This window comes from Psychromonas sp. 14N.309.X.WAT.B.A12, from assembly GCF_030397575.1.
GTDB lineage: Bacteria > Pseudomonadota > Gammaproteobacteria > Enterobacterales > Psychromonadaceae > Psychromonas.
The window spans coordinates 57,672-115,342 of sequence record NZ_JAPNXS010000005.1 but is presented as its reverse complement, the minus strand read 5'-3'; the positions used below and the strand labels follow the sequence as shown (position 1 = coordinate 115,342).

Here is a 57,671-nt window from a genome sequence, read left to right as displayed (position 1 = left end):
ATATTTCACGGCAATCAGCGCCGGTAGGATTAAGACTAATACTGCGGTGGGTAAGGTACTATCGGTTAACCCTCCACTGATTAGCGAGATTACCGCAAGGCCTTCACTTGCAATGAAAAACAAGATCATAGTGGCACGCTGTGTACTGGTACTCAAATGACTAGATAACATATAATAAACTATCATTGGTCCACCAATCGAAGCGCTTGCTGTCCCTGCTCCAGCGGCCACACCAAAGCCTATCTTGCTGCTATTTTTATCGGCATTAAATGGTCTAAAGCTAGAAAAAAGCAATAATGCCAAGCCGAGGATCGCTACGCAAATAAGTAGTTTTAAAATCTCTGCTGGAATCAGTAATAGGAAGCAATAACCGATTGGTAGGCCTAAGATAGCACCGAAGATAAGTTTACGAAGAGTCGGGAAGTCTGCCTGTTTAACCGCTTGTTTCCACAGATTAATACTGCACAGGACATCTAGAGACAATACAATAGCGACACTTTGCTGAGGTTCAAAAAAGAAATTTAAACCAACCACTGCAATGACAGCAAAGCCAAAACCACTATAGCCTCGGACTATCGCTGCAAAGATTACAATAGGCATTACGTACCAAATTTGTTCCACTTATCTTCCTTAATATTAGTAATTTTCGAGGCTACTATCCTTGCATTTGAAAGGTAAGAGTAGGGCCAAAAATGATTAATTGTAGAGCCATGTTTTTCTATAAATTGAGAGATATCCAAGATAAAAATCTGGCTCTATCGAATAATTCAGCTGGTGCTAGGGAAAGACTTTATTTCTAAGTTAATGTGAAATGGACGATATTTATACCAATCACATAATCAACAAAATTGGTATGACACATTAATTCAAGGAGAAGGGCAGATGGAAGCACAAACACGCACGTTAATCGAACGAGATCGTAACCACGTATGGCACCATTTGAGTCAACATAGTGTATTAAAAAATCAAGACCCATTAGTGATGGTGAAGGGTGAAGGGTCTCGCGTTTGGGATGCTAAGGGAAACAGTTACCTTGATGCTTCATCAGGTGGTGTTTGGTGTGTGAATGTAGGCTATGGACGTACAGAAATTGCAGATGCAGTACGCGATCAAATAGCTAAACTTAATTTCTTTGCAAGTACTGCAGGTACTGAACCTGCAGCTGAATTCTCTGAAAAATTATTAGAGAAAATGCCTGGTTTGAGCCGTGTTTATTACGCAAGCTCAGGCTCTGAAGCCAATGAAAAAGCGTTTAAAATTGTACGTCAAATTTCCCAGCAAAAATATGGTGGGAAGAAACATAAAATATTATATCGTGAGCGTGATTATCATGGTTCAACGATCGGTACGCTAAGTGCAACAGGGCAAGAAGAGCGCCGTCAACATTACGGTCCATTTGCTTCTGGTTTTGTTGAATTTCCACATTGTTGTGAGTACCGCAGTCAATTTGGTAATGTGGCTAATTACGGTATTTTAGCGGCAAAAGAACTAGAAAAAGTGATCCTAAGAGAAGGGCCTGATACGGTAGGTGCTGTTATTTTTGAACCAATTACCGCGGGTGGCGGTGTGATAACTCCTCCTGATGGCTACTGGCCTGCGGTGATGGAAATCTGTAAAAAATATAACGTGTTAGTTCATATTGATGAAGTGGTATGTGGCATGGGCAGAACGGGAGAGTGGTTTGGTTACCAGCACTACGGTATAAAGCCTGACATTGTGACGCTAGCAAAAGGGGTAGCATCTAGTTACGCAGCCATTTCATGTGTAGTGACTACAGAAGCCATCTTCGAAGAGTTTTTGTCGGAAGGGGATGATCGTGAAATGTACTTCCGTGATGTTAGTACATACGCAGGTTGCACAGCAGGCCCTGCAGCAGCACTTGCAAATTTAGCTATTTTAGAACGAGAAAATCTAGTTGAAAACTGTGCTGTAATGGGGGATTACTTATTAGAAAAATTCCATGGTTTAGCGGAAAAACATGCCATTATTGGCGATGTACGCGGTAAAGGCTTGTTACTAGGTATCGAACTCGTCAGCGATAAAGAGCTTAAAACACCTGTTGCTGAAACGGTAACCGTTAAAATTGCTGGTGCATGTATGAAAAAAGGGTTAATTATCGGACGTACTAACCGTTCGTTTAAATATCTAAATAATACCCTATGTTTCTGCCCTGTATTAACGTTAACACATGAAGAAGCTGATTTTATTGTTGATACATTAGATGCTGTATTTACTGAGTTTACAGATCTTTAATCTATTAATTGCCCCTATCTAAGCGGGATTAATAGCAGTAAGGTAAAGATTGTTATTTAACTTTATCTTACTGCTCTCTATTATAGGTGTTCAGGGTTTTAAATTAAGCAACTGGATACATTCTCATTTGTATTTTTAAGGAATTCGATATGACTGCATCACAACGTCCTGTAGTACTTATTACCGGTGCAACAGCTGGTTTTGGTTTAGCAACGGCGAAAAAATTTGCCCAACAGGGTTACCCTTTAGTTATTACCGGTAGAAGAGAAGAGCGCTTAAAGGCATTGACCGAAGAGTTATCACCTTTAACTAGTGTTTATTATGCGGTGTTAGATGTTCGTAGTAGCGAAGCGGTTGCTGAATTTACTAGCAACTTACCGGATGCGTTTAAACAAGTAGCAATTCTAGTGAATAATGCGGGTCTTGCATTAGGAGCGGAGCCAGCTGATCAAGCAAAACTATCTGATTGGCATACTATGATTGATACTAATGTCACAGGTTTAGTCAATGTGACTCACAGTTTTTTAGCGACTTTAAAAGCACAACCTTCTTCAACTATTATTAACTTGGCAAGCATTGCTGGTAACTGGGCATATCCTGGTAGTCATGTATATGGCGCAAGTAAAGCCTTTGTTGCACAGTTCTCACGTAATCTACGTAGTGATTTTGCAGGCACAGGTATTCGAGTGACGAGCTTGGAGCCAGGTATGGCTGAGAGTGAGTTTAGTTTGGTTCGATTTAATGGCGACCAAAATAAGTATGATCAAATCTATCAAGGCGCTAACGCGATTCAACCAGAAGATATTGCAGATATTATTTTATGGATAGCGGAGCAGCCTGCGCATCTTAATATTAACAGTTTAGAAGTTATGCCAACATCACAGGCGTGGGACAATTTTAAAATTGTAAAAAAATAAACACCTTAAATTATTGATAGGCCTTAACGTTTAAGGTCTATCAAGTCAGTGCTTATTTGGATGGTTATACTAGTATTGATTAATTAGGAATATTGATAGTGGTGAGGTATTTTACCTCTTCCATTACAACATAGGTTTTAGAGCTTTTAATATTAGGCAGTGATAATAGTGTTTCACTGAGTACTTTTCTATAAGCTGACATATCTGCAACTCGGGTTTTTAAGAGGTAATCAAAATCACCAGAAACCAGATGACATTCTAAGATTGAGTCTAGTTGTTTCGCTGCTTCATTAAAGCGTTCAAATACATCTGGGCTAGAACGTTTTAAGGTTAACTCAATATAGACGAGTAAAGAGGCGCCTAAATGCTCAGGATCAAGTAGAGCGGTATAAGATTGAATGACTTTTTGCTTTTCTAAACGTTTAACCCGCTCTAAACAAGGTGTTGGGCTTAACCCAATTTTTTGAGATAATTCTACATTCGAAATTCGGCCATTTTTTTGCAACTCTCGTAATATATTTCTATCTATCCTATCTAGTGACATAAACTGCATCCTTTCAATATCGTAAAATTATTAACTGCAATAATACTTATATGTAATATTTTAATCTATAAAAATACAGAAAAATAAAAAAATAGAGCGAATAAAACTATTTATTAATCTTTATACTGTTGATAACGCTTATTTATTAAACAAGTCACTATCATTCTAAGGAGCAGTATATGATTATCGGCGTACCAAAAGAGATTAAAGTTCACGAGTACCGTGTAGGTATGACACCAGCTAGTGTTAAAGAAGTTACATCAGCAGGGCATACGGTTTATATCCAACAATCAGCAGGTCAAGGAATTGCCTGTAGTGACCAAGAATATATTGATGCAGGTGCAATAATACTTGCGACAGCTGAAGAGGTTTTTGCTCAATCAGAGATGATTGTAAAAGTAAAAGAGCCATTAGCTGTTGAGCGTGCAATGTTGCGCCCTGATCAATTATTATTTACTTATTTACATTTAGCTCCTGATCCTGCGCAAACTCAAGACCTAATTGATAGTAAAGCAGTTTGCATCGCTTATGAAACCGTGACCAGTGATAATGGTAGCTTACCGTTATTAGCCCCAATGTCGGAAGTGGCTGGACGTATGTCTATTCAAGCAGGCGCTGCATGTTTAGAGAAGTCACATGGTGGTGTGGGTTTATTGTTAGGTGGTGTTGCGGGAGTTGCACCAGCTAAAGTAGTAATTATTGGTGGTGGTGTTGTCGGTTGTAATGCAGCACAGATGGCAATTGGATTAGGGGCAGACACTACCATTGTTGACAACAATATTGATACCCTACGTAAAGTAAATGCACAATTTGGTTCCACTATTAAAACCGCTTACTCTAATAAATATAACCTTGAATCATTAGTTTTAGATGCTGATTTAGTGATCGGTGGTGTATTAATCCCGGGGGCTGCGGCACCTAAATTAGTAAGTGCAGAAATGATTAAAAAAATGCGTGCTGGCTCTGCAGTAGTGGATGTTGCCATTGATCAAGGTGGGTGTTTTGCTACGTCCAAAGCAACAACGCATAGTGATCCAACTTACATTGTTGATGATGTAGTGCATTATTGTGTAGCAAATATGCCTGGAGCTGTTGCTAGAACCTCTGCATTTGCGCTTAATAACGCGACATTACCGTATATATTACGTCTTGCTAAGTTAGGTTATAAAGACGCTTTATTAACAGATAAACATTTGAAAAATGGTTTAAATGTAATGCATGGTAAAGTGACTAACCTTAGCGTGTCTGAAAGCTTAAATATTCCTTTTGTATCTCCAGATGAAGCATTAGCGACCCCTTTTTCTGCTTAAAAAAATATGCCCACATAAAGTGGGCATATTTCATTTTTTGTTCTTACCTGTTACAAAGCTAACCTGCAATATTCACAACCACGCGTCCGCGTACTTTTCCTTGAATCAGTTGTTCAGCAGTATCAATCGTTTCTTCTAGCGTAATCTCTTTGGCAATATCATCAAATACTGATGCATCTAAAATATTAGCTAATCGATCCCAAGCTTCAACCCTGTCTGCTGTTGGGCGCATTACGCTATCAATACCTGCTAAGGTAATACCACGTAGAATAAATGGCATAACAGTGGTAGATAAATCCATACCCTGTGCTAAACCACAAGCAGCGACTACGCCACCATATTTAAGGCTTGCACAAACGTTAGCAAGTGTATGGCTGCCAGCTGCATCGATTGCTGCTGCCCAACGCTCTTTGGCTAATGGACGGCCTGGTTCAGTTAATAAAGCACGGTCAATAACCTCTGATGCCCCTAATTTGGTGAGGTACTCGGTTTGCTCCATACGCCCAGTAGAAGCCACAACTTGATAGCCTAGTTTGGCTAAAATACTAATAGCAAAGCTACCAACACCACCATTTGCTCCTGTTACTAAAACTTCACCACTGTCAGGAGTAATGCCATGTTTTTCTAATGTAATCACACATAACATAGCTGTGTAACCAGCAGTACCAATGGACATGGCCTGACGAGCAGAAAAAGCATTAGGTAAAGGAATTAACCAATCGCTGTTTAATCGTGCTTTCTCAGCGAGGCCGCCGCAATGAACCTCACCTACACCATAGCCGTTAAGTAAAACCTGATCGCCGACTTTAAATTTATCGCTAGCAGTCTCTTCTACTGTACCAACGAGGTCGATTCCGGGGATCATTGGGAAGTTACGTACAACAGGTCCTTTACCTGTGATTGCTAATGCATCTTTATAGTTCAGAGTGCTATAAGCTACTTTGATGGTGACATCACCTTCCGGTAACACACTCTCTTCTATTTGTTGTAAAGCAGAACGGTATCCTTGTTCATCTTTTTCAATTAAAACGCCTTTGAACATATATTGCTCCTATTAGACCGATCGTCTATTAAATATTGAAAATAAATTTTAGCGGGGTAATCCCGTCATAAAATGATGAAAATAGTTATCTATTGGTGTCGTATTTTGTGTTAATCGTGTTCGACTGACTGCACCTTCCCAGCCAATCCAGAAGTATTCTGCTAGCTTTTCCGTGTTTGCGCTTTGTGATAGATCATGGTTTGCTTTTGCAAGCTCTAAACAGTCAGCTATACGGTTTTGCCAAGTAATAAAAACATGGCTTAAAATGGGGCGAAAGCTTTCAGGCAACAAGTCCACTTCTTGACCTAGGTTGCCAATTAAACAGCCGCGCTTAAAGTGGTGATAAGCCAATCCTGACTTTGCATCTTCTACAAAGTTAGCAATACGGGTGAGTGCTGGATAGCTCTCATCTAATAAATATGTATCCAGTTTATGCGCAAAATAGTTTGCATAACTATCAATCACGGCTAAACCAAAAGCTTCTTTACTACTAAAGTAATGGTAAAAAGATCCTTTCGGTACGCCCACTTTTTTCAATATAGGATCAATACCTGATGCGGAAAATCCACTTTCAGTCAGTTGTTCGAGTCCGCTACGTATTAGTTCTGCGCGTGTATCTCGATTATCAGTCGTATTTTTTGGCGGTCTACCACGCCGTGGCTTTGTTATTTCTATTGTCATCACAATATAATAGACCGATCGTCTAATTAATTCAAAATGTTTATTAAAAAGACTGATAATGAAGGGAGAATCACCTTGAAAGAGTGTGATTAAGTTTCTCTCTGGTAATTCTCTGTATAATCTAAGAATTTCTGAGCCGGCATTGGTTTACTAAAGTAATAACCTTGTACGTAGTCACAACCTAAATCATTTAAAATATTGAGCTGTTCACTGATTTCTACGCCTTCGGCGACTACTTTTAAACCCAAGCTATGAGCTATCGCAATGCTCGCTTTAACCAAGTCTCGGTCTTCTTTGTTAATGGTAATACCATTCACAAAACTTCTATCAACTTTAAGCACATCGAAATGATATTGTCGTAAATAACTGAGTGATGAATAACCAGTACCAAAGTCATCCATGGATAACTTCACACCTAATTCTTGTAGTTCAATCAAGGCCTCTGTAATGTAAGACTGGCCTGTCATTAATACACCCTCCGTTATTTCTAATTCTAAATGGTCAGGACTAAGGTTGGCTTTTTTAAGTGCTTCTTTAATCACTTTAAGAAGTTTTTTATCTCGAAATTGACGAGGAGATAAGTTGACTGCCATTACAAAATCATTGTTTTGCTGAGTTTGCCATAAGCTTAAAAAGCTAAGGGATTCGTTGATCACATACTGGCCAATTGGAACGATTAGACCTGTTTGTTCTGCAATAGGGATAAATTCGTCAGGAAAAATATTTCCTAAAGCGGGGTTATGCCAGCGTAATAAAGCTTCTGCACCAATAACGTTTTGTGTCCTTGAGTCGAATTGAGGTTGATAAAATACCTCGAACTCGTCACGTTCAAGGGCATTGCGCATCTGCTCTTCCACTTCAAACCTGCGTATCATGGCTGTATTCATCTCTTTTGTGAAAAAAGAGTAGGCGTTTCGACCTAACGTTTTAGCTTGATACATCGCGGTATCAGCATTTCGTAAAAGATCTGAAACTGTAGTGCCATTATCTGGTGAAACAGCGACACCCAGGCTTAAAGTAACGATTAATTCTCGACCATCGATGTGGAAGGGCTTACGGAATACCTCAAGTAAGTTCTGTGCAACGACTTTGATACTCATTTCATCGTGTAAACCTGGCGATAATAAAATAAATTCATCTCCGCCTAATCTACCTACAGTGTCTGTTTTACGGGTTGCTTTTTTTAAGCGTTTAGCTGCTTCAATTAATAGCTTATCGCCTATTTCATGACCTAAAGAATCATTTACTTTTTTAAAGTCATCTAAGTCTAGGAAGCAGACCGTTACATTTTCATTGTTACGATCTGCTTCATTGAGCATTTGTGATAATCTGTCTAACGATAAAAAGCGATTAGGTAAGGCTGTGAGAGTGTCATAGTACGCATGTTGTTTAATGGTTTGTGACGATCTATGTTGTTCAGTAATATCACGTACGATCGTTAATATTTGTTGGTATTCAGGCAAATAATTAATACGCGCTTCGAAATAGGTTAACCCGTGAGGCAACATAAGTTCATATTCAAAAGTGAATGGAGCTGCTTCTTTAATCACTTTGTTTATATATGTATTATATTTCTTAGCAACGTCGGCAGGTAATACCTCACTTATTTTATAACCAATAAATTTTGAAGGGGGCGTATACAGGTTTTTACTGCTACCAGCATAATAGTCGGTGATGGTGCTATCTTTTTCTATTAAGAAAAAAAGATCTGGCGTTGCTTCAAAAATGGTTTGTAACATGTGTTCTTTAAAGGACACTTGAGCCTGGGCATTTTTGGTGTCTGTCATATTAATATCAACACAGTACATTTGTTTTTTATTGTATTGATTTGTAAACATAACATGGCTAGAGAACACTTCAACATCAGCACCATCTTTGTCATGAAGGGTTATTTCTGATGCAGGGATCTCTATGCCTTTTTGAACCCAATCACGATGTGCACTGATGACAAATTCACACATATCCTTAGGTATAATCAGGTCTTCAATTTTTTGTCCAATTGCTTCTTCTTCGGTGTAACCATAAATTATTTCACTGCCTCTATTCCAATAAATAACTCGACGATCTTCGTTATAGCCCTGAACAGAAATAGCATCCACTGCATCAAACAATTGATGTAATGGATCATTCAGAATTGCTTTTTCTAGAAGCTCGTATTTATTTATTGATTTCATAGTTCTCGCAATAAAAACTCAGATCATAATAACACTATAGTTAATTGGTTATTATTTTTCAGATAAAAGTGAAAATTTATGAGCTAGGTTACTATCCTCTACCCCAAAATATGAAATCGCGATGATACTTACTTTTAGGTATAAGGTAAACTAGCCTTCTAGTATTCTGATTGAAATTGCAGCTGCAGAAGTGCGATTATCAACGCCTAATTTCTTGTATATTTGCTCCAGATGTTTATTTACGGTACGCGGGCTCATGGTTAATATTTGAGATATTTCCCAGCTAGTCTTACCATAGGAAACCCAATATAAAACCTCAGACTCGCGTTTTGTAATAGGTAACTTTTGTTGTAAATCTGTTGCTGATTTTTGTGTTTTATTTTGAACAATTCTCAGCAAGTGCATCTGTTGTTGTTGACGTTCGTAGGCAATACTGATTTTGTTAACAAAACAATTAATTACTAATTCAGTCTTTGTATCATTCGCTAGCCATTTTTCTATTAATGGCGCAAGAGTTGCCCAAGGGCTAGCATCACCTGGTGATACTTGATCGATTAACTCATGCACATGGGGGGTCGCCCAAGATAAACGACCTACAGGGCTAACACAGAACACTGTCTTGCCTGCATGATCTAATGCGTCCTGTGCGCTGAGTGCTAATTTTGCCGTTTCAATATGGCGTTTTATACGCACAATAACTTCATCGGGAGAGATAGGTTTAGTTACGTAATCCACTCCACCAGCTTCAATGCCTTTCACAATATCTTCTACATCAGTTAAGCCTGTCATAAAAATAATAGGAGTATTAGGTAATAATATTTTTAAACGGCGACACGTTTCAAAGCCATCCATTTCAGGCATCATTGCATCTAACAATACAACATCAGGTGGTACTTTCTCTGCTATTGCAAGTGCTTGTTGGCCACTTAATGCAACCAGTGCCGTATAGCCTTGGCTATTTAAAGCAACATTGAGCATGCCTAATGATTCTGGTGAGTCATCAACCACCAACACCACATCACTACTATTATGATCCATCATTTAACTCGTTTAAATATTCAATTATTTTAGGGAAGTTACACACTTCAACATATTCAAGAATTTGTGATTCACTTCCTGCTGGGTAACGGTACTCATCTTTTATTTCATCAAATTTATGTTTAAAACCAGATAGATAACCAATTTCAGCCATTGCAATTAAGGCTTCATATTGTTCAACCCCTAACTTAGGTTTGTGGGCTTGATTATCTTTATCTTTAAAAGCATTATCAGTCCGTTTGTATTGCCATTGTAAATCTAACAACTGTGCTATTTTGCCTAATAATGCATCTAAATTGAGTGGTTTGGCAATGTAGCCGTCATGGTATCCCTCTGCCTGTTGATTGTACTCTGCATCTCGTGCATTCGCTGACAGCATTAATACTGGCATATGGTAATGTTGTTCACGTAGCGTTTTGACCATTTGCCATCCATTGATATTAGGCATTTGCACATCCATTAAAATCAGATCAACTTTTTGCTGTTGTAGTTGTTGATAGCCCTGCTCTGCGTCTTCTGCTAATAGTATGTTAAAACCAATAGGTGATAATAGATCTGTCATTAACTCTCGCTGATTGAGATTGTCATCAACAACGAGGATAGATTGTATTGGGCCATCATAACCAATCGCTTCTGACTTGGTTAATTCAGGCTCTTTTGGATCTTTATGTAGTTTGAATAACATTAAACGAAAATTAAAAGTGCTGCCTTGACCGAGTTGACTGTTTAAGGTTATCTCACCTCCCATTAATTCAGCAAGAGAGCGTGAAATAGTTAAGCCTAATCCAGTTCCACCAGTTGATTGAGATTGTGAATGGCGAATTTGCTCAAAGGGTTTAAAGATGATCTCTTGGTCATGAAGCGCAATACCGGCACCAGTATCAATCACACTAAAGTTCGCTACCTCACTGCGGTAAGTGACTTTAAAAGTTACCGAACCTTGTGCGGTAAATTTAATTGCATTGGAGATCAGGTTAATCAAAATTTGTCTAAAACGTTGTTTATCCGTCGCCACATAATCAGGTAAGTTTGGGCTACTGATATAATTAAACTTAATGCCTTTTTTGCTTGCTTGCATCTGAAACATATCAACTAATTGCTGCAAGATGGCTTTTAGATTAAATTCATCGCGCTGAAGTGTTACTCGACCTGCTTCAATCTTAGATATCTCTAATAAGCTCTCGATTAAGTCTGCGAGGTGTTGGCCGTTACGGCGAATAATTGCAATAGTTTCTTGCTGCTTAGGCGGTAAAGCTTGATCGCGCAGCAGTAGCTGAGCATAACCTAGCAGTACATTTAAGGGGGTGCGAAGTTCATGGCTTAACGCTGCTAAATAACGACTTTTAGCCTGATTAGCTGATTCAGCCACTTCTTTGGCAGTCTGCAATGCAAAAGAGGTGGTTTCATGGGCATCAATTTCTTTGGCAAGCGCTTTGGTTTGTGAACGCAGCTCTTTTAGTGCATTTTGATTACCATCCCGGGCGAGAATAAATAACCAACTAATAATGCCGATAATAATGATTAACAGAAAAAATGTTTTAATTAGGGTATTTGCAAATAGTTGTTTTACCTGCGCACCTTCTAAGGGCACCTGCAGATACACCAAAAATAAAATAGCGGCACTTATCAGGCTTAATACTAAGGTTAATGCAATAAACTGAGTTAATGGTGTCGTCAGTACTTTTAAGGCCTTTTCACTGACAAATCGAGTAAAGAAATCGTGTGCCTGTTGTGAAATAGTTGCATGAGGACGACATTGGTCAGCACAGCGTACATCTAGGCTGCAACATAAAGAGCAAATAGCTTTACCGTAAGCTGGACAGAAGGTCATATCTTCTTGATCAAAGCTATTCTCACAAATGTGGCACTCGCAAAATTGCTTAATTTCAATTTCTTGATTATTGGCTAAGTAATATTTACCTTGGGTTAACCAAGCAATTAATGGCACGGTAATAAAAGGTAGAAAACAGGCTATAAAGGAGGCTAATGCTTCCGCTGTCTCACCATAAAATCCCATATGAGCGGTGAAACCAGCTATAGATGCCAATAGCATAGAGCCAACACCAACAGGGTTAATATCGAATAGATGTGAGCGTTTAAATTCAATATGTTTAGGGCTGATCCCTAAAGGCTTGTTAATGATTAAATCAGCTACAACAGAACTTAACCAAGCTAATACTAAAACCGAATAAACCGATAACATACTGGCAATCGTCTGGTAGATACCGAGTTCCATTAATAATAGAGCGATGGCCACATTAAATACCATCCATACAACTCGGCCTGGATGGTTATGAGTAACGCGAGAGAAAAAGTTAGACCAAGCTAACGAGCCTGCATAAGCATTGGCTACGTTAATTTTTAATTGCGATAAAATGACAAAGCCGCAGGCAACGACAGAGATAACAGTAATGTTATCAAAGACATAACTATAAGCTAATTGATACATATGAGCAGGATCACTGGCTAGGTTTGCTGGTATACCTTGTTGTAGTGCAAAGTAAGCGAGAAAAGATCCTAAAAATAGTTTCAATGCTCCGAATAGCATCCAACCTGGCCCCCCCACTAATAACGCTATCCACCAGCGACCAGACTTTTTCTTTGGTTTTTCAGGTAAAAAGCGTAAAAAATCTACCTGTTCGCCGATTTGTGCCACCAAAGCCAATAATACGGCAGAGGCGCCGCCAAACAGTAATAGATTAAACTCGCTACCATGCACCCCTGCATTACCAGTAAAAGTAATCCACTCCTTAAATTGACTATCACTGTGAGTAAAAACAAAAAAAAGTGGCAATAGTTGTAAAGCAACCCAAATAGGTGATGACCAAACTTGAAATCGACTAATGTAGGTAATGCCATGGGTCACTAGAGGGATGATGATAATGGTACTGAGGATATACCCAATCGGTAAAGGCACTGCAAATAGAATCTTTAAGGCCATCGCCATGATTGCGGCTTCAAGGGCAAAAAAGATAAACGTGAAGGAGGCATAAATTAGCGAAGCGATACTGGAACCAATATAACCAAACCCAGCGCCACGGCTAAGTAAATCAATATCGACACCATATTTAGCGGCGTAATAGCTAATTGGGAGGCCGGTGATAAACACTACTAAGGTTACCGCAAGAATTGCCCAAGCTGCATTGGTAAAGCCAAATTCTAGAGTAATAGCTCCACCAATCGCTTCTAATACTAAAAATGACACAATCCCCAACGCAGTCATAGAGACACGATTCAAAGACCATTTTCTTGCGCGCTTAGAAGTAAAACGCAAGGCAAAGTCTTCCATCATCTCATTAGCGACGAGTTTATTATAGGTACGACGGGCTTTCAGTATTTTTTGGTTTGATTCCATGGTAATTGATTATTCCTTTAACCATCCTACGTGCCATCCTAGCGTATCTTAACCTCTTTGCCATCTTTGTTATGAAACGTTGTTACTGGTATAAGCTCGCGCGTATCATACTTGACCTTATATTTTTTCTATATGCGCATAATTGCGTAGTCTATTGCGCGCTTCTACGCATTCTTTCCTTGCCACAATTCCTAGATACTAACCTCACTTGGAAAAGGGCGTGATTGATACATTTGCCAAGTACAAATACTAATCACTAAAGACTAAAAGGAAAGGAATTACCTATGAAACTGAAGAAGCTAATAGTTGCAAGTTCGATTGTTGCAACAGGTTTAATGACTAACTTTGCGTATGCTGCAGACACTATTAAAGTTGGTGTCTTACATTCTTTATCAGGCACGATGGCGATCAGTGAAACGACACTGAAAGATACAGTATTGATGATGATTGAAGACCAAAATGCAAACGGTGGTCTATTGGGCAAAAAAATTGAACCTGTGGTTGTTGACCCAGCTTCAAATTGGCCTCTATTTGCGGAAAAAGGACGTGAGTTATTAGCGAAAGATAAAGTGGATGTTATCTTTGGTAGCTGGACTTCAGTTTCACGTAAATCTGTATTGCCAGTATTAGAAGAGCTAAATGGCTTAATGTTTTACCCAGTACAGTATGAAGGTGAAGAGTCATCTAAAAATGTTTTCTACACAGGTGCTGCGCCTAACCAACAAGCTATTCCAGCAGTTGATTACTTAATGAATGATATCGGCGCTGAACGTTTCGTTTTACTTGGTACTGACTACGTTTACCCGCGTACAACTAATAAAATATTAGAAGCTTATTTAATGGCAAATGGCGTTAAAGCTGAAGATATCATGATTAACTACACGCCATTTGGTCACTCGGATTGGCAAAGTATCGTTTCTGACGTTAAACGCTTTGGCTCAGAAGGTAAACAAACTGCCGTTATCTCTACTGTAAACGGTGATGCAAACATCCCATTCTACAAAGAGCTAGGTAACCAAGGTATCTCAGCTGAAGATATTCCAGTTATCGCATTCTCTGTTGGTGAAGAAGAGTTATCTGGTTTTGATACAAAACCACTGGTTGGTCACTTAGCGGCATGGAACTACTTCCAAAGTGTTGATACTGAAGAGAATGCTGAATTTATCGCAAAATGGAAAAAATACATTGGCGATGATAAGCGTGTAACAAATGATCCAATGGAAGCCACTTACATTGGTTTCAAAATGTGGGTTAAAGCTGTTGAGAAAGCCGGTACAACTGACGTTGATGCGGTAGAGCAAGCAATGATCGGTATCGCTGTTCCTAACTTAACGGGTGGTACGGCTGTAATGAACTCAAATCATCATCTATCTAAACCAGTATTAATTGGTGAGATTCAAGAAGATGGTCAATTTGAAGTAGTTTGGGAAACGCCTGATACAGTAATCGGTGATGCATGGTCAGACTTTTTACCAAGCTCTAAAAACTTAGTTGCTGATTGGACTTCACCAATCAAGTGCGGCAACTTTGATATCACTACTGCAAAATGTTCTGGTCAACAATTCTAAATATAACCTTTTCTAGCAAAGTGAATTAACGCTTAGTCGTTTTTCCTTTGCTTGTCATTAAACACCCAATGGGAGATGTTCCTCCCATTTAATGAACTGAATATATTATTCTAAGGAACAGTCCATGTTGCGCCTATTCCCCTTTCTCTTTTTCTTTGTTTTATCGCTTCCTGTATTTGCTGCAGAGGACGACGTGCAAGGTGAATCTGAACTTATTTCGTTGGTTGGGCAGTTGCCTTCCACTAAATTAAATAAACTGTCGTCTTTAATCGAGCAAATTGCCGACACATCTGCACCGCAAGTACGTGCTATTTTAGAGCCGTTAATGGCAGGTGACCTATATTACTTAAAAGCCAATAAACAAGTGGTATCAGTATCTGAAGATACTAACAACCAGTACCAATTAATTGATGTGTTGAGTAACGAAGCATTACCTACTGTCAGTAAATCAGCCATTAAAAAAGTAAGAACCAATAACCGTCTACGTGGCCAGATTCGAGACCTATTAGCAAATTTAGATTTAACGAGTGATCAAGTCGATGTGCGTATTTCAGCGTTAAAATTACTGTTAGATAAACCAAATAAAGCTGCTATTACAGCTGTCAATAAACTGATTAAAACTGAGCAAGATAGTGAAGCAAGAGACCTAATGTCAGCAATTTTGCTAGTTGAGCAGTTAGAGAACGGTAACGACGCTGAAAAGTTATCTGCAGCTAAACAACTTTCAAACCGTTTAGAGCCAAGTGTTAAAAATGCTTTAGTCAGTCAATTGCAGAAAATACCAGGATCACAGCAAGGTGGTTCGTTAAAAGCAGAATTAAGTAATGCTATTGACGATATTGAACAACAAATTAGTGTCTTTAAGTTAGTTGAAAATCTGTTCTTTGGATTGAGCTTAGGTTCAGTATTGTTATTAGCTGCAATAGGCTTAGCGATCACCTTTGGGGTGATGGGTGTTATCAATATGGCTCACGGTGAAATGATGATGCTAGGGGCTTATACCACCTATGTGATTCAGCAAACTTTCCCTAGCTTAATTGAATATTCATTATTAATGGCCGTACCCGCTGCGTTTTTAGTGTCGGGCTTTGTTGGTATTTTAATTGAACGCGGTGTTATTCGTTTTCTTAAAGGTCGTCCATTAGAAACTTTATTAGCGACCTTTGGTATCAGCCTTATTTTACAACAACTTGTTAGAACGGTTTTCTCTCCGTTAAATCGCCAGGTAGAAGCGCCTTTGTGGATGAGTGGTTCTTTGGAAATTAATCCAGTTTTATCAATTACCTATAATCGTTTATACATTATTATTTTTTCGCTAATGGTGTTCTTTTCATTACTGATGATTTTGAAACGCTCTTCATTAGGTTTACATGTTCGTGCGGTTTCACAAAATCGAGATATGGCTAGAGCATTAAGTGTTAAAAGTTCGTGGGTTGATGCGATCACCTTTGGCTTAGGCTCAGGAATTGCGGGTGTCGCTGGTGTGGCATTAAGCCAGTTAACTAACGTGGGGCCAAACTTAGGACAAGCTTATATTATCGATTCTTTCCTTGTTGTTGTATTTGGTGGGGTGGGGAATTTATGGGGAACCTTAGTGGCAGCGATGACCATGGGTACTTTTAATAAAATATTGGAACCATCAATGGGACCAGTATTAGCCAATATTATTGTGTTAGTCAGTCTAGTCTTGTTTATTCAAAAACGACCTAAAGGACTATTTCCACAAAAAGGGAGAGCGGCAGAATAATGGATACTTTACTGAATTCACCAATGATAAAAAAAATGAGCAGTTTGCATGTTGTGATTGCAATACTGTTTATCTCAACACTCTATGTAACTGTGTGTAATCTCTTTTTTGCTGAAGGTTCAGCTTTACATGTGAGTGATTATACGGTCAGTCTATTGGGTAAATATTTATGTTACGCCTTACTAGCCTTAGCGGTTGATCTAGTCTGGGGATACTGCGGCATATTAAGTTTAGGTCATGGCGCCTTCTTTGCCCTAGGTGGTTATGCGATGGGGATGTACTTGATGCGCCAAATCGGTGATCGTGGTGTATATGGCAATCCCGAGCTACCTGACTTTATGGTGTTTTTAAACTGGACTGAAATACCATGGTATTGGGCTGGTTCGGACAATGCATTAGTCATGATATTACTGGTGTTTGCTGGACCTGGTTTATTAGCTTATATCTTCGGTACATTAGCGTTTCGTTCACGAGTTAGCGGTGTGTATTTATCGATTATGACGCAGGCAATGACTTATGCGCTATTACTTTCATTCTTCCGAAATGAAATGGGCTTTGGTGGTAATAACGGACTAACTGACTTTAAAGAGCTATTTGGATTCTCATTGCAGTCACCAACAACAAAACTTGCTTTATTTGTAGCTACTGCTGTTGTTCTGGCAATCGGTTATGGCATTAGTCACTTCATTGTTAACTCTAAAATGGGCCGAGTAGTGACAGCTATCAGAGATTCGGAAAGTCGCGTTCGCTTTGTAGGTTATAAACCAGAACATTATAAAGTGTGGATCTTTGTTGTCTCGGCCATGTTGGCTGGTGTGGCTGGTGCTCTTTATGTGCCACAAGTTGGCATTATTAACCCAGGAGAGTTCTCGCCACTTAATTCAATTGAGATTGTTATATGGGTAGCGATTGGTGGGCGTGGCACTCTGTATGGAGCATTAGTTGGCGCAATCGTCGTGAGTTACGCCAAAACACGTTTTACCGCGATTATGCCTGAAGCTTGGTTATTTGGACTGGGTGGTTTGTTTGTGTTGGTCACTTTGTTATTACCGAAAGGCTTAGCAGGCTTAGTGACTAACTTAATGGATAAATTAGATCCTCCTAGTCAAGGTAAACAGAGTGATATAGAGAATACCCCCCCTGTTGCGGAGAATAAATAATGATAGTTAATAAACATGGTTCGCCGCTATATTCAACCGAGAACCTTAATCCCGATACACGCCATGGCATGATTTTATATGTAGAAGATGTCAGTGTTAGTTTTGATGGTTTCAAAGCACTTAATGACCTTAATTTGTATATAGGTGATGGTGAATTACGTTGTTTAATTGGTGCAAACGGCGCAGGTAAAACGACGCTAATGGATGTGATCACCGGAAAAACACGTCCTGATACTGGGAAGGTTAGTTTTGGTCAGCAAATTGACTTGCTGGAATTAGATGAATCTGAAATTGCACGCGCCGGCATTGGCCGTAAATTTCAAAAGCCAACAGTATTTGAGGCGCTTACTGTCTTTGAAAATCTAGAGCTGAGCTTATCTGGTGATAAAGGTATTTTAACTTCTTTATTTCATAAGCTGAGTGGAGAGCAAAAAAACAAAATAGATGAAGTGTTAGAAACCATCGGTTTAATAGCCGAGCGATATTATCCTGCAGGGCGTTTATCGCATGGTCAAAAGCAATGGCTAGAAATAGGTATGCTATTAGCTGCTGAGCCAAGGTTGTTGCTAGTAGATGAGCCAGTAACCGGCATGACTACTCAAGAAACTGAGCGAACTGCTGAGCTATTAACCTCGTTAGCAGGTAAACACTCTGTTGTGGTCGTTGAGCATGATATGGCTTTTGTACGATCTATTGCTCGTAAGGTAACAGTTTTACATCAAGGTACAGTATTAGCGGAGGGTTCAATGGATGAAGTGCAAGCCAATAAACAAGTGAGGGAAGTGTACTTAGGCGAGGAGCAAGACTAATATGATTGAATTAACATCAGTAAATCAAAAATATGGCGGTACACAAATCCTCTGGGATCTGGATCTTAACATAAAGAAAGGATCGCGCACCTGCATTATGGGACGTAATGGGGTAGGTAAAACTACCTTATTAAAAACTATCATGGGGCTGTTGCCAATCTCCTCGGGAAGGCTAATTATCAACGACCAGGATATGAGTAAAAGTAGTGTAGAAAAACGTCCTGAAATCGGCGTTGGTTATGTGCCACAGGGGCGTCATATTTTTCCACAATTGACTGTTGAAGAAAATTTAAAAATCAGCTTAAATTGTAGTCGACAGGAAAGTAAAACCATTCCAAATCATATATATAAACTTTTTCCTGTGTTAAAAGAGATGCTACATCGACGTGGTGGGGACTTATCTGGTGGGCAACAACAGCAATTAGCGATAGGCCGTGCTTTGGTGTTAAACCCTGATATTTTGATTCTAGATGAGCCGAATGAGGGGATTCAACCGAATATCGTGCAACTGATTCGAGATGTATTATTAAAGCTTAATAAAGAACAAGGAATGACTATTATTTTGGTCGAGCAGAAGTTACCTTTTGCTCGCGCCGTTGGCGAGAACTTCCATATCATGGAAAAAGGTCAAGTTATTGCCTCTGGGGAGATGAGTGCCTTAGATGATCAACTCGTCAGCCAGTACTTAGCGGTATAGACTAACTCTACTATCAATTAAAGGATTTAATAGATAATAATGACCAACACAGTTGTTGATGAAATCAAACCTAGGATGAGTAAGCCATTGAAAAATCAGTGGCTTGCTCATTTATCTTTGCAGTTTAGCCATACTTCTGTGGGTACGCAATTAACTGCTACACAACGTAAAGGGCCATTATCAGTACAAAAAGCGTTTTACCCTGAAGGGCGTGACTGTGCTCATATCTATCTTTTACACCCACCTGCGGGTATTGTTTCAGGTGATGAACTGCGTATTAATGTCACTATTCAAGAACAAGCCCATCTCTTATTTACTACGCCCGGTGCTGGGCGCTTTTATCGTGCTCGTACCAATTTAGAGATTGGTGATACTAAACAAGCGCAGATGACAAATTTCACCATTGAAGCCGATGCTAAGTGTGAAAATTTTCCGCAAGAAACCATCGTCTATGAAGGAGCTGATGGATTTAATACAGTGGATATCGAGCTAACTAGTAGCAGTGCTTATTTAGGCTGGGATATAACCTGTCTTGGACTGCCTGATTCAGCACAACCATTTGTTGAGGGTAAATACTGCCAACTCAACCGTTTATTTTGCGATGGAAAATTGATTTATCATGATCGTATCGCTTTATCACCTGCTAACCAATTATTAACTCACCCTGCAGGCTTGGCTGGGCATAGTGTATTTGCGACCTTTCTAGCTTATGCCCCAAAGCAACTAACTGATAAACAACAACGCGCAGATTTAGTTGAGCAGCTACGCCAAAAAATGATTGAGGTGAATGCTCAAAGCACAATTAGCATTACCGATATTGAAGGGCTATTAGTAATGCGTTATCTCGGTTCTCACGCACAACAATGTAAACAGCTTTTTATACACTTATGGGAAATATTACGTCCCATATTAGTAAATAAAGCAGCAAATCAACCTAGAGTTTGGCATACATAAAAAGAGATTATTATGGATTTATTACCAAGAGAAAAAGATAAGTTATTGCTTTTTACTGCTGCGTTATTAGCAGAGCGTCGTTTAAAGCGAGGTGTAAAACTTAATTACCCAGAAGCAATGGCATATATTTCTATGGAGATCATGGAAGGTGCGCGTGATGGTAAAACTGTCGCTGAAATGATGGATTACGGTCGTACGCTATTAACCCGAGATCAAGTGATGGATGGTATTGCAGAAATGATTCCAGAAGTGCAAGTAGAAGCGACTTTCCCCGATGGTACAAAGTTGGTGACGGTACACAACCCAATTATTTAATGGAGTAAAGTTTATGATTCCAGGTGAAATTATAACGGATAGTGGCTCTCGAGAGCTAAATGTTGGTTGTGAAAAAATAACCGTCAGTGTTGCTAACTCCGGTGACCGTCCCATCCAAGTTGGATCTCATTACCATTTTTACGAAGTCAATAAAGCCTTAGTTTTCGAGCGTGATATAACCAAAGGTTACCGTCTAGATATTACTTCAAGTACCGCTGTACGTTTTGAGCCAGGGCAAAAAAGAGACGTTACCTTGATTGCTTATCGCGGCAAGCGTCGTGTATTTGGTTTCCGAGGAGATATTCAAGGTGATATTCCAAGCGACTCAGAGGGAGGTAAATAATCATGGCAACAATTGATAAGCATGCTTATGCGCATATGTTTGGTCCGACAGTGGGTGACCGCGTTCGTTTAGCTGATACTGACTTGTGGATTGAAGTAGAAAAAGATTTTACTGAATATGGCGAAGAGGTCACTTTTGGTGGTGGTAAAGTTATTCGAGATGGTATGGGTCAAAGCCAAGTATCATGTTCTGAAACCGTTAATTTAGTGATCACTAATGCATTAATTCTGGATCATTGGGGGATTGTCAAAGCGGATGTTGGTATCAAAGATGGACGTATCGCTATTATTGGTAAAGCCGGTAACCCTGATATTCAAGATAATATTGATATCGAAATAGGTGCAGGTACTGAGGTCATCGCAGGAGAAGGTCAAATTCTAACGGCTGGTGGCATAGACGCTCATATTCATTTTATATGCCCACAGCAGATTGAAGAAGCACAAATGTCAGGTGTGACCACTATGATCGGTGGTGGTACTGGACCTGCAACGGGGACTAAAGCGACAACCTGTACGCCTGGACCTTGGAATATTCATAAAATGTTGCAAGCCACCAATGACTTTGCAATGAATTTCGGTTTTTTAGGGAAAGGAAACGTTAGTTTACCCAAAGCTATTGAAGAACAAATTGAAGCTGGAGTGTGTGGGTTAAAACTGCACGAAGATTGGGGAACAACCCCTGCAGCTATTGATAATTGTTTATCGGTTGCTGAGCGATACGATGTACAAGTTGCTATCCATACTGACACTTTAAATGAGTCAGGTTTTTTAGAAGATACACTCGGTGCATTTAAAGGGCGCACTATTCATACTTACCATACAGAAGGTGCTGGTGGTGGTCATTCACCTGATATCATTCGTGCTTGTGGTGAGCCCAATGTATTACCTTCATCAACCAACCCAACAAGACCATATACAGTCAATACCATTGATGAACATTTAGATATGCTGATGGTTTGTCATCATTTAAACCCTTCTATTCCAGAAGATATTGCCTTTGCCGATTCACGTATCCGTAAAGAGAGTATTGCTGCTGAAGATATCATGCATGATTTAGGGGCTATCAGTATGATTTCATCTGATTCTCAAGCGATGGGACGTGTTGGTGAAATGATCACGCGTACTTGGCAGACTGCACATAAGATGAAACAACAACGCGGTCCATTATCCCCTGATACAGAGAGAAACGATAACTTCCGAGCTAAACGATACATCGCCAAATACACGATTAATCCAGCCATTAGTCACGGTATTAGTCATGAAGTTGGCTCTATTGAAGTAGGAAAAATGGCTGATTTAGTATTATGGAAGCCTGCATTTTTTGGGATTAAACCATCAATGATCATAAAGTCTGGTTTTATTGCCGCTGCTCCAATGGGCGATGCAAATGCTTCTATTCCAACACCTCAGCCTGTTTACTATCGTCCAATGTTCGGATCATTCGGTAGTGCTGCAGCTAAAACGTCAATGACTTTTTTATCGCAAGCTGCAATCGATAAAAATGTACCTGAAATAGCAGGGATGACTCGTTTAGTGGGGGTGTGTAAAAACACTCGTAATATTGGTAAAAAAGACATGGTTCATAATGATTGGATGCCGAATATTGAAGTTGACTCGCAAACTTATGAAGTTCGCGCAAACGGCGAACTATTAACTTGTGACCCTGCGACGGAGTTACCGTTAGCACAGCGTTACACCTTGTTCTAATTTATTACGTGCGTTATAAAAATAACAATAAAAACAAGATAATAGGAAAATGGTAAACAATGTTACAAGTATTTGAAAGGTTGGATCATACCCATGATGATATTAATGATTCGATTACATTGGATCATGATACGCGTAAGAAATCACGCATCAAAGGTGTCACAGATAAAGGTGTAGATATCGGTATTTTTGTAGATCGCGGTCATCCTCTTTTAGTGGGCGAAATCCTAAAAACAGAATGTGGGTTATTAATCGAAGTGAAAGGGCAAGCCGAAGCCGTATCTACTGCGATTGGTAAGGACTGGCTAACGTTTAGTAAAGTCTGTTATCACTTAGGCAACCGTCATACGACATTACAAGTTGGTGAGTTATGGATACGTTTTAAACCTGATCACGTATTAGAAGAACTAGCTGAAAATTATGGCTTAATAATCGATAAAACACCTGCAGTATTTGCACCTGAAAATGGTGCTTATGGTAAAGGTAGTGGGCATGCTCATCGCCATTCTCATGCTGGGCACCATCATGAACATTAATATAGCGACCCCTATTAAGCTCAATCGACTATTACAATTATGCAGTGCTAACTTACCCGTCGGTGGATTTTCTTTCTCACAAGGATTGGAGTACGCAACGGAAATGGGCTGGGTAAACAATCAAAAAAGTACCTTTGATTGGATTGAGTTGAATCTTAAAGAATCGATTGCTCGCACTGACTTAGCGTTATTAAAACGACTTTATCAAGCATTGAAAGAGGGGGATTTTGTCAGCTTTGCATTACATAATCAGCACCTCATTGCTTGTCGTGAAAGTAGTGAATTACGCCTTGCTGATGTTGCAATGGGGAAAGCATTAATTCGTTTATTAAAGCAATTAGATGGTATTGATAGTGAGCCATACGATGAATTATTCAAACAGTCAGAAAGTAGTTTTGTGAGTGTGTTTACGATTGCTGCTTATCTTTGCGAGCTGGATTTAATCTCTGCGCAAAGTGGGTATTGCTGGACATATTTAGATAATCAAGTGGCTGCAGCGACTAAGTTGGTGCCATTAGGTCAAACACAGGCACAAAATTTACTGTTTGAATTAAGTGATAAAGTAGCTGCTGCTATTAGTATTGCAAATCAGATTGATGATGCAGACATTGGAGCAAGTTTACCGCGATTAGCGATGGCCAGTGCTTGGCATGAAACGCAATATACACGGTTATTTCGTTCCTAATATCTAATTGAAGTTTAAGCTTATGCAAATTATTTTAGCAATATGAGAGAAATAGAATGAGAAAAAAACAATTATTACGTATCGGTGTAGGTGGTCCAGTCGGATCTGGTAAAACGGCTTTATTGAGTCAACTTTGTTTAGCTCTGCGTGATAAATATGAAATGGCGGTGGTAACAAATGATATTTATACCCATGAAGATGCACAATTTCTAACTCGTAATGATGCCTTAGCGTCAGATCGTATTATGGGGGTTGAAACAGGTGGTTGTCCACATACAGCAATTCGCGAAGATGCCTCAATGAATCTCGCGGCTATTGATGAGTTACACGCTCGTCATCCTGGCTTAGACTTTGTTTTGGTAGAAAGTGGTGGTGATAATTTAAGTGCCACTTTTAGCCCTGAATTATCAGACTTAACCTTATATGTTATTGATGTTTCTGCGGGTGATAAAATTCCACGTAAAGGTGGTCCAGGCATTACTAAATCCGATTTGTTGATAATTAATAAAATAGACGTAGCTGATTTAGTGGGAGCTTCACTGGAAGTGATGGATCGAGATGCGAAGAAAATGCGTGGAGATAAACCGTTTATTTTTAGTAATATGAAAACACAGCAAGGTTTAAATGATATTATCGACTTTATTGAAACACAGGGCATGCTGAAATAGCCTGCTTTTTAAAATTAACAAGGAAAAAACATGAAATTTTTAACGTTTATCTTCAGTTTATTACTGACTTCTCAAGCCTTTGCACACGCTGACCATGCATTAGGTGATGGTGCATTACATATGCTTTATCATGCTGTATTTTGGATGTTACTTGCTGTTGTTATAGTAAAAGCAGTGAGTTACTTTAAAAATAAAAAAAAGCAAAACGCTAAACTTTAAGCGAAAAAATAGTGGCTGTTAGCATTAAGCTAGCAGTTTCACTACATATTGTCCTTTCTTAGATTATAGTTTCCCGATTCTTGTAAATTATTGATGTTTTTAACGCATTTAAACTAATCATTAGTTGACTTAAGTTGGGGTTCAGATACTATAAAGGTCAGCAGAAATAAAGCCTATTGTTTACATTCTCCATATCGTTGTTTTAGTTATAATACCTCGTTTGTAGTTTTTAAGTTCCAGCCTAATTTACGCTATGCAAGCCTATTAAAGGCAGTTTTCAAATATACAAACAGGATAATTATTATGTCTAAAGTTCAAGGTACAGTTAAATGGTTCAACGAATCTAAAGGTTTTGGTTTCATCGAGCAAGCTGCTGGTCCAGACGTATTCGCACACTTCAGTGCAATCGTAAGCGAAGGTTTCAAAACTTTAGCTGAAGGCCAAAAAGTAGAATTCACAGTAAGCCAAGGCCCTAAAGGTCCTCAAGCTGAAGGTATCGTAGCACTTTAAGTTGCTGTGATATTTTAGCCGCTTCAATAAGCTGCTAACTATTCTAAGAAAATGGTAAATCCGTAAGGGGTTGCCATTTTTTTTGTGTTTAAAAAATAAAAAACGATATATTTAAGTCGATTACATTAAATATATTATCTAAATTTCATGCTGGAAAAATCAGTTTAATTCAAGGCGTAAATGGCTGTTCTCTTTACGAAATTTACAACGAGAAAGCGGGTTGTTTTAACAAATAAAATAGATAAGCTATTTATTGTGATTGGCATTATTGGGAAGTGTTAAAAATGAAGGGCTTTATTGTGCTACTTCAGATAAAAGCAGCACATTAATTTTTGCACGTTATGAATGGTGCTTGTCTTATTAAGTGATAACTTGATAAGTGCTTTTGAGAAAGCTGATAAGGTTAGAGGCACCTTATACTATTTGCATGTTAAATCTTGCTTCAACTGATATTCTTTAATCAGTTTGATGTTAACCGAGCGGGGCTAATCTGCTCTTGTTAAATTCTTTATTTTATTGCTTAATTTTGTGCTGTTACTTCTTTCTCTTTCATTACTTGTTGGTTTTCATCTTTGTTAAGTTGGAACCAAAATCTTTTTCTACCTGTAGAACGAGCCATATATTTTCCTTATGGTGTTAATTCCCTGTACTTTATGTAAAGCCGTTGGGATAAAAATCGTTACTGTACTCAATTTATATATCGAGATACGCACGAAAAGTTAATTGCAAAATTGCATGCACTGAACTTGAGATTATTGAATGGTTTTTATCAAGCTGAGGGAAATACTAAGGACAACGAAAACGATGTAGCAGAGAATATCTTGGACTTTATGGTGACATTAATAACGCTTTAATTTCAGAGCGAAGGTCATCATAAGGTATATAACTATATAATACTAGTATTATTTGCATTTTATTTAAACAAATTGTGCTAAAAATTTATCCCTTCATTAATAACTGATAATTTTACGTTATAAATTTTCTATTGATCTAGCTAGTGTGATGCTCTTCTTAATAGCATCACACTGATAAATAGTTAATGTTAGATTTCATCTAACGGAAGCCAATCAACGGCCACACCTGATTGATTAAACATATCTTCACTAAGCTTAATTTTATCCCCCCAGCGAGATAAAAAGTCGTCACTTTGCGCTGGACAATGTACGGCCTTAATACCTGTTTGGATTATTTTAGCTGCACAATTAGGACAGGGGAAATGGGTGACCCAGATTTCACAGCCGTTTAAATCGCGCTTAGCATAAAGTATTGCATTCTCTTCGGCATGTAAGGTTTTAAGTAGTTTTATTTCACGTAGATCTGTTCCCGCACTATCAGAAATACCTTGAGGGTAACCATTAAAGCCTAATGATACGATGCGATTTCGTTCGGTGATCACTGCGCCTACTTGTGTTGACGGATCTTTACTCCAAGACGCAACTAATTCTGCCATCTGGATGAATCGAGGTGCCCATTTAGAAATCATATTCAAGTTAATCCTTATGCTGGTAGGTTATCGTCTGCTGTTAAGTTTTTATTAACCTTTGATTAAATTCTTTCGAATATACTTAATCTTGGTGCTTTTATATTATCTGCTAGTCAAATTAGGAGGTAATAATGATTAGTGATATTAGCAAAATACAATGTAATAAACATATTATTCTATTCGCTGTTGTTGGTGCATTATGCCTGTCTCCTATTATCTCTTCGCCGGTTGCATTAGTGCTCGGTTTCACACTGGCGACACTAGGGTTAGTACCAACTCAAATTGATATAGGTATGTTAACAAAGCGTCTATTAGCTATCTCTATTGTTGGTTTAGGTTTTGGCATTAATGTTGACCAAGCTGTGCAAGCAAGCTCTGGTAATTTCGGCTTGATTGTGGGCTCTATTTTTAGCACTTTATTGATTGGTAGCTTATTAACTAAAGTATTCAAGATGGATTCAAAAACTGGGCATTTAGTCTCTTCAGGTACCGCGATTTGTGGCGGTAGTGCTATTGCAGCTGTGGCGCCAGCTATTCAAGCAAATAACGAACAAACTTCTCATGCTTTAGCTACAGTGTTCATTTTAAACAGCATCGCGTTATTTGTGTTTCCACTGGTTGGTCATGCTTTAGGAATGAGTCAATATAACTTTGGTTTGTGGAGTGCTATTGCGATACATGATACATCATCTGTAGTGGGTGCAGCTTCTGCCTATGGTGATGAAGCCTTAGAGATTGCTACAACGGTGAAGTTAGCACGTGCTCTATGGATAGTGCCTGTTGCTTTTATCAGTGCATGCATTTTTAAAAGTGATAGTAAAAAAGTATCGGTGCCCATGTTTATTGTGTATTACTGCATTGCTATTGCCATTGCACATTTTTTGCCGCAATTCCATGGTGCATACCAAGAGGTATTCTTTATTAGTAAGCGTTTATTAGTGGTCTGTTTATTCCTGATTGGTTGTGGGATTACGGTGAAAACGATTAGAAATGCAGGGTATAAGCCAATGTTATTAGGTATCTTATTATGGGTAACCGTGGCATCAGTCGTGTTAGGGTATATTCAATTTACATTGGCATAATATGCCTAGACTCTTTATCTGATTCCTTTTATGCTAGCCCTAATTATTTTTTAGGGCTTAACTCATGACAAATACCGATCAAAACCATCCAAGCAAAACTGAATTAAGTGGGTTAGAACGCCGCTTTTATGAAATCCGCAATAACAAAATCTTTGAGTTGTTTGTGATTGCTATCATCATTTTTTCGGCATTAATGATAGGCGCTAATAGCTATGAAGTGTCTGCGACAACATTGCAGGTTTTATCGGTATTAGATGTTGCTATTACGGTTATCTTTTTAGCTGAAATTATAATCCGTTTTATTGGCGAGCCTAATAAAAAACGTTTCTTTTTTAATGCTTGGAACGTCTTTGATACCTTCATTGTTTTGGTCAGCTTAATCCCTATTGAAGATAGTGAATTAGCGATATTAGGTCGATTAGTACGTATCTTTCGTGTACTACGTATGGTGTCTATTATTCCTGAGTTGCGTATCCTTATTAACTCTTTAATTAAAGCGTTACCACAGCTAGGTTATGTCATGCTGCTGATGTTTATTATCTTCTACATTTATGCTGCTATCGGTACAACTTTCTTTGCTGCTATTAATCCAACGTTATGGGGTGATATTGCGGTGAGCTTATTAACCTTATTCCGAGTAATGACCTTTGAGGACTGGACAGATGTTATGTATGAAACCATGGCTGTTTATCCGTTGTCATGGAGCTTTTATTTAACCTTTATCTTTTTTACTGCATTCGCTTTTTTGAACATGGTGATTGGTATTGTCGTTAATGTATTAGAGCAGGAGAGGCAGTTAGAAGCTGATTTAGAAAGTGATAAAGAAAACCAACCAAGTATGGCTGATTTACAACAAGAATTAGCAGAAATTAAGGCTTTATTGAAGCAGAAGTAAGGCGAAAATTATTCTTGTGGTGGCTTAGTTCCAGTTTTCTGATTTGCCACAAAGTAGAACAATAAAGCAAAGGCCAGTAATGAAAAAGCTGCGGCAATGATGCCATGGCTTAATACTGCAACGATCAGTGACAACATAACTAAACTAATAATAATGGGGGCTTTCACTTATCTTTCCTATTAGTGTTAAACAATAACCTATTATTCACAACTGCTAGAGAAAGGGATAATAAATAAATCTTCTAACTAATAGCGATTTGCCCTTAACTCAACACCATCATAAAAAGATTAAGATATTTAAATGAAGAAAAGCGATAAAAAAATAGAAAAGCAATTATGTAAAACATTAACCGAAGTCTGTGAGTTTGCATTGGAAGATATTAATGGTTATCAGTGGATAACCCATAGGGTTAAATTTGATAGTTTCCCAAAGTCTTTAGTGGTGACGTGTGCTTTTGCTAGCCAAAAGCATATTGATGAATTGATTGAATCAGGGCAAGCTGCGTTGTTGAAAAAGCTCATTATGCAAAAGTTAAATGAGGTAAATATTAAAATAGATGATGCTAATAAACAGATCAAATGGATGGTAGAGGCATAAAAAAATAGCCCAGTAAGTAAAAACCTATTGGGCCATTTAAGTATTTGTAGAGTGGTTAATGTTTAAATGTATTAACCTTTATATATTTTAGGATTAAACACATCACGCAACCAATCACCTAATAAGTTGATCACCAGTACTAAGCTGATTAATACAATCCCAGGGAAGATTGTGATCCACCATGCACCCGAGAAGATGTATTTAAAGCCAATACTAATCAATGCCCCTAATGATGGCTGATCCACCGGTAGCCCCAATCCTAAGAATGATAGTGCGGCTTCTGACATGATAGCATTCGCTACCTGTACCGTTGAAATTACTAAGATAGGTGATAAACAGTTTGGCAGAATGTGACGGAACATAATACGCATCGACTTAAAGCCCATGACCTGAGCCGCTTCCACATATTCTTTTTTCTTTTCCGCTAACACAGAAGCGCGAATAGTACGCGCATATTGCGGCCACTCTGCAATACCAATAATCACTACCAGCATGATGACTGCATATTCAGCAAAGAACTCTGCACCAAAGCTCGCTTTAAAAATGGCAGTAATAATAATTGCTACCATCATAGTAGAGAATGACAGTTGTATATCAGCAACACGCATTAATAAACTATCGACTCGCCCACCAAAGTATCCTGCTGACAAACCAATTACGATACCAAACACCAATTGTACCGCAACGGCCAGGAAACCAATCGTCAGTGATAGGCGTGAGCCGTAGAGTATGGTCGATAGAATATCTCGCCCTTGGTCATCAGTGCCTAACAGAAAGCGTTCTTCACCATCTTCTAACCATGATGGTGGTAACTCAGAATCCATTAAATCGATTGATGTAAGGTCATAGGGGTTAGTAGGCGAAATGACTGGTGCAAATAAAGCGGCAATAAAAAAAGCTAAAAATACAGCGAAACTAAACATCGCCACTTTATCGCGTTTAAAGTGGTAGATGAAATCAGAGTTTTTAAAACGCTGTAAGCGAGATGGAGCTTGGTTTTGTTCCATTATACTAGACATATTATGCTCCTTTCCCTGTGATATTTACCGTCGGGTTCACTACGCCATACAATAGATCAACGATGGTGTTGGTTACTACAAAAATTAATCCAACAAAGATCACGTAAGCGGTAATCAATGGCGTATCAACACGGTTAATTGCCTCTAAAAATAAGAAGCCTGTACCAGGCCATTGGAAAACGGTTTCCGTTAATATGGTGTAAGCGACCATAGTGCCAATTTGTACACCACCTACAGTTAATACCGGTAACATGGTGTTTTTAAGCGCATGTTGATAATAGATTTTATTCATTGCTAGACCTTTAGCCGTCGCAAATTTCACGTATTCAGAACTTAATGCTTCGAGCATTTCAGAACGTACTAAACGAATAAACAAAGGCAGCATAATAGAGGCTAGTGAGATACAAGGTAATATAAGATGCAACAGACCATCGGTTGTTAAATAACCTGTTTCCCAACCCAATACATTGAGTGTTTCTCCTCGGCCGTAGGAGGGCAACCACTGCAGTTCAATGGCAAAAACATACATTAAAATTATAGCGGTTAAGAAAACTGGAATGGAGATACCAATACTACTAAATGCCATAATCGCCTTCGTCCATAAACTTTTTGGATTAATAGCGGAATACACGCCAAGTGGAATAGAGACTAAAACAATAATAATAGAAGCGCCGAGCACTAACTCTAGTGTTGCCTCCAACTTATCTAATATGACGTCTACAGCAGGGCGTTTAAAGAAATAAGAATCACCTAAATCGCCTTGTACTGCATTACTAATAAAACGAGAATACTTAGTGATGTAAGGGTCGTTTAATCCCAAGTCATCACGTAACACTTGTCGTTCTGCTTCAGATACGGATTGGCCTACCATTTCTCGAAGTGGATCGCCTAAGTTATCTTGGATTGCAAATGCGACTAGGCTGATCACAAACATTACTATCAATGCTTGAAAAATTCGCTGGACCAAAAAGGTAAACATGGAGTTGTTTCCTATAAAGTTAATAACGACCCAGAGGTTGGGTCGTTTTATTATGGTGGTATATGATTAACTAAGTTGTTTATTTAACAACGAGATCCCCTAGGTATGGGAAGTTCATTGCATTCACAACAGGTGAAAGGTTTAAGCTAGACTTTGCACCCCACGCTAGGTTCTGCCAATGTAGAGGCACAAATGCAGCTTCGTTATATAAGATATCTTCAACTTCTTTTAACATCTCTGCACGTTTTGCTGGATCAGTTTCTGCGTTTGATTGATTAACGAGTTGATCCACTTTTGGATTTGAGTAATGGCCGCAGTTGTAAGCACCTTTACCAGTTTCAGCATCACGTGTCATCGTTAAGAATTCAGAGAAGTTCGCTGAATCTTCTGTATCTGAATGCCAACCGATCATCATAATATCTGCTGAACATTTATCAAATTCAGGCCAGTATTGTGCTTTAGGCATGGTTTTTAAGTCAACGGTAATACCAATTTTAGCCAGCATAGAAGCTGCTGCTTGTGCTATTTGAGCATCGTTCACGTAACGGTTGTTTGGGGCCATCATTGATAATTTAAAGCCATCTTCATAGCCCGCTTCTTTCATCAATGCTTTAGCTTTTTTCAGATCGTAACGTGGTACTAAGTCTGCATCGTAACCAGCGTAACCTTCAGGGCCTTGTTGACCAGCTGTAGTGGCAAAGCCTTTCATGATCTTTTTAACAATCGCTTCATTGTTAATCGCGTATACAATTGCTTGACGAACACGCACATCTTTCAATGCTTCATTTGAGTTTTGGTTCATTTGCAGCGTAATGATACGAGTACCTGCGACTGTGGTTAGCTCGATGTTTTTAGTATCAATAACACGTTTTTGATCGTTAGGTGCTACTGGATAAATCATATCAACATCACCAGATAGTAATGCTGCAACACGAGTAGCATTCTCTTTAATTGGCACCAATGTTAATTTGTCTACGTTACCTGGAGATTGTTTATCCCAGTAATCATCAAAACGATCAAAGACAATTTTTACGCCCTGTTCACGTGATTCAATAGTAAATGGACCTGTACCTGATACGTGTGTTGAAGCAAACGAGTTACCATGCTTAATAATTTCTGATTTATCCTTACCATCCATGTCACCTGAATAGAACTTGCTGTCCATTGGGAATAGGTAAGTCGCTGTTTGTAAAACTAGTGGGTAAGGTTCATAAGATACTAGTTCAACCGTGTAATCATCAATTTTGACTAATTTCTCATAAGGAGAGAAAACCGCTTTAAAATCTTGAGATTCTTTTAAACGATTAAACGTCCATACTACGTCATCAGCAGTCATTGTATTGCCAGAATGGAACTTCACACCCTGACGCAGGGTAAAGCGGAATGTAGTGTCATCAACACGTTCCCATTTTTCTGCTAAACGCGGCTCAAAGTCATAGCTTTTAGTGAAACGTACTAGTGGATCGAATAGCATGTGTGACATTTGTAAAACGCCACCAGACAGTTGCTCGTGCGGGTCAAGTGTTACTGGGTCTGAGTCGTAAGCAACGGTAATATCTGCCGCTGATGATGCAAAGCTTAAACCGGTAGCAAGTAAAGCAACGGCTAGTTTGGTTTTTAGAAACTTCATTTAAAACTCCTTTTATGAAAATACTTATTTAACGTTAATGTTCTAATCGTGAAACGGCATTAGAGACTGTTCCGTAACCCTTTAAATTCAGGCATTAAAGAAATCAAATGCTTACTGTAAGCATGTTGAGGTTGAGTAAATAGCTGCTCGCTCTCATTAACTTCTAATAATTGCCCTTGTTGCATTACCCCAATACGGTCACAAACTTGACGTATTACTGGTAAATCATGGCTAATAAATAACATAGTTAAATTTAGCTCATCCTGTAAATCTTTTAACAGATTTAAAATTTGTGCTTGTACCGATACATCTAACGCTGACGTTGGCTCATCGCAAATTAATAAACGAGGGCGAGTTGCTAGTGCGCGAGCGATAGAAATACGTTGACGTTGGCCACCAGAAAACTCATGTGGATATTTAACGCCCGCCATTCTTCCTAAACCAACATGATCTAGTAGATCGAATACAATTTGTTGAATTTGAGACTCAGAAGCGGCTAGTTTATGAAAGCGAATCGGCTCTGCAATGATGTCATAAATCTTCATACGAGGATTCATCGAAGTATAAGGGTTTTGGAACACCATCTGCATTTGACGACGGAAAGGGCGTCGTTCACGCTCTGACTTTATTGCTGTTAAGTCTATGCCTTCAAAGGTTATTTTTCCTTCATTAGGTGGATATAAGCCGGTAATAACACGTGCAATAGTTGATTTACCTGATCCTGATTCACCCACTAAACCAAAGGTTTCACCTTCATTGATGCTAAAGCTAACATTTTTGTTGGCTTGTACATATTCACGCTTACTTTCAAAAAATGAGTCTTTCGTGACAAAGCGCAAACTGACATTTTCAACATTTAATAACGGACCTTGATAGTCACGCTGTTGCTCACTTTGCCCTAGCCAATGATTTTTGATATCCAGAGCTTGCAGTTCATGAGCTTCTTCGATGTAACTCACTAAAGGAAATCGATCTAGTTTACGATCTGAACGAGGTACTGCTGAAATAAGGCTACGTGTGTATTCGTGCTCTGGTTCGCTGAGTATTTTCCCGGTTTCTCCAAATTCAACAAGGTCTCCTCGGTACATTACTGCCACTTTGTCAGTGACATTTGATACTACACCCATATCGTGTGTAACCAACATACATCCGACATTCTTATCGATACATAGGTTACGAATTAAGGTCAATATTTGATCTTGAATCGATACATCTAAGGCCGTTGTTGGTTCATCAGCGATGATTAAATCAGGTTCACCCGCGAGGGCAATAGCAATAACCACACGTTGACGCATACCGCCAGAGAATTGGTGAGGATATTGTTTAATACGTACTTCAGGCTCTGGAATACCTACTTGTTGCATAAGGTTGATAGCACGAGCTATTGCATCACTTTGTGAAACATTTAGGTTTGCATGAATAGTTTCTAAGAGTTGTTGTTCAACAGTAAATAGTGGGTTTAATGAGGTCATTGGATCTTGGAAGATAAAGCCGATTTTATTGCCACGAACTTTACGCATTTCATCCAATGTTAAGCCTGATATCTTTTGACCGTCTAAAAATACCTCACCTGCTGCGATCACTCCAGGAGGACTGAGTAAATCGATAATGGCATTACCTACGGTAGATTTGCCTGCGCCTGACTCTCCGACAACACCAACAATCTCTCCACGGTTAATCGAGAATGATAGTGATTTTACTGCTGCATGTACGCCAAATCGAGATGGGTACTCAATACGTAGGTCGCTAACTTCTAATAATGACATTTAATAATCCCTTATAGTTTTTAAGGATTTGAGCTTTAAAAACGATTGAGTAAATTTATATTTTTGTGACAGAACACGCATCCATTGCTTCCTTTGGTCTACTTAATGTCATAAATACTTAATGGATCACATTAATTTATGTGACCTGTGTCGACAAATGTTAAATGTGATTTATGTAGCACAGTTCAAAGTAACGATATTTTTATCGTATATTAAGTCACCAAAAGTGACATATTTAAGCAATCTTAACTGAAATCGGTTTTGATATAGATTAAAGCACAGTGCAATTTTGACTAAGTTAATTAGCTTAAGGGCGACTATAATTAGCATAAACCTGATTAAATGGTCAACTTGTTGGTGCTCAGTGTCGTTTATAACGCTCAGTTTTTTGATGTAATCGCTATAAATTTATTTAAAGTGCTTACTGTCTTGGTAATAGCTCTATTTTTTTGATCATATAACAGTGCTAGTTTGAGGCTAATACTTCGATCCATTACTAATCAATGTTATATTAGCGCTTCTATTTTTGATGTCAGGCTGATTATGAAACACCAACAAGCAGTTTTTTTACAGGAGATGGGGATTACTCATTGGCAAGTAAGAAAACCTGCGTTATTTAAAGCTGAAGAAGTGCATAAACAGTTAAATCTATCGCAATGTGAACTATTGGTGGTGTGTACCAAAGAAGATAAGCAGCATCCATTGATGCAAGCTATTCTCAATGCCTTTGAAATTGATAAAGATAAAGTGACTCACTGCTCTTTAGCGCAATTTGAAAATCAGCAGGGGGAATTACCTACTTTGATATGGTCTACTATCGGGAAACTTGAGGTCGCGCCTGCTCATCAGCTATTACATTCTCCTGCTTTAGCAATACTTGCTGAGCAGCGTCATGCAAAACAAACACTTTGGAAACAGTTCTGTGCCTACCGTCAGTAACCCAGATAATACTGCCATTATTGCTATGGCGATCAGTGACCTTCCTGACGTATTAACCATTGAATCAGCCGCACATAGCCACTCTTGGTCAGAAAAATTATTTATGAGCAATTTGGGGAAGCGTTATATTAACCATGTATTACTCTTAAATGATAAAATAGTAGGTTATTTTATTGCGAGTTATGTCGCTGGCGAAGTGACTCTATTGAATATTGCCATTGCGCCTGAGTATCAAGGGCAAGGCCTAGGCAAAGCATTATTGATTTATTTACAAGGCTTTTCGAGGGAATTAGCACAGCAGGAAATTTGGTTAGAAGTACGCGCATCAAATCAAACAGCCATTAAGTTATATCAAAAGTTAGGCTTTGTAGAAGTTGATATTCGTCCTGCTTATTATCCTACAGATAATGGCCGAGAAGATGCGATTATTATGTGTTGTTATTTATAATTGGAAAAACCATGATTTCTAAAAATCAGTTAAAACTTATTCATTCTTTAGAACTTAAAAAACAACGCAAAAAGTTAGGCTTGTTTCTTGTTCAAGGTGAAAAAAATGTTGGTGAGTTATTTCAATCTGACTTTGAAATCGTTAATTTATTTGCGACAACGGACTACATTAACAAACAAGCTAAGCAACTGACTGATCAGCTGTTAATTGCCAAAACGATTGAAAGTAGCGAAGAAGAGTTGCAAAAAGCTGGCACCTTAAAAACCAATAATAGTGTCATTGCTGTGGTTAAATGCAAAATGTTTACCCCTCCAGAACAGCAACACGCCGGATTAGTATTGGTGCTAGACCAAGTAGGAGATCCTGGAAACTTAGGTACGATTATTCGTGTCGCTGATTGGTATGGCATTAAACATGTGGTGTGTAGCACAGACTGTGCTGACCTTTACAATCCAAAGGTGATTGCTGCGACTATGGGCTCTTTTGCTCGTGTGCAAGTGAGTCACGCGGATCTTACTGAATATTTAAGTGCGCAAGATAAACCTATCTTTGGTGCTTTTTTAGAAGGTAAAAATATTCATCAATGTAAATTACCGAGTAGTGCATTAATTGTTATGGGTAGCGAATCGCATGGTATCTCTGATTCGGTTGAAAAATTAATTACCGATAAAATTACTATTCCTAACTTTGGCCAAGCCGAATCATTAAACGTGGCGATGGCAACTGGTATTATCTTAGATAACTTCAAAAGAGAGTGAGCTAGTTAACATTTTTTGCTTTTTTAAAATCCGATCTTTGTATCGGATTTTTTATGCCTAATTTAAAAAATTTGACTGAATTAAAACACCTCTAACAACCCCTTCTGAATAAAAATCAAACAAAACAATAAGATACTGATTAACTATGTTGCTAATTAAATATCTTTAATGCCTACACTAAGAATGGTTAATAACTCCTTCTCACCTTAGGCTATAGGCGCTTTTATTTTATTTTAAAAATTATTGATTTTACTTGTTGACAGATAATAATGATATCTATTATCATTTAGTTGTTGCCAGAGATAGCGGCTATTAAGTTGACTGAATTTATGAAGTAATCTTCCTGTCCAGAAGATGATGCATAAAAAGGAGTAAGTCCTTAATAGGTGGTAAACCCGTTATTTCTGTAGAGAGTAAGAGAATCGTCCTATTCTTTAATACTTTCTGTAACGCTAACTTATACTGATAACGCACATTATTAGTATAGGTTAAAAATGAGTCTTGTACCGCACAATACAAGCCTCATTAATAGATAAACTTTTCCATGAAAGTTTGTCTACACCATGGGATAAGCCACCCATCGGTGAATTGGTAAAATTAATATTGCAGCCTATAAAGGCGGGGGGTTGGAGTAGTCTGCAATATTAATCCCACGGTTAACTTTATTTTATAAACTTTTTAACTATCAGATCCTATAGCCACTAATGCAGATTTACATTGTCGACATAAGTAGGTTGTGCCTTTTTTAATTTTATTATGGCGGCGGATAGTTAGTTGATGCTCTGTACAATCACAACGATAGGTAAATAGTTTTCCCTGTACATCTCTGACATCTAATTGATGAGTGGTTGAAGCGGGGAGCTTAAAAACCTGTGTCATGATGCTTTGCCATTCTTTACCATGAGGTCTTACTTTACCAAATAATTGGTAAGTGATTAGGTGTGCAACTTCATGGGCAACGACTTGCTCAATAAAAATTTTTTTATTTTGTGCGTAGAGTATGGGGTTAAATTTGATGATGTTCTTTTGCAGATGTGCTGTCCCAGCGCTTCGACCTCGTTGGTTAAAGAAGTAGGTCGGTCTAGGAAAGTGACGATCAAAAAAGCACTCGGCTAGGATGAAACAATCTTCCCCTTTTGCTGCGAGTGCTTTTTTATCTTCAAACGTGAGCATTAATCTATGGTCGTTAAACTAAGATTAAAATGCCGCTGCTTTTAGAGCTTCTACTTTATCTAGTGATTCCCAAGGGAATTGCTCACGACCGAAGTGACCATAAGCAGCTGTTTCTTGGTAGATTGGCTTGATTAGGTCTAACATTTCAATTAATCCGTATGGACGTAAATCGAAGTGTTCACTGACTAAGCTTACGATTAAGCCTTTTGCTACTTTTTCAGTACCAAATGTTTCTACACTGATTGATGTTGGCTCGGCAACACCAATTGCATAAGATACTTGGATTTCACAACGATCAGCTAAACCAGCAGCAACAATGTTTTTTGCTACATAACGAGCTGCGTATGCTGCACTACGGTCAACTTTTGATGGATCTTTACCTGAGAATGCACCACCACCGTGACGAGCTGTACCGCCATATGTATCAACAATGATTTTACGACCTGTTAAACCACAGTCACCTACCGGACCACCAATAACAAAGCGACCTGTTGGGTTGATATGGAATTTAGTACGTTCAGATAATAGTTCTGCTGGTAGTACTGGTTTAATGATCTCTTCCATTACCGCTTCAACTAAATCTGATTGTTTAATATCTTCACGGTGCTGTGTTGATAATACAACCGCATCGATACCTACAATTTTGCCTTGGTCATAAGCGAACGTTACTTGGCTTTTTGCATCTGGGCGTAACCAATCTAGTTGACCACTTTTACGTACTTCGGCTTGTTTTTTAACAAGGCGATGTGCGTAAGTCACTGGTGCTGGCATGTAAACTTCAGTTTCATTAGTTGCATAACCAAACATTAAACCTTGGTCACCAGCCCCTTGCTCACGTGGATCTGAACGGTCAACACCTTGGTTGATATCTGGCGATTGCTTACCTACTACATTTAATACCGCACAAGAATCAGCATCAAAACCCATTTCTGAACTAGTGTAACCAATATCACGTACTGTTTTACGCGTAATCTCTTCAATATCGACCCAAGCATCAGTAGTGATTTCACCACCTACCATTACCATGCCTGTTTTTACGTAGGTTTCACAAGCAACACGTGCTTTAGTATCTTGCTCTAAAATTGCATCAAGTACCGCATCAGAAATTTGATCGGCGATTTTATCTGGATGACCTTCAGAAACAGACTCTGAAGTAAATAAGTCACGTGACATGTGAACTCCTATTCGGGATATTTAAATTAACATTCTTTGGATGTTTTTACATCTAGACGTCTATAATACATTTTTTTATGATGGATAACACCCTATTATTTTTAAATAAGATAGAACTGTTTTCTTACTTTAATAGTCGTAGAACAATAAAATTGCTGTTTATTTGTCTTAAACATAGCTTTTCTATGGGTTATACTCGCAAACATTTAAATTTTGCGGTTATGTTTTTTCCCTGTCTAATCGAGATCGTTTATGTCTTTGTTGCTCCAATGTAAAATCATGTTTAAAAAAGCACTTTTCTTTGTAAATAACTTGCCTCGTTTGCATTTTTGGGTGGTTATTTCTTTATTTCTTCTCCTACTTATCATTAGCTTAATTCCCACTCATGGGGATAAAAATAAAAAAATCAAACGTGAGCTAGTGTTGCCTATTAGTGAAACAGCCAAAGGGGATTATGCTGTTGCAGAGCCTTTGGATGCTATCAATGTTGGTAGTGATAAATTATTTCCCGAGTTCTCCGGTAATCGAGAAATACAAAAAACAATCTCTGCGGGTGATACGTTAAGTGAGATATTCTCCGATGAAGGAATATCTGCTGCGGTGCTGCAAGAGTTGTTAGAAGCTGATACGGAATATCTTCGTTTAGCCAATTTACTACCAGGCCAAGAAGTACAATTATTAATTAGCCCTGATAATCAATTATTAGCGTTAAAAGTGATTATTGACCGAGCAAATACCCTTAGCTTTGTATTAAAGGATGGGGCCTATGTATCAAAGTTAGATATAAAAAAGGGCGAATGGCGTAATAGCTATTACCAGGGAAGTGTGACTGGTAGCTTTTACGTTAGTGCAAAAAAAAGTGGATTATCAGCTAGCCAAATTCAACAGGTATCAAGTGCATTGCAGGATCAATTTGATTTCAATCGCCAATTACGAGCGGGTGATACATTCCATGTGTTAGTTGCCAAACAATATATTGAAGGAGCTTATAGTTTTGATAGTGAGGTGTTGGCGGTCATCATTAAAACAAAGTCGCGTAACTACACTGCCTTCCTCAATGAAGACGGGCGTTATTACGATAAAGATGGCAAAGGATTAACGAAAGCTTACCGTCGATATCCAGTTAACGGACATCCAAGAATTAGCTCTCGCTTTAATCCGCGTCGATTACATCCTATTACTAAACGTATAAGTCCGCATAACGGGACTGATTTTGCTGTGCCAGTTGGTACAAATGTTTATGCAACGGGTGATGGTGTTGTGGTTCGTGCGGGTTACCATCCCGCGGCAGGTAACTATATCGTGATCAAACACGGTCGTAAGTATACAACGCGCTTTTTACACTTGAGCAAAATCCTTGTTCGTAAAGGACAACGTGTAGAGATGGGTAAGCTTATTGCTAAGTCTGGTAATACAGGACGTTCTACTGGGGCTCATTTACACTATGAGTTCCATGTTTATAATAAACCTGTGGATGCAATGAAGGTGAATTTACCATTATCTCAAAAAGTGCCTGAAAAAGAGCGTAAAGCCTTTAATAAACGTCGTGACTTGTCATTACGTGAAATGGGCGAGCTTTAATTATTCCAAATATTGCTTAAAATAGTGATATTAGCTATTAAGTATATTATTAGATAGAGACATACATTATGTTATTAAAAAGTGATGCATACGATGCATGCATTGGTTACTTTGCTGACAATTTAAGTATCTTTGAAGGTAGCTCAAGACCTGCTACAGGCGAAGTGATTGCAGATATTGTTTTAGACGAAGTATCACAACTATTAATGAGTTTTTGTGAGCAGCAACCGCAATTAAGTAATGAAACACGTTTAATGGTAGTGGCTGAAGGGGATAAGTTAGTAGAAGATATTGAGCAAATATTAGGGAAGTGTTGGGAGTACAAAGCTTCACAAGAGCAAATTGAATTTATTAAAGAGTATTTTCTGTTAGTTAAAAACAGTTTAGATTCTCAAGTACCTTATTTATAAAGTATTCAAGTTTGGCATCAATCAAGCTAAAAGCATGCTTTTAGCTTGATTGATGCCCCATAGATTATATGAAGTTACTCAGTCATTATTATGCAAAAGTATGATGTAGATGCACCACTTCTAATAGTTTATCTTCTCGTTCAAATCGACTTTCCATTACTTGTCCTAACTCTGAAAGGTCACGATCAAAGTTCAGTAAAGTTTGGTCCGACGCATTTTCTGCATAGGTATCATTAAAATTGAGCGCAGTATCTGTTGTACTGTTTATTTTAGAATAGAGCTCTTGCGCTACTTTTAGGTTCTCTTCGCCATCTAGCTTTGATTTTTCGATAATTTGTTCATAAATTTCAAAGTGGCCGGTAGAAGCATAGTCTAATAGCACTTGGCAAAACTCAGTAATAACAGCTTGTTCAGGTAAGCTACGCTTTTCTTGTTGGTAAGGTGGTAACCCTGCTAACTTACAATATAAAATAACCAGTATTTGTCGTTCATCTAGCCAGTTATCTAAGATAGACAGTGTGCCACCCCATTCCTCTTTTGCTTGCTTTAGTTTTTTAAGCATAAAACCTCCTGTAAGTGAATCGTCATCAATGACTTAGGTTAATAAACTAATTCATCAATTAATTGATCTATTTTACTGGTTAAAATAACTTATTTATTCGTTGTAATTTTCGTCAATGGAACAACTATTTAACTAAAATTACGCCTTAAACTAAGCCATTTTTCCTACACAAAATTTAGACCACTTATTTAATATAATTTATTAACACAAATAGACATTTAGTTTACACAACCTATTGACAATTTACTGTGAACTTATGCCCATTGTAAAAGGGCAGACATAAATAAAGTGTCCATATCATTACTTATAATAACGGTGATGGCTATGATTATTTTTTGATTGTCAATAACAAATTTGCTCGTTAGAAGACTTGTTTAATACCCATTCAGTGTTGCATTATATTGTTTCATTTTTACAAGAGTGTGGTTATGGCTGAATTGAGTACAAAAGACGAGCTAAATGCATGGTGGTTTATTTTATCACAGGGTAAATTAGTCGCATTAGATAAAGGTGATTTTATCCCTTTTGGATGTATTAGTGAGTTACCTTTTCCCGATGGCATAACTAAAAACAAGCGATTATTAGGGCACTACATGGAACAGCCTTGTTATCTTGTGGATTTACCTGAACCCTTGGATGTAGGAATCGGAGAATATGTTGGTCTGCGCTCCTTGTTAGGGCGTGTTGATGATCTGCTTTTTGATATGACAGGACGTGCCTTTCAAATTAGTCTGTTTTATAAAACGCACCAATTTTGCGGGCAATGCGGGCAAAAAATGAACCCTATAGATTGGGAAATTGCAATGAAGTGCTATCACTGCCAACATCGCGCTTATCCTCGTGTATCACCTTGTATTATTGTGGCTATTCGCCATAAGAAAAAAATATTATTAGCCTTGCACAGTCGTCATCACAAAGACAATTACCCCGTTTATACAACCTTAGCAGGTTTTACTGAAGCAGGAGAAAGCTTAGAAGCCTGTGTCGAGCGAGAAGTCTATGAAGAAGTAGGGTTGAAGGTCAAAAATATTCAATATGTGAGCAGTCAGCCTTGGCCTTTTCCACATTCTCTGATGATGGGATTTATAGCTGATTATGCATCCGGAGAGATTGTGGTAGATCCGCATGAGCTAGTGGAAGCCAATTGGTATGATATTGATAATTTACCAATCGTACCAAAGCATGGCACAATTGCGCGGAAATTAATTGAGAAAACATTAAAGCGATGTCGTTAAGCTAGGGCTTAGGTATCGAAGTGATAGGTAATACCAAATTCATTTATGAAGTAAAGGAAGGTATATTCTATCAATAATTTAGAATTATCGCATAAAAGCTATCAATAGCTAAAATAGAAAAGGTTACTAATGACAGATTTAAAAAACGATCGCTATATTCGTGCTTTGCTAAAGAAAGAAGTAGATAAAACGCCTGTCTGGATGATGCGCCAAGCAGGACGCTATCTACCAGAATATAAAGCGACTCGTGCTCAAGCTGGTGATTTCATGTCACTATGTCGTAGTGCTGATTTAGCCTGTGAAGTAACCTTACAGCCTCTACGTCGTTTTGACCTTGATGCTGCTATCTTATTTTCTGATATTTTAACTATCCCAGATGCAATGGGCTTAGGTTTATACTTCTCGGAGGGAGAAGGCCCTAAATTTGAACGCCCTATTCGCTGTAAAAAAGATGTAGACAACTTAATCATGCCTGACCCTGAAGGTGAGCTTCAGTATGTAATGAATGCGGTTCGTACTATTCGTCGTGATTTAAAAGGTGAAGTGCCATTAATTGGTTTCTCCGGAAGCCCTTGGACATTAGCGACTTATATGATCGAGGGAAGTGGTTCAAAATTTTTCACTAAAATTAAAAAAATGGCATTTGCTGACCCGCAAATTTTACATACATTATTAGATAAGTTGGCTGATTCAGTGATCAGTTACCTTAACGCACAAATTAAAGCTGGCGCACAGTCGGTAATGGTCTTTGACACTTGGGGAGGGATTTTATCGCCACGTGATTACCAGGATTTCTCATTACAATATATGCATAAAATTGTTGATGGTTTAATCCGTAATTATGAAGGGGAAAAAGTACCTGTTACCTTATTCACTAAGAATGGCGGTCAATGGATCGAGAAGATTGCAGATACTGGTTGTGATGGCATAGGTTTAGATTGGACGATTGATATTAAAGAAGCAAAAGCACGTGTAGGCTCCCGCGTTGCGCTACAAGGTAATATGGATCCATCTATGTTATATGCATCACCTGAACGCATTCGAGAAGAGGTCGCTACTATTTTAGATGGCTTCGGTAAAGGCTCTGGTCATGTCTTTAACTTGGGGCATGGTATTCACTTAGACGTACCACCAGAAAATGCGAAAGTGTTTGTTGATGCGGTGCATGAATTAAGTACTCCTTATCATCAGTAAGCGTACAAAATTGGATTTAAATTTGACTTAATAAAACATGCTTCGGCATGTTTTTTATTTGTATTGATCTCTCATTTTTAACCCACTAAGGTTAGTTGTTTGTTTTTTGAACGATATGATGAACTCTCATTTGTTATCAATGAGGTTAATATGTCTTTGTTTATTGAGCATCAGCAACTAACCGTTCGCCCCTTTACCGCCGAAGACAAACAAGATTTTGTACAATTAGTACAGCACCCATTGTGTATGAAATATAGCATTACTGGCATCCTATCAGAGCAACAAGCAAATGACTGTTTTGACACCTTACTGAATAATAAAAAACATAAAATGTATGCTATTCAATGTGTTAAGAGTGGGTTTGTCATTGGATGTACAGGTTTACAAGACTGCTTTATTGATGACCAAATCGAACCTTCATTTATTCTTCGTCTATTGCCAGATTTCCATGATCACCAAGATTTATTACCTACCTTAAGCTTACTCGTTGAGCAATTACTTATTGTGTATCAGTTGCCTGAATTACAAACTGTCATTTCACAAAAGAACCAACTCAACATGCAATTGATGAGTGCACTAAACTTTCAAAAAACCAAAGAGGTGACATGCCGTGGTATTGCTAGTTACCTCTATAAAAGGGGATTGTGAGCTCGCTTGTGAATGATTGAGGTTAATTCCTATATTTTTTTGCTTTTTTATTTAACAAAGTGAATAAAATGCTTTCGATTCGGGTAGAATGCGCGCAAGTTCAACTTTTTGGAAAAGCCAATCAATTGAATGTTTCACCGATGAAAACATTAACCGAGGAATGTGAAAGATAATGGAAAATAGCCGAACAATTAAACGAGCACTGATCAGTGTTTCTGATAAAACTGGTATTGTAGAGTTTGCACGTGAATTAGCTGACAAAGGGGTTGATATTCTATCAACGGGCGGCACATGTAAATTACTTGCAGAAAATAACATTAAAGTGACGGAAGTTTCTGATTACACTGGTTTTCCAGAAATGATGGACGGTCGTGTAAAAACTTTACATCCTAAAATTCATGGTGGCATTCTTGCTCGTCGCGGTATCGATGAAGATATTATGGCAAGCAATGATATTCAAGCAATTGATATGGTAGTGGTTAATTTATACCCATTTGCTGCAACTGTTGCAAACCCAGATTGTAAGTTAGAAGATGCTATCGAAAACATCGATATCGGCGGACCAACTATGGTACGTGCTGCTGCAAAAAATCATAAAGATGTTGCTATTGTTGTAAACGCTTCTGATTACGGTCGCATTCTGTCTGAAATGAATGAAAATGATGGAAGTTTAGTTTACAAAACACGCTTTGATTTAGCGATTGCTGCTTATGAGCATACAGCTCAATATGACGGCATGATTGCAAACTACTTTGGTACTATGGTGCCAACTTACGGTGAGAACAATGAAGGCGATGAGGAATCTAAATTCCCACGTACTTTCAATGCTCAATTCCAGAAAAAACAAGATATGCGCTATGGTGAAAACTCACACCAAGCAGCAGCTTTCTATGTTGAAAACAATATTCAAGAAGCATCAGTTTCAACGGCAACACAATTACAAGGTAAAGCATTATCTTACAATAACATTGCTGATACTGATGCAGCATTAGAATGTGTTAAAGAATTCTCTGAGCCAGCTTGTGTGATCGTTAAACATGCAAATCCATGTGGTGTTGCAGTGGCTGGTACTATTCTTGATGCTTACGAAGGCGCATACAAAACAGACCCAACTTCAGCATTCGGCGGGATCATCGCCTTTAACCGCGAGTTAGATGCAGTTACGGCAGAAGCAATTACTTCTCGCCAATTTGTTGAAGTGATCATCGCCCCTTCTGTTAGTAAAGAAGCTGCAGAAATCGTAGCTACGAAAAAGAACTTACGTCTATTAGAGTGTGGTGAATGGGCGACGAAAACTACAGAGTTTGACATTAAACGTGTTAACGGCGGTTTATTAGTACAAGATCGTGACCAAGGTATGGTGGGGCTAGACGACCTGAAAGTGGTGTCTAAACGTCAACCTACAGAATCAGAAATGAGCGATTTACTGTTTAGCTGGAAAGTGGCTAAATTTGTAAAATCAAACGCCATTGTTTATGTTAAGAACAGCACAACAGTCGGTGTTGGTGCAGGCCAAATGAGCCGTGTTTACAGTGCTAAAATTGCAGGTATTAAAGCAGCAGATGAAAATCTAGTTGTGGAAGGTTCTGTTATGGCCTCTGATGCATTCTTCCCATTCCGTGACGGTATTGATGCCGCTGCTGAAGCGGGTATTAGCTGTGTGATTCAACCAGGTGGCTCAATGCGTGACGATGAAGTTATCGCGGCTGCTGATGAACATAACATGGCGATGGTATTCACAGGAATGCGTCACTTCCGTCATTAATTAATTTTTTGCGTCATGCTTTAGCTCGAACTCGGCGTTAAAAGTGCTTACTTGCAGTAGCAAGCTCGACGCTTTTGCCTTGACTTCAAACTAAATCACTTAGCAAAAATACAATGAAATGAATTAGTTAATGAGGTGGCTATTTGTCGCCTTTTTATCCAAATGATGTAAGCGGTTCAGAGCCAGAGTTACTTCAAGCTAGTTTGACAATAAAGCACGGAGTTTAGCACACTAAATGAGTACTTTTGACGAGAAAATAGCGCTGAAATAACAACGTTCTGCACTGTGTGAGGATGTAATATGAATGTACTGATTATTGGTAATGGTGGTCGTGAGCATGCATTAGCATGGAAAGCGGCACAAAACCCTGAAGTTAAGAATGTCTTTGTTGCACCTGGTAATGCGGGTAGTGCACTAGAAGATAAAGTGTCTAACGTTAATATCGGTGTTGAAGATATCGATGCTTTAGTCACTTTTGCTAAAGAAAACAATGTTGAACTGACGATTGTTGGCCCTGAAGCACCCTTAGTGATTGGTGTAGTTGATGCCTTCCGTGAAGCAAAACTAGCTTGTTTTGGACCTACTAAAGGCGCTGCACAGTTAGAAGGTTCTAAAGCCTTTACTAAAGACTTTTTAGCGCGTCATGATATCCCAACTGCATGGTACGAGAATTTCACTGAAATTGAACCTGCTTTGGCTTATGTACGTGAAAAAGGCGCTCCAATTGTAATTAAAGCCGATGGTCTTGCTGCTGGTAAGGGCGTGATCGTTGCGATGACATTACAAGAAGCCGAAGATGCTATTCAAGATATGTTAGCGGGTAATGCATTTGGTGAAGCTGGCCATCGTGTTGTGATTGAAGAGTTCTTAGATGGTGAAGAAGCTTCATTTATTGTAATGGTAGATGGTGAAAACATTGTGCCAATGGCTACTAGCCAAGATCATAAACGTGTTGGTGATGGGGATACTGGGCCGAATACTGGTGGTATGGGCGCTTATTCTCCTGCACCAGTAGTAACGCAAGAAATGCATGACCGTATTATGGACTTAGTGATTCGCCCTACAGTGCAAGGTATGGCTGCTGAAGGTAATACTTACACTGGCTTCTTATACGCGGGTCTTATGATCATGGCTGATGGCACACCTAAAGTGATTGAATACAATTGTCGTTTTGGTGATCCAGAAACTCAACCTATTATGCTACGCATGAAGTCTGACATAGTTACTTTGTGTTTAGCAGGTGTTAATGGTGAGCTTGATGGTATGGTTGCAGAGTTTGATACTCGTGCTGCAATTGGCGTGGTATTAGCTGCAGGCGGTTACCCAGCTGATTATACTAAAGGCCATGTTATTTCTGGTATTCCAAGCGCAAGTGAAGGTCTTAAGGTGTTCCATGCCGGTACTGCAGAAAAAGATGGCCAGGTAGTGACTAGTGGTGGTCGTGTACTTTGCGCAACTGCACTCGGAAACACTGTCACAGAAGCTCAACAGAAGGCTTATGAGCTAACTAAGCAAATTAGTTGGGATGGTATGTTCCATCGTAACGATATTGCTTACCGTGCGATTGCACGTGAGAATGAGCAATAATACCTCAGTTAAGTACTGATCGTAAAAAGCCCCCGACACCTTATATGTATAAGGTGTCGGGGGCTTTTTTGTTGCTATAAACAAGTTATACCAATCATTCTCATTAACTGATCTATTTCACTTGTTAAAATAACTTATTTCTTCGATATAAATATCGTAAATGAAACAGTTATTTACGGTATTTATGCCTCAAACTAAATCATTTTTCCTGTGCTAATTTTAGAACACTTATTTAATATAATTGGTATTAATTTTTTATAACTTAAGACGCGATACGAATCGGCGTTAATACGTATCGGTTTGCCCATGCTGCGATCACATCTGCAGCGTATTCAGCATCTTCTTTTCTGGTTAACAAATGATCGGCTTTATCTAAACTGACGAAACTTTTTGGGTGTAATGCCGCTTGATAGATTTTTTCCGCTTCTTTAATGCTAACTGTATTATCGATAGGAGAATGCATGACTAATAGGGCACGTTTTAGTTTACTAATATGGCTGTTGCCGTAACTATTAATATCATCTAAAAACTGTTTTTGTATGGTGAAGTCACGACCCGCTAAGTTAACTTTTGCAGCGCCTTTGGTATTGATCTCATCAATATGGTCAGAGAAGTTATGTGCAACGTGTGCAGCATCTGAAGGAGCACCAATGGTTACTACCGCTACAGTTTCAGCTAATTTATTCGCAACGCCTAATACGGCTGCGCCACCTAAGCTATGACCGATTAATAGTTTAGGTGCATTATACTCTTTACGTAAGAAATCAGCTGCAGCTACTAAATCGCGTACATTAGATGAAAAGTTAGTATTCGAAAAATCCCCAGCACTGCTACCTAGCCCAGTAAAATCAAAACGGAAAACAGCAATCCCTTTTGCTGTTAATGCTTTACTGATACGAGATGCCGCTGCGACATCTTTACTGCAGGTAAAACAGTGAGCAAATAGCGCGTAAAATTTAATGTCAGATGTTGGTGTTTCTAAAACACCGCTAAGCATGTTACTTCCATTAGTAAATTCTACCTTTTGGCGCATGCTGGACTCCTTATGAGTAATAAATTGTGTTGATAAATAGAAACGCCTATTAGATCACATTTTTAGTAAAATTAACATGAATATTGACATTATTTAACATTTTTGAAACAAAAAGGTGGGGAGAAAACATACGAGAGGAGTATATATAAAAAAACCCTCTAAGAAGAGGGTTTAATATAATTAAACATTAACAATAGGTCATAGTCTCTATGACACAAATAATGATTATTTGTTTACAGATTCTTTAAGCGCCTTACCAGCAACAAAAGCAGGAACGTTAGCTGCTTTAATTTCAATGTCTGCACCAGTTTGTGGGTTACGACCTGTACGTGCTGCACGGTGATTTACTTTGAATGTACCAAAGCCGATTAGTTGAACTGGTTCGCCATCTTTTAGACTGTCAGTTACACTAGCTAAAATTTGTTCTAAAGCTGCTTTAGCTTGTACTTTAGTTAGGTCTGCTTTTTCTGCGATGTCTGCTACAAGTTGAGTTTTGTTCATTATTTGACTTCCGTTAGTATAAAAATATGCGTAAGAATTTAAACACTTATTTAATGTATTGCATTCATTCCTTGCAAGTAAAGCATAATCACTTTAAAAATGAAGAAAGTAGCAATTTATTTACCTTAATGTGTTAAAAATCACAAAATTATAATGATTTCGCGTGATTCTACAGCGTTGAGATACCAATGCTAGTACTTTCCAACGCATTGATATGGACTCTTATTGATTTAATAAGTTCAGGGCTGCGTTCATTTTCTAACATATTAAGTAAAGTCTCTTGTAGAGCTAATTGCTCAATAAATAACGGCTCTTGTAATAATTCTTCTTCATCAATTTCTTGGTCTGTCTGTAATTCAATGAAACTAGCGATAGTTGCAAAACTGGTTTGGCTTGCATTAAGCGCTTCTTCTTTTGATTTAGTGGTAAAAGAATTGAAGATACATTGCGTAATGACACAATAATCTACCGCTGGATAAACACCATAAAAATCATAATCACTGCTTTCCGGAATAATAGCATCAAAGTTTTCTTCTTGAATAGTGAAGTTAATTTTGGCGCCTTTTACGGTCATTTTTTCCCAAAACAATTGTAAAATATTTTCTGCAATAGCTGCATTTTCACTGTCAATAGCTTGGCTAAACATGGTGAAATGAGTGATATTTTGCTCTGCTAAAGCCATGCAAAACACGCTTTGTTGCCAAGCCTGTAGGTTAGTCAGGCGGTCATTAATGGAAAGCGATAACATAATCGTCCTATTGATACTTTCAAAATAAGTTAAGATTATAGGCAAATCACCATTCTGTCTTTATATATTTGATTCTTTTATGGGAACAGATAATGTATTCATTTAGGAAAGGGGATATTTCTTGGTAAAGTTATACCAACTCCGTTAATCAAATGAGTAGATAATTAGCGGTATTGCCATTAGATTGTTTAGCGGGTTTCAGGCATAAAAAAAGCGACCATTGAGATCGCTTTTTTAGATTAAAATAAGTGAGGGTTAGCCCATGCCGTATTTTTTAAGCTTCTTGCGTAACGTACCGCGGTTAATACCTAGCATAGTTGCTGCACGAGTTTGATTACCACGAGTGTATTGCATGATGATATCTAACATTGGCGCTTCAACTTCTGCCAATACTAATTCATATAATTCAGTCGTATCTTGACCGTTCAATTTTGCCACGTAACCTGAAACAGCTTGACGTACTGAGTCACGTAATGGACGTTGAGTTATTTGCCCTGTAGCAGGAATATTAGTTGTTGTAGTCAGTGCTTCTTGAGAAATATTTTGTTCAAACATGGGTGTTAACTCTTTTAATTACAATTGATTTAAATAAGTTTCTAACGCAATAAGCTGCTCGGTGGCGTTGTCTATTGCATTAAATTTTCGCTTAAAATAACCTAACCTGTCTTGCTCTTTTAAATACCACCCGACGTGCTTCCTAGCGATTCGAGGCCCCATTACATCACCATAAAAAACATGCAAAGCTTGCACATGATTTATGAGTATTTCTGTAACGTCCATTTGCGCTAAACGTTGAGCATGTTGCCCGGTGTTTAGATAGTGGTTAATTTCATTGAATATCCAAGGTGCACCTTGTGCGCCTCGTCCAATCATAATGGCATCTGCCCCTGTATGGTCCAGCACATATTTAGCTTTCTCTACAGAGGTAATGTCACCATTTGCAATCACAGGGATTGTTATACTTTCTTTAATCGTTTTTATAGTGTCGTATTCAGCCTCGCCTTTAAAAAGGCACTGGCGTGTACGACCGTGCACTGATAGTGCTTGGATACCTGCTTTTTCAGCGATCTGTGCAATCTCTAATCCATTTCTATTTTCTGGATCCCAACCAGTGCGAATTTTCAAAGTCACAGGCACATCGACAGCATCAACAACACTTTCTAAAATAGCTCTCACTAATTCAGGGTGTGGTAATAATGCTGAGCCTGCTTTTTTCTTATTCACTTTTTTAGCTGGGCAACCCATATTAATATCAACGATCTGAGCACCTTGCTGAACGGTTAACTGTGCAGCGTTAGCCATCGCTAGTGGTTCAGAACCAGCAATTTGTACAGAGCGAATACCTGATTCGTCATGGTAGTCCATTCGTAACTTAGATTTAGTGCTATTCCAAACACGAGGATTGGATGACAACATTTCCGATACGGCTAATCCAGCACCTTGCTTTCGGCAAAGCTCTCTGAAAGGGCGATCAGTGACGCCAGCCATCGGGGCTAAAATAAGATTATTGTCTAATTGATACTGTCCAATGCGCATATTCTAAGCGTTCTCTAAGTTAAGGCGGCGTAGTCTACGCATTTTTTCACCCAGAATAAAGGTTAATTATTAACCATTTTGAAATTATTTTGCTTGCAAATTGAGCAACACTTTGTTCTCAGTAATTTAAGCGTGCTTTATCCCCGATAAACGGGCCCATTCTTCTTTGATTTCAGCTGCATCCATATCGAACCATTGACCGTAAACGGACAATAATTCCTCTGCTTGTTGCTCTAAAATTCCAGATAATGCTAATTTACCCTGTGGTTTTACTAAACACTCAATATTATTTGATAGTTCACGTAATGGACCAGCAAGAATATTCGCTACCACAACATCTGCAGTGATCCCTTCAGGGGCATCTTCTGGTAAATATAGCTCTAGTTGGTCTGATACTTGGTTACGCTGGGCGTTATCACGACTTGCGGTAATGGCTTGTGGGTCGATATCGATCCCAATAACTCTTTTAGCGCCTAACTTTAATGCTGCAATAGCTAAAATCCCTGATCCACAACCGAAATCGATAACCACTTTATCTTTTAAGTCTTGTGCATCTAACCAAGCTAGACATAAAGCTGTAGTTGGGTGAGTGCCTGTCCCAAAAGCAAGTCCTGGGTCTAACATAACGTTAACCGCATTTTCATCAGGAACTGGCTTCCAGCTAGGGCAAATCCATAAACGCTGACCAAATTGCATTGGGTGGAAATTATCCATCCATTCACGTACCCAGTCTTTATCTTCAAGTTGTTCTATTTTAAACGCAAAGTCATCAGCTAATAAATCGCTGGCTTTTAATAAAGCGACTACAGGTAACATATCTGTTTCTGCGTCATATAGGCCTGTTACGTCTGTATCTCCCCATAAACGAGTTTCACCGGGCATAGGTTCAAAAATAGGTGTGTCTTGGGAGTCTGTAAACGTTGCAGATAGGGCCCCGTTATCCATTAATAGTTCACCAATTGCTTCTGCATTTGTGTTGCTTGCATTTAATTTAAGCTGAATCCAAGGCATGATTTTCTCTTTTTTGATTACGGTAGATAGATAGGGTGCAAGAATACAGGGAATTAGTTGATTAATATAGCGCTAGCAATGGATTTGAGTATCACTGGAATAGACAACTGATGTTCAATAGTTGTCATCTTGATGTAATGAAATGGATGTAAAAAAATTTATATTTACCTATTCTAAGGTATCTTTCCTCAGTACTTTTATAGGTATAATAATATGCTTAGATATTGAAATTTATAGTGTTTTAGAACGCAATTTTATAGAAAATGGTATTTTGTTGACCTCTTTTTAAGTTTTAATGTGTTTAAAGACAGTATACTAATTAACTCCTGAATGAGGACGAGTGATTTCATTGGAAATAGTGGGTTTCAGAAAGGAAAGGTGTTTCAATGAATAAAATAGTGATTATTGATGATCACCAGCTTTTTTTATATGGTCTAAAATTAACCTTAGAAAATGAAGGCAATACGGTGATGACTTTTGACAGCCCAATTCAAGCGCTGCCAGAAATAAAACAGATTCAACCTGATTTGATTCTGATGGATCTCTATATGCCGGATATGAGTGGCTTAGCGTTAATAGAAGCACTAACGAAGCAAGAAGTTGTCTCTCCAGTAGTGGTATTATCTGCCTGTGAAGACTACCAAGATGTTTATTACGCCTTACAAAAAGGTGCAGCAGGTTTTATCCCTAAGTCTTACTCTCCAGACGCTATGCTAGATGCTTTACAAAGTGTTTTTGCTGGTGATATTTTTGTACCTGAAAATGTTGCTTTAGAAATTCAAGAGATAGCTGAGTTAGAAGAAAGAAATAAAGAAATCTTCCACTTATCAGAAAGACAGCTACAAATTCTTAAACTGATTCATGAAGGAAGAAAAAACAGAGAAATTGCGGATATTCTATGTATTTCGCAGGATACAGTTAAATTTCATCAAAAAGGCCTATATACAGCTTTAGATGTCTCTGGGTCATCAAGTCGTATACAAGCCGTCGATAAAGCATTGAAGCTTGGTTTAATAAAGGTCTAATCAAATTTCAAGCTGCCTAATGCTTGGATAGATTGCTCTATATTTTTTAGTTTAATAACTGTTTCAATAAAAATCTCAATGATGCTGGTTTAACCGGTTTATTTAGAATTTTGTAATTAATTATTTTTCCTGTGTCCTGAACTTCTTTTAATTTCCCTGGGTCAGCTTCACCTGTTAATAAAATGGCTGGGATATTATCTTTCTTTTTTATTTCTTTAATCATATCTAACCCTGTTTTATGGTTAGGAAAGCGATAATCAGTGATGATTAAGTCGTAACGGTTGGCGTAATATTTTTGTAAACCAGCTTCTGCTGTTTCTTCGCTGTCAACAATGTATCCCCAGTTTTCAAGCAACATACTTAACGCATTTAAAATGCCTTGGTCGTCATCAACTAATAATATTTTATAGTGTGTAGAGATGTTGGAAAATTTATTAAGATTAATATGTTTGGTAACATGCTCTGCTGTTTCTAACATGACACTAAAACGACTACCATGCTGGTTAGTAACAGCCTCTATTTTTGTGCTACACAATAAGGCTTTTCGTTGTGCTACCGCTAAGCCTAAACCGACTCCTTTGGTTTTATTGTGTAATAGGTTTTCTGCTAATGCGACTTCATCAAATAAGCTTTCAAAGAGGGTAGTTTCAATTTGACAGCCTTGGTTCCAAACCTGCAGTAATGCTTTATTTTTGTAATGTCGAACGCTAAGTAATACTTTTGAGCCTGGTGTTTGTTTGCCATGGATGAGGGCGTTACTCAGTAATACTTCGACTATCTCCGTTAATAATCTTTTATCACTTTTAACGGTTAATTCAGATAAACGGCTAGTTAATTTTATTCCCGATGATGATGCTTGATGTTGGTATTTCTTAATCGAAGGTAATAGTGCAGATGCTAAACTAAACTCATTTATTTTAGGCGTGATCGTACCGCTATCAAGGCGTGCCAAATCCAATAAACTTGCCATCCATCTATCCAAGTCTTCTGAAGCCAGCTTAATATTTTTAGCTAGTTTTTCTTGCGCAGTTCCAGCCAATTTATTCTCTAATAAATGACCATATAAAGACAAGCTGCTTAAAGGTTGTCTAATATCATGCACAATACGTTTCAAATAGCGCGCACTTTGTTGGCTCAATAAGTTGGCGCTTTCTTGTTTCACTTCTGTAATGGTTTGTTGATCGTTATGAGTTCGGTGTGGGGTAAAGATAGTCAGGTATGACAAGCTTATTAAAAAAGTGCTATTAAATAAAAATACTAATGTACTGGTTTCTCCTAGCAGTGAAGAGAATACGTAACAAAGTGCTAAAAATAGATTATTAAATATGAGCTGTGCTTTACTGTATGCAAAAAGATAAGAATAAAAAAAGGGGAGTAATAAAACTAAGTACAAAAAACTATTTTGATAAGTTTGCTCTTGAAAGTGGCTATTAATAGAGACAAAAAGCGTAATGGAAAAACAGATTATTGGCATAAGAAAATGAGTTAATGTCTCTTTTTTCTTCACTAGGCCAAATAACGCTACGATAGAGAATAATAATATCGAAACAGGGAAGTGATATGTGCTGATAAAGATAGGTGATGAATTTAAAGCACTATAACTTTGTACTGAGCCGATCAGAAAAAAGAAAATAAATGAAATCATGATCACAATATTAAAATGACGTAATGACTGCCACCTTGTTTGATGTATATCGGAAGTATCTTGGTGCATTACACTCTCTATTTTAACTATTTGTTGAAATTAACTTATTGGTATACCGAGGTTTGATTAGATTTCCAAGTAATGGATCTTTAATCTGAGGTATGAGCGAGTTAACGGAATAAATATAGTATAAACGGAAGGCAAAAAAAAAGCCTAACAAAGTTAGGCTCGCCTGTAATATGTCTTTTTATTACAAATCGAATAAAAAATCCATTTAGTCGGCATCAAAGTGGGTGTACTACTATGCCTCAATTCCTTAAGACAACTATACAATGCCTCAAGCCTCTTCAGAAAGTAACTACCCGAACGGGTAGTTTTTAACATTCTTGAAATTAAATGACTTTTTTTAAGTTTGTAATACGAATTTTATAGTTTTTTTTGCTCATTTTGCTAAAAATTACTGACCTTTAGACAGGCAAAATCGTGATGCGCTTTGTAAAGCAAACGAGTAACCTTGTGCACCCATCCCGCATATTACTGCACATGCAATATCTGAAAGGTAAGAGTGATGTCTAAATTTTTCACGTTTATGGATATTAGATAAATGTACTTCTACGAAGGGAATAGCGACACCTAATAAAGCATCTCTTATTGCTACGCTAGTATGAGTAAATGCAGCAGGATTGATAATAATAAAGTCTATTTCACCTGCACTTTCATGAATCTTTTCAATGAGTTCATATTCACGATTTGATTGTAAGTGTGACAGCGTTATATTTAACGGTTTTGCTTCTGCATGTAGGCCTTCAATAATATCGTTGAGTGTTTGGCTACCATAAACTTCTGGTTCACGTTTGCCTAATAAATTGAGATTTGGGCCATTTAATACTAATACCTTCACTACTTACTCCTTTGTCTTTACCTAATAAAAAAACACCTCGATAACGGGTAGGTTATCGAGGAGTTTATCGGTAAAGTGTCTTGTTGGCTATCAGTAAGCTCTGCTCTAAATAAGAATAGAGTCAGTACAAAGTTTAACTTCTCATTGCTATATTTATTGGATCTCTTGATTTTCTTTAATCAATTGCTCCACGACACTTGGATCTGCTAACGTTGATGTATCTCCAAGCTGATCGCTTTCACCTGTGGCTATTTTACGTAAAATTCGACGCATAATTTTACCTGAACGTGTTTTAGGTAATCCTTCAGCCCAATGTAAAATGTCAGGGGTTGCGATAGCACCGATCTCTTTACGAACCCATTGTTTTACTTCTGCGTACAGTTCTGGAGAAGAGTACTCTCCTGAATTTAGCGTAACGTAGGCATAAATGCCTTGACCTTTGATCTCATGGGGAACACCTACAACAGCTGCTTCTGCTATTTTAGGGTGTGATACCAATGCACTTTCTATTTCTGCCGTTCCCATTCTGTGCCCTGAAACATTTAATACATCATCCACGCGGCCTGTGATCCAATAGTAACCATCTTCATCTCGACGAGCACCATCGCCAGTGAAATACATATTATCGAAGGTTGAAAAGTAAGTTTGTTCAAAGCGATCATGATTACCATAAAGTGTGCGCATTTGGCCTGGCCAGCTATCTAGCATCACCAAGTTACCTTCTACAGCCCCTTCTAAAATATTCCCTTCATTATCTACAAGAGCTGGTTTAACACCAAAGAATGGTCGTGTTGCCGATCCTGGTTTTAGGTCTGTTGCGCCTGGCAATGGGGTAATTAAGATACCGCCTGTTTCTGTCTGCCACCAAGTATCAACAATAGGACAACGTTTATCGCCTATTTTGTCGTAATACCATTGCCAAGCTTCAGGGTTAATCGGCTCACCAACTGAGCCAAGTATGCGTAATGAGCTGCGTTTGGTACCAGCAATTGCTTCATCACCTTTTGCCATTAATGCGCGAATTGCGGTCGGTGCAGTATAGAGTAATGTGACGTTATGCTTATCTACTACTTCACTCATTCGTGCTGTAGTAGGGTAGTTAGGAACACCTTCAAA

At 38.3% G+C, this 57,671-nt stretch carries 55 protein-coding genes and 1 pseudogene (2 of these 56 cut by a window edge); 31 read left to right on the top strand and 25 right to left on the bottom strand.

What is annotated here, in order from left to right; genetic code table 11:
- Nucleotides 1-621, bottom strand: partial view of a sulfite exporter TauE/SafE family protein gene (locus OW492_RS08410; RefSeq protein WP_290039483.1) — the 5' portion only. 117 nt of this gene lie to the left of the window's left edge; only the first 621 of its 738 coding nucleotides appear in the window; its start codon is at nucleotides 619-621; its stop codon lies beyond the left edge, outside the window.
- Between the two features lie 261 nt (nucleotides 622-882).
- On the opposite strand from OW492_RS08410, the gene OW492_RS08405 reads away from it, so the two are divergent.
- A complete protein-coding gene (locus tag OW492_RS08405; protein WP_290039482.1) occupies nucleotides 883-2,253 on the top strand; it encodes an aminotransferase class III-fold pyridoxal phosphate-dependent enzyme in 1,371 nt (456 codons plus the stop codon).
- A 149-nt stretch (nucleotides 2,254-2,402) separates the two neighbouring features.
- On the top strand, nucleotides 2,403-3,170 hold the full coding sequence (locus OW492_RS08400) for an SDR family NAD(P)-dependent oxidoreductase (RefSeq protein ID WP_290039481.1): 768 nt from the start codon (nucleotides 2,403-2,405) through the stop codon (nucleotides 3,168-3,170).
- Between the two features lie 79 nt (nucleotides 3,171-3,249).
- Here OW492_RS08400 and lrp read toward each other — a convergent pair whose 3' ends face one another.
- On the bottom strand, nucleotides 3,250-3,723 hold the full coding sequence (gene lrp, locus OW492_RS08395) for a leucine-responsive transcriptional regulator Lrp (RefSeq protein ID WP_290039480.1): 474 nt from the start codon (nucleotides 3,721-3,723) through the stop codon (nucleotides 3,250-3,252).
- 170 nt (nucleotides 3,724-3,893) lie between these two features.
- Here lrp and ald point away from each other — a divergent pair, with 170 nt between their 5' ends.
- Nucleotides 3,894-5,024 (top strand): alanine dehydrogenase, encoded by a 1,131-nt coding sequence (gene ald / locus OW492_RS08390; RefSeq protein WP_290039479.1) that lies wholly within the window; start codon nucleotides 3,894-3,896, stop codon nucleotides 5,022-5,024.
- Nucleotides 5,025-5,082: 58 nt separating this feature from the next.
- On the opposite strand, the gene OW492_RS08385 is transcribed toward ald, so the two are convergent.
- From OW492_RS08385 to OW492_RS08365, 5 genes are all read right to left on the bottom strand, one after another.
- Nucleotides 5,083-6,066 carry an MDR family oxidoreductase gene (locus tag OW492_RS08385; RefSeq protein ID WP_290039478.1) on the bottom strand — a complete coding sequence of 328 codons (984 nt, stop codon included), beginning with the start codon at nucleotides 6,064-6,066 and terminating at the stop codon, nucleotides 5,083-5,085.
- Nucleotides 6,067-6,114: 48 nt separating this feature from the next.
- Nucleotides 6,115-6,747, bottom strand: coding sequence for a TetR/AcrR family transcriptional regulator (locus tag OW492_RS08380; RefSeq protein ID WP_290039477.1), 633 nt, complete (start codon nucleotides 6,745-6,747; stop codon nucleotides 6,115-6,117).
- An 89-nt stretch (nucleotides 6,748-6,836) separates the two neighbouring features.
- On the bottom strand, nucleotides 6,837-8,921 hold the full coding sequence (locus tag OW492_RS08375; protein ID WP_290039476.1) for a bifunctional diguanylate cyclase/phosphodiesterase: 2,085 nt from the start codon (nucleotides 8,919-8,921) through the stop codon (nucleotides 6,837-6,839).
- A 150-nt stretch (nucleotides 8,922-9,071) separates the two neighbouring features.
- A complete protein-coding gene (locus OW492_RS08370) occupies nucleotides 9,072-9,962 on the bottom strand; it encodes a response regulator transcription factor (RefSeq protein ID WP_354669228.1) in 891 nt (296 codons plus the stop codon).
- Nucleotides 9,949-13,314: an ATP-binding protein gene (locus tag OW492_RS08365; RefSeq protein WP_290039475.1), complete on the bottom strand. Its 3,366-nt coding sequence runs from the start codon at nucleotides 13,312-13,314 to the stop codon at nucleotides 9,949-9,951. Before OW492_RS08365 ends, OW492_RS08370 begins: the two co-directional genes overlap by 14 nt.
- A gap of 284 nt (nucleotides 13,315-13,598) precedes the next feature.
- On the opposite strand from OW492_RS08365, the gene urtA reads away from it, so the two are divergent.
- The 14 genes from urtA (at nucleotide 13,599) to OW492_RS08295 (ending at nucleotide 25,231) form a co-directional block, all read left to right on the top strand.
- A complete protein-coding gene (gene urtA, locus OW492_RS08360; RefSeq protein WP_290039474.1) occupies nucleotides 13,599-14,882 on the top strand; it encodes an urea ABC transporter substrate-binding protein in 1,284 nt (427 codons plus the stop codon).
- 124 nt (nucleotides 14,883-15,006) lie between these two features.
- A complete protein-coding gene (gene urtB, locus OW492_RS08355; RefSeq protein ID WP_290039473.1) occupies nucleotides 15,007-16,629 on the top strand; it encodes an urea ABC transporter permease subunit UrtB in 1,623 nt (540 codons plus the stop codon).
- Complete coding sequence (gene urtC / locus OW492_RS08350) at nucleotides 16,629-17,789, top strand: urea ABC transporter permease subunit UrtC (protein WP_290039472.1); 1,161 nt, start codon at nucleotides 16,629-16,631, stop codon at nucleotides 17,787-17,789. The genes urtB and urtC overlap by 1 nt, the downstream gene beginning before the upstream one ends.
- Nucleotides 17,789-18,598 carry an urea ABC transporter ATP-binding protein UrtD gene (gene urtD, locus OW492_RS08345; RefSeq protein ID WP_290039471.1) on the top strand — a complete coding sequence of 270 codons (810 nt, stop codon included), beginning with the start codon at nucleotides 17,789-17,791 and terminating at the stop codon, nucleotides 18,596-18,598. The genes urtC and urtD overlap by 1 nt, the downstream gene beginning before the upstream one ends.
- 1 nt (nucleotide 18,599) lies before the next feature.
- Nucleotides 18,600-19,295 carry an urea ABC transporter ATP-binding subunit UrtE gene (gene urtE / locus OW492_RS08340; RefSeq protein WP_290039470.1) on the top strand — a complete coding sequence of 232 codons (696 nt, stop codon included), beginning with the start codon at nucleotides 18,600-18,602 and terminating at the stop codon, nucleotides 19,293-19,295.
- Nucleotides 19,296-19,334: 39 nt separating this feature from the next.
- On the top strand, nucleotides 19,335-20,249 hold the full coding sequence (locus tag OW492_RS08335) for an urease accessory protein UreD (RefSeq protein WP_290039469.1): 915 nt from the start codon (nucleotides 19,335-19,337) through the stop codon (nucleotides 20,247-20,249).
- A gap of 12 nt (nucleotides 20,250-20,261) precedes the next feature.
- Complete coding sequence (gene ureA, locus OW492_RS08330) at nucleotides 20,262-20,564, top strand: urease subunit gamma (RefSeq protein ID WP_113817803.1); 303 nt, start codon at nucleotides 20,262-20,264, stop codon at nucleotides 20,562-20,564.
- 13 nt (nucleotides 20,565-20,577) lie between these two features.
- A complete protein-coding gene (locus OW492_RS08325) occupies nucleotides 20,578-20,907 on the top strand; it encodes an urease subunit beta (protein ID WP_290039468.1) in 330 nt (109 codons plus the stop codon).
- A gap of 2 nt (nucleotides 20,908-20,909) precedes the next feature.
- Complete coding sequence (gene ureC, locus OW492_RS08320; RefSeq protein WP_290039467.1) at nucleotides 20,910-22,613, top strand: urease subunit alpha; 1,704 nt, start codon at nucleotides 20,910-20,912, stop codon at nucleotides 22,611-22,613.
- A gap of 59 nt (nucleotides 22,614-22,672) precedes the next feature.
- Entirely contained in the window at nucleotides 22,673-23,149 is a 477-nt protein-coding gene (locus tag OW492_RS08315) for an urease accessory protein UreE (protein ID WP_290039466.1), read from the top strand.
- A complete protein-coding gene (locus OW492_RS08310; RefSeq protein WP_290039465.1) occupies nucleotides 23,139-23,834 on the top strand; it encodes an urease accessory UreF family protein in 696 nt (231 codons plus the stop codon). Before OW492_RS08315 ends, OW492_RS08310 begins: the two co-directional genes overlap by 11 nt.
- A 56-nt stretch (nucleotides 23,835-23,890) precedes the next feature.
- Entirely contained in the window at nucleotides 23,891-24,502 is a 612-nt protein-coding gene (gene ureG / locus OW492_RS08305; protein WP_290039464.1) for an urease accessory protein UreG, read from the top strand.
- A gap of 30 nt (nucleotides 24,503-24,532) precedes the next feature.
- Nucleotides 24,533-24,721, top strand: a complete 189-nt coding sequence (locus OW492_RS08300) for a hypothetical protein (RefSeq protein ID WP_290039463.1) — start codon at nucleotides 24,533-24,535, stop codon at nucleotides 24,719-24,721.
- Nucleotides 24,722-25,024: 303 nt separating this feature from the next.
- Complete coding sequence (locus tag OW492_RS08295; RefSeq protein ID WP_113817810.1) at nucleotides 25,025-25,231, top strand: cold-shock protein; 207 nt, start codon at nucleotides 25,025-25,027, stop codon at nucleotides 25,229-25,231.
- A gap of 1,042 nt (nucleotides 25,232-26,273) precedes the next feature.
- Here the strand turns inward: OW492_RS08295 and OW492_RS08290 are convergent.
- Entirely contained in the window at nucleotides 26,274-26,714 is a 441-nt protein-coding gene (locus OW492_RS08290; protein ID WP_290039462.1) for a cytidine/deoxycytidylate deaminase family protein, read from the bottom strand.
- Between the two features lie 131 nt (nucleotides 26,715-26,845).
- Between OW492_RS08290 and OW492_RS08285 the strand changes: the two genes are divergently transcribed.
- Nucleotides 26,846-27,796, top strand: a complete 951-nt coding sequence (locus OW492_RS08285) for a putative sulfate exporter family transporter (protein ID WP_290039461.1) — start codon at nucleotides 26,846-26,848, stop codon at nucleotides 27,794-27,796.
- Nucleotides 27,797-27,860: 64 nt separating this feature from the next.
- The gene (locus OW492_RS08280; RefSeq protein ID WP_290039460.1) at nucleotides 27,861-28,691 is read left to right on the top strand and encodes an ion transporter; all 831 of its coding nucleotides are present in this window, start codon (nucleotides 27,861-27,863) and stop codon (nucleotides 28,689-28,691) included.
- 8 nt (nucleotides 28,692-28,699) lie between these two features.
- Here the strand turns inward: OW492_RS08280 and OW492_RS08275 are convergent, their stop codons facing one another.
- Nucleotides 28,700-28,858, bottom strand: coding sequence for a hypothetical protein (locus OW492_RS08275; RefSeq protein WP_290039459.1), 159 nt, complete (start codon nucleotides 28,856-28,858; stop codon nucleotides 28,700-28,702).
- Between the two features lie 133 nt (nucleotides 28,859-28,991).
- On the opposite strand from OW492_RS08275, the gene OW492_RS08270 reads away from it, so the two are divergent.
- Nucleotides 28,992-29,288 (top strand): Fis family transcriptional regulator, encoded by a 297-nt coding sequence (locus OW492_RS08270; protein ID WP_290039458.1) that lies wholly within the window; start codon nucleotides 28,992-28,994, stop codon nucleotides 29,286-29,288.
- Nucleotides 29,289-29,359: 71 nt separating this feature from the next.
- Here the strand turns inward: OW492_RS08270 and OW492_RS08265 are convergent, their stop codons facing one another.
- The 4 genes from OW492_RS08265 to OW492_RS08250 all read right to left on the bottom strand — a co-directional run bounded on the left by OW492_RS08265 (nucleotide 29,360) and on the right by OW492_RS08250 (nucleotide 34,682).
- Complete coding sequence (locus tag OW492_RS08265) at nucleotides 29,360-30,307, bottom strand: ABC transporter permease (protein WP_290039457.1); 948 nt, start codon at nucleotides 30,305-30,307, stop codon at nucleotides 29,360-29,362.
- Nucleotide 30,308: 1 nt separating this feature from the next.
- A complete protein-coding gene (locus tag OW492_RS08260; protein ID WP_290039456.1) occupies nucleotides 30,309-31,286 on the bottom strand; it encodes an ABC transporter permease in 978 nt (325 codons plus the stop codon).
- A gap of 79 nt (nucleotides 31,287-31,365) precedes the next feature.
- A complete protein-coding gene (locus tag OW492_RS08255) occupies nucleotides 31,366-32,916 on the bottom strand; it encodes an ABC transporter substrate-binding protein (protein ID WP_290039455.1) in 1,551 nt (516 codons plus the stop codon).
- A 59-nt stretch (nucleotides 32,917-32,975) separates the two neighbouring features.
- Nucleotides 32,976-34,682, bottom strand: coding sequence for an ABC transporter ATP-binding protein (locus OW492_RS08250; protein WP_290039454.1), 1,707 nt, complete (start codon nucleotides 34,680-34,682; stop codon nucleotides 32,976-32,978).
- Between the two features lie 543 nt (nucleotides 34,683-35,225).
- Here OW492_RS08250 and OW492_RS08245 point away from each other — a divergent pair.
- From OW492_RS08245 to OW492_RS08235, 3 genes are read left to right on the top strand one after another with little or no spacing between them, the layout of a single operon-like run.
- Complete coding sequence (locus OW492_RS08245) at nucleotides 35,226-35,621, top strand: DNA polymerase III subunit psi (protein WP_290039453.1); 396 nt, start codon at nucleotides 35,226-35,228, stop codon at nucleotides 35,619-35,621.
- On the top strand, nucleotides 35,575-36,069 hold the full coding sequence (rimI, locus tag OW492_RS08240; protein ID WP_290039452.1) for a ribosomal protein S18-alanine N-acetyltransferase: 495 nt from the start codon (nucleotides 35,575-35,577) through the stop codon (nucleotides 36,067-36,069). The genes OW492_RS08245 and rimI overlap by 47 nt, the downstream gene beginning before the upstream one ends.
- 11 nt (nucleotides 36,070-36,080) lie before the next feature.
- Complete coding sequence (locus OW492_RS08235; protein ID WP_290039451.1) at nucleotides 36,081-36,827, top strand: RNA methyltransferase; 747 nt, start codon at nucleotides 36,081-36,083, stop codon at nucleotides 36,825-36,827.
- Nucleotides 36,828-37,505: 678 nt separating this feature from the next.
- Here the strand turns inward: OW492_RS08235 and OW492_RS08230 are convergent.
- Together OW492_RS08230 and metK are read right to left on the bottom strand one after the other, a co-directional pair.
- On the bottom strand, nucleotides 37,506-38,000 hold the full coding sequence (locus OW492_RS08230; protein ID WP_290039449.1) for a SprT family zinc-dependent metalloprotease: 495 nt from the start codon (nucleotides 37,998-38,000) through the stop codon (nucleotides 37,506-37,508).
- A gap of 24 nt (nucleotides 38,001-38,024) precedes the next feature.
- Complete coding sequence (gene metK / locus OW492_RS08225; RefSeq protein ID WP_113820049.1) at nucleotides 38,025-39,173, bottom strand: methionine adenosyltransferase; 1,149 nt, start codon at nucleotides 39,171-39,173, stop codon at nucleotides 38,025-38,027.
- 279 nt (nucleotides 39,174-39,452) lie between these two features.
- Here metK and mepM point away from each other — a divergent pair, with 279 nt between their 5' ends.
- Both mepM and OW492_RS08215 read left to right on the top strand, forming a co-directional pair.
- The gene (gene mepM, locus OW492_RS08220) at nucleotides 39,453-40,754 is read left to right on the top strand and encodes a murein DD-endopeptidase MepM (protein WP_290039448.1); all 1,302 of its coding nucleotides are present in this window, start codon (nucleotides 39,453-39,455) and stop codon (nucleotides 40,752-40,754) included.
- 68 nt (nucleotides 40,755-40,822) lie between these two features.
- Nucleotides 40,823-41,164 (top strand): DUF3802 family protein, encoded by a 342-nt coding sequence (locus OW492_RS08215; protein ID WP_290039447.1) that lies wholly within the window; start codon nucleotides 40,823-40,825, stop codon nucleotides 41,162-41,164.
- 88 nt (nucleotides 41,165-41,252) lie between these two features.
- On the opposite strand, the gene rsd is transcribed toward OW492_RS08215, so the two are convergent.
- The gene (gene rsd / locus OW492_RS08210; RefSeq protein WP_290039446.1) at nucleotides 41,253-41,726 is read right to left on the bottom strand and encodes a sigma D regulator; all 474 of its coding nucleotides are present in this window, start codon (nucleotides 41,724-41,726) and stop codon (nucleotides 41,253-41,255) included.
- A 428-nt stretch (nucleotides 41,727-42,154) separates the two neighbouring features.
- On the opposite strand from rsd, the gene nudC reads away from it, so the two are divergent.
- The 5 genes from nudC to purD all read left to right on the top strand — a co-directional run bounded on the left by nudC (nucleotide 42,155) and on the right by purD (nucleotide 48,155).
- Nucleotides 42,155-42,961 (top strand): NAD(+) diphosphatase, encoded by an 807-nt coding sequence (gene nudC, locus OW492_RS08205; RefSeq protein ID WP_290039445.1) that lies wholly within the window; start codon nucleotides 42,155-42,157, stop codon nucleotides 42,959-42,961.
- A 129-nt stretch (nucleotides 42,962-43,090) separates the two neighbouring features.
- Complete coding sequence (gene hemE / locus OW492_RS08200; RefSeq protein WP_290039444.1) at nucleotides 43,091-44,155, top strand: uroporphyrinogen decarboxylase; 1,065 nt, start codon at nucleotides 43,091-43,093, stop codon at nucleotides 44,153-44,155.
- A gap of 150 nt (nucleotides 44,156-44,305) precedes the next feature.
- Entirely contained in the window at nucleotides 44,306-44,803 is a 498-nt protein-coding gene (locus OW492_RS08195; protein ID WP_290039443.1) for a GNAT family N-acetyltransferase, read from the top strand.
- 172 nt (nucleotides 44,804-44,975) lie between these two features.
- Entirely contained in the window at nucleotides 44,976-46,568 is a 1,593-nt protein-coding gene (gene purH, locus OW492_RS08190) for a bifunctional phosphoribosylaminoimidazolecarboxamide formyltransferase/IMP cyclohydrolase (RefSeq protein WP_290039442.1), read from the top strand.
- A 300-nt stretch (nucleotides 46,569-46,868) separates the two neighbouring features.
- The gene (gene purD / locus OW492_RS08185; protein WP_290039441.1) at nucleotides 46,869-48,155 is read left to right on the top strand and encodes a phosphoribosylamine--glycine ligase; all 1,287 of its coding nucleotides are present in this window, start codon (nucleotides 46,869-46,871) and stop codon (nucleotides 48,153-48,155) included.
- A gap of 289 nt (nucleotides 48,156-48,444) precedes the next feature.
- Here purD and OW492_RS08180 read toward each other — a convergent pair.
- From OW492_RS08180 to prmA, 6 genes and pseudogenes are all read right to left on the bottom strand, one after another.
- Nucleotides 48,445-49,188 (bottom strand): annotated as a pseudogene (locus OW492_RS08180) (alpha/beta hydrolase); the annotation flags it as partial.
- Between the two features lie 225 nt (nucleotides 49,189-49,413).
- On the bottom strand, nucleotides 49,414-49,689 hold the full coding sequence (locus OW492_RS08175) for an HU family DNA-binding protein (RefSeq protein WP_113820039.1): 276 nt from the start codon (nucleotides 49,687-49,689) through the stop codon (nucleotides 49,414-49,416).
- Between the two features lie 169 nt (nucleotides 49,690-49,858).
- Complete coding sequence (locus OW492_RS08170; RefSeq protein ID WP_290039439.1) at nucleotides 49,859-50,437, bottom strand: YjaG family protein; 579 nt, start codon at nucleotides 50,435-50,437, stop codon at nucleotides 49,859-49,861.
- A gap of 255 nt (nucleotides 50,438-50,692) precedes the next feature.
- Nucleotides 50,693-50,992, bottom strand: coding sequence for a DNA-binding transcriptional regulator Fis (fis, locus tag OW492_RS08165; protein WP_113820037.1), 300 nt, complete (start codon nucleotides 50,990-50,992; stop codon nucleotides 50,693-50,695).
- An 18-nt stretch (nucleotides 50,993-51,010) separates the two neighbouring features.
- The gene (dusB, locus tag OW492_RS08160) at nucleotides 51,011-51,973 is read right to left on the bottom strand and encodes a tRNA dihydrouridine synthase DusB (protein WP_290039438.1); all 963 of its coding nucleotides are present in this window, start codon (nucleotides 51,971-51,973) and stop codon (nucleotides 51,011-51,013) included.
- A gap of 126 nt (nucleotides 51,974-52,099) precedes the next feature.
- Nucleotides 52,100-52,984 (bottom strand): 50S ribosomal protein L11 methyltransferase, encoded by an 885-nt coding sequence (prmA, locus tag OW492_RS08155; RefSeq protein ID WP_290039437.1) that lies wholly within the window; start codon nucleotides 52,982-52,984, stop codon nucleotides 52,100-52,102.
- 386 nt (nucleotides 52,985-53,370) lie between these two features.
- Here prmA and OW492_RS08150 point away from each other — a divergent pair, with 386 nt between their 5' ends.
- Nucleotides 53,371-54,009, top strand: coding sequence for a response regulator transcription factor (locus OW492_RS08150; RefSeq protein ID WP_290039436.1), 639 nt, complete (start codon nucleotides 53,371-53,373; stop codon nucleotides 54,007-54,009).
- A gap of 46 nt (nucleotides 54,010-54,055) precedes the next feature.
- Here OW492_RS08150 and OW492_RS08145 read toward each other — a convergent pair whose 3' ends face one another.
- The 3 genes from OW492_RS08145 to acs all read right to left on the bottom strand — a co-directional run.
- Nucleotides 54,056-55,723 (bottom strand): hybrid sensor histidine kinase/response regulator, encoded by a 1,668-nt coding sequence (locus OW492_RS08145; RefSeq protein WP_290039435.1) that lies wholly within the window; start codon nucleotides 55,721-55,723, stop codon nucleotides 54,056-54,058.
- Nucleotides 55,724-56,111: 388 nt separating this feature from the next.
- Nucleotides 56,112-56,555: a type II 3-dehydroquinate dehydratase gene (gene aroQ, locus OW492_RS08140; protein ID WP_290039434.1), complete on the bottom strand. Its 444-nt coding sequence runs from the start codon at nucleotides 56,553-56,555 to the stop codon at nucleotides 56,112-56,114.
- A 153-nt stretch (nucleotides 56,556-56,708) separates the two neighbouring features.
- A protein-coding gene (gene acs / locus OW492_RS08135) for an acetate--CoA ligase (RefSeq protein WP_290039433.1) crosses the window boundary here: on the bottom strand, nucleotides 56,709-57,671 show its end. It continues 987 nt past the right edge of the window; 963 of the gene's 1,950 nt are visible here — the last part of the coding sequence; its start codon lies beyond the right edge, outside the window — the gene reads right to left on this strand; its stop codon occupies nucleotides 56,709-56,711.

Bases quoted from the DNA above. Each gene is read 5' to 3' on its own strand.
- OW492_RS08405 (WP_290039482.1), top strand. From the start codon at position 883: ATGGAAGCACAAACACGCACGTTAATCGAACGAGATCGTAACCACGTA.
- OW492_RS08400 (WP_290039481.1), top strand. From the start codon at position 2,403: ATGACTGCATCACAACGTCCTGTAGTACTTATTACCGGTGCAACAGCT.
- lrp (WP_290039480.1), bottom strand. From the start codon at position 3,723: ATGCAGTTTATGTCACTAGATAGGATAGATAGAAATATATTACGAGAG.
- ald (WP_290039479.1), top strand. From the start codon at position 3,894: ATGATTATCGGCGTACCAAAAGAGATTAAAGTTCACGAGTACCGTGTA.
- OW492_RS08385 (WP_290039478.1), bottom strand. From the start codon at position 6,066: ATGTTCAAAGGCGTTTTAATTGAAAAAGATGAACAAGGATACCGTTCT.
- OW492_RS08380 (WP_290039477.1), bottom strand. From the start codon at position 6,747: ATGACAATAGAAATAACAAAGCCACGGCGTGGTAGACCGCCAAAAAAT.
- OW492_RS08375 (WP_290039476.1), bottom strand. From the start codon at position 8,921: ATGAAATCAATAAATAAATACGAGCTTCTAGAAAAAGCAATTCTGAAT.
- OW492_RS08370 (WP_354669228.1), bottom strand. From the start codon at position 9,962: ATGATGGATCATAATAGTAGTGATGTGGTGTTGGTGGTTGATGACTCA.
- OW492_RS08365 (WP_290039475.1), bottom strand. From the start codon at position 13,314: ATGGAATCAAACCAAAAAATACTGAAAGCCCGTCGTACCTATAATAAA.
- urtA (WP_290039474.1), top strand. From the start codon at position 13,599: ATGAAACTGAAGAAGCTAATAGTTGCAAGTTCGATTGTTGCAACAGGT.
- urtB (WP_290039473.1), top strand. From the start codon at position 15,007: ATGTTGCGCCTATTCCCCTTTCTCTTTTTCTTTGTTTTATCGCTTCCT.
- urtC (WP_290039472.1), top strand. From the start codon at position 16,629: ATGGATACTTTACTGAATTCACCAATGATAAAAAAAATGAGCAGTTTG.
- urtD (WP_290039471.1), top strand. From the start codon at position 17,789: ATGATAGTTAATAAACATGGTTCGCCGCTATATTCAACCGAGAACCTT.
- urtE (WP_290039470.1), top strand. From the start codon at position 18,600: ATGATTGAATTAACATCAGTAAATCAAAAATATGGCGGTACACAAATC.
- OW492_RS08335 (WP_290039469.1), top strand. From the start codon at position 19,335: ATGACCAACACAGTTGTTGATGAAATCAAACCTAGGATGAGTAAGCCA.
- ureA (WP_113817803.1), top strand. From the start codon at position 20,262: ATGGATTTATTACCAAGAGAAAAAGATAAGTTATTGCTTTTTACTGCT.
- OW492_RS08325 (WP_290039468.1), top strand. From the start codon at position 20,578: ATGATTCCAGGTGAAATTATAACGGATAGTGGCTCTCGAGAGCTAAAT.
- ureC (WP_290039467.1), top strand. From the start codon at position 20,910: ATGGCAACAATTGATAAGCATGCTTATGCGCATATGTTTGGTCCGACA.
- OW492_RS08315 (WP_290039466.1), top strand. From the start codon at position 22,673: ATGTTACAAGTATTTGAAAGGTTGGATCATACCCATGATGATATTAAT.
- OW492_RS08310 (WP_290039465.1), top strand. From the start codon at position 23,139: ATGAACATTAATATAGCGACCCCTATTAAGCTCAATCGACTATTACAA.
- ureG (WP_290039464.1), top strand. From the start codon at position 23,891: ATGAGAAAAAAACAATTATTACGTATCGGTGTAGGTGGTCCAGTCGGA.
- OW492_RS08300 (WP_290039463.1), top strand. From the start codon at position 24,533: ATGAAATTTTTAACGTTTATCTTCAGTTTATTACTGACTTCTCAAGCC.
- OW492_RS08295 (WP_113817810.1), top strand. From the start codon at position 25,025: ATGTCTAAAGTTCAAGGTACAGTTAAATGGTTCAACGAATCTAAAGGT.
- OW492_RS08290 (WP_290039462.1), bottom strand. From the start codon at position 26,714: ATGATTTCTAAATGGGCACCTCGATTCATCCAGATGGCAGAATTAGTT.
- OW492_RS08285 (WP_290039461.1), top strand. From the start codon at position 26,846: ATGATTAGTGATATTAGCAAAATACAATGTAATAAACATATTATTCTA.
- OW492_RS08280 (WP_290039460.1), top strand. From the start codon at position 27,861: ATGACAAATACCGATCAAAACCATCCAAGCAAAACTGAATTAAGTGGG.
- OW492_RS08270 (WP_290039458.1), top strand. From the start codon at position 28,992: ATGAAGAAAAGCGATAAAAAAATAGAAAAGCAATTATGTAAAACATTA.
- OW492_RS08265 (WP_290039457.1), bottom strand. From the start codon at position 30,307: ATGTCTAGTATAATGGAACAAAACCAAGCTCCATCTCGCTTACAGCGT.
- OW492_RS08260 (WP_290039456.1), bottom strand. From the start codon at position 31,286: ATGTTTACCTTTTTGGTCCAGCGAATTTTTCAAGCATTGATAGTAATG.
- OW492_RS08255 (WP_290039455.1), bottom strand. From the start codon at position 32,916: ATGAAGTTTCTAAAAACCAAACTAGCCGTTGCTTTACTTGCTACCGGT.
- OW492_RS08250 (WP_290039454.1), bottom strand. From the start codon at position 34,682: ATGTCATTATTAGAAGTTAGCGACCTACGTATTGAGTACCCATCTCGA.
- OW492_RS08245 (WP_290039453.1), top strand. From the start codon at position 35,226: ATGAAACACCAACAAGCAGTTTTTTTACAGGAGATGGGGATTACTCAT.
- rimI (WP_290039452.1), top strand. From the start codon at position 35,575: ATGCAAAACAAACACTTTGGAAACAGTTCTGTGCCTACCGTCAGTAAC.
- OW492_RS08235 (WP_290039451.1), top strand. From the start codon at position 36,081: ATGATTTCTAAAAATCAGTTAAAACTTATTCATTCTTTAGAACTTAAA.
- OW492_RS08230 (WP_290039449.1), bottom strand. From the start codon at position 38,000: ATGCTCACGTTTGAAGATAAAAAAGCACTCGCAGCAAAAGGGGAAGAT.
- metK (WP_113820049.1), bottom strand. From the start codon at position 39,173: ATGTCACGTGACTTATTTACTTCAGAGTCTGTTTCTGAAGGTCATCCA.
- mepM (WP_290039448.1), top strand. From the start codon at position 39,453: ATGTTTAAAAAAGCACTTTTCTTTGTAAATAACTTGCCTCGTTTGCAT.
- OW492_RS08215 (WP_290039447.1), top strand. From the start codon at position 40,823: ATGTTATTAAAAAGTGATGCATACGATGCATGCATTGGTTACTTTGCT.
- rsd (WP_290039446.1), bottom strand. From the start codon at position 41,726: ATGCTTAAAAAACTAAAGCAAGCAAAAGAGGAATGGGGTGGCACACTG.
- nudC (WP_290039445.1), top strand. From the start codon at position 42,155: ATGGCTGAATTGAGTACAAAAGACGAGCTAAATGCATGGTGGTTTATT.
- hemE (WP_290039444.1), top strand. From the start codon at position 43,091: ATGACAGATTTAAAAAACGATCGCTATATTCGTGCTTTGCTAAAGAAA.
- OW492_RS08195 (WP_290039443.1), top strand. From the start codon at position 44,306: ATGTCTTTGTTTATTGAGCATCAGCAACTAACCGTTCGCCCCTTTACC.
- purH (WP_290039442.1), top strand. From the start codon at position 44,976: ATGGAAAATAGCCGAACAATTAAACGAGCACTGATCAGTGTTTCTGAT.
- purD (WP_290039441.1), top strand. From the start codon at position 46,869: ATGAATGTACTGATTATTGGTAATGGTGGTCGTGAGCATGCATTAGCA.
- OW492_RS08175 (WP_113820039.1), bottom strand. From the start codon at position 49,689: ATGAACAAAACTCAACTTGTAGCAGACATCGCAGAAAAAGCAGACCTA.
- OW492_RS08170 (WP_290039439.1), bottom strand. From the start codon at position 50,437: ATGTTATCGCTTTCCATTAATGACCGCCTGACTAACCTACAGGCTTGG.
- fis (WP_113820037.1), bottom strand. From the start codon at position 50,992: ATGTTTGAACAAAATATTTCTCAAGAAGCACTGACTACAACAACTAAT.
- dusB (WP_290039438.1), bottom strand. From the start codon at position 51,973: ATGCGCATTGGACAGTATCAATTAGACAATAATCTTATTTTAGCCCCG.
- prmA (WP_290039437.1), bottom strand. From the start codon at position 52,984: ATGCCTTGGATTCAGCTTAAATTAAATGCAAGCAACACAAATGCAGAA.
- OW492_RS08150 (WP_290039436.1), top strand. From the start codon at position 53,371: ATGAATAAAATAGTGATTATTGATGATCACCAGCTTTTTTTATATGGT.
- OW492_RS08145 (WP_290039435.1), bottom strand. From the start codon at position 55,723: ATGCACCAAGATACTTCCGATATACATCAAACAAGGTGGCAGTCATTA.